This window comes from Paracoccus sp. DMF (assembly GCF_004407025.1).
In the GTDB taxonomy this organism is placed as follows: domain Bacteria; phylum Pseudomonadota; class Alphaproteobacteria; order Rhodobacterales; family Rhodobacteraceae; genus Paracoccus; species Paracoccus aminovorans_B.
In genome coordinates this window covers 1-53601 of record NZ_SOKV02000007.1, presented here as the reverse complement: position 1 = coordinate 53601, position 53601 = coordinate 1, and the positions used below count along the sequence as shown (strand labels likewise).

General features: G+C 66.6%; 66 protein-coding genes (1 of these 66 only partly in view). 13 read left to right on the top strand and 53 right to left on the bottom strand.

Annotation, left to right across the window (positions count from 1 at the left end):
* Nucleotides 1-49, top strand: partial view of an STAS domain-containing protein gene (locus E3D03_RS05995; RefSeq protein ID WP_411969796.1) — the final stretch only. The gene continues 290 nt to the left of window position 1, outside the view; 49 of the gene's 339 nt are visible here — the last part of the coding sequence; its start codon lies beyond the left edge, outside the window; the stop codon is at nt 47-49.
* Nucleotides 46-603: an ATP-binding protein gene (locus tag E3D03_RS05990; protein ID WP_263566200.1), complete on the top strand. Its 558-nt coding sequence runs from the start codon at nt 46-48 to the stop codon at nt 601-603. Before E3D03_RS05995 ends, E3D03_RS05990 begins: the two co-directional genes overlap by 4 nt.
* Before the next feature lie 18 nt (nt 604-621).
* On the opposite strand, the gene hspQ is transcribed toward E3D03_RS05990, so the two are convergent.
* The 6 genes from hspQ to E3D03_RS05960 all read right to left on the bottom strand — a co-directional run bounded on the left by hspQ (nt 622) and on the right by E3D03_RS05960 (nt 8084).
* Nucleotides 622-954, bottom strand: coding sequence for a heat shock protein HspQ (hspQ, locus tag E3D03_RS05985; RefSeq protein ID WP_062563383.1), 333 nt, complete (start codon nt 952-954; stop codon nt 622-624).
* Between the two features lie 129 nt (nt 955-1083).
* Complete coding sequence (locus tag E3D03_RS05980; RefSeq protein WP_263566199.1) at nt 1084-1545, bottom strand: CreA family protein; 462 nt, start codon at nt 1543-1545, stop codon at nt 1084-1086.
* 1126 nt (nt 1546-2671) lie between these two features.
* Entirely contained in the window at nt 2672-4300 is a 1629-nt protein-coding gene (locus E3D03_RS05975; RefSeq protein WP_263566198.1) for a Na/Pi cotransporter family protein, read from the bottom strand.
* A 145-nt stretch (nt 4301-4445) separates the two neighbouring features.
* Entirely contained in the window at nt 4446-5174 is a 729-nt protein-coding gene (locus E3D03_RS05970; RefSeq protein ID WP_263566197.1) for a metallophosphoesterase, read from the bottom strand.
* Between the two features lie 54 nt (nt 5175-5228).
* Nucleotides 5229-6818, bottom strand: coding sequence for a phosphoglycerate dehydrogenase (gene serA, locus E3D03_RS05965; protein WP_263566196.1), 1590 nt, complete (start codon nt 6816-6818; stop codon nt 5229-5231).
* A 111-nt stretch (nt 6819-6929) separates the two neighbouring features.
* Nucleotides 6930-8084 carry a phosphoserine transaminase gene (locus E3D03_RS05960; RefSeq protein WP_263566195.1) on the bottom strand — a complete coding sequence of 385 codons (1155 nt, stop codon included), beginning with the start codon at nt 8082-8084 and terminating at the stop codon, nt 6930-6932.
* 210 nt (nt 8085-8294) lie between these two features.
* Here E3D03_RS05960 and serB point away from each other — a divergent pair, with 210 nt between their 5' ends.
* The 3 genes from serB to E3D03_RS05945 all read left to right on the top strand — a co-directional run bounded on the left by serB (nt 8295) and on the right by E3D03_RS05945 (nt 11480).
* The gene (gene serB / locus E3D03_RS05955; protein ID WP_263566194.1) at nt 8295-9170 is read left to right on the top strand and encodes a phosphoserine phosphatase SerB; all 876 of its coding nucleotides are present in this window, start codon (nt 8295-8297) and stop codon (nt 9168-9170) included.
* Between the two features lie 94 nt (nt 9171-9264).
* Nucleotides 9265-9957, top strand: a complete 693-nt coding sequence (locus E3D03_RS05950) for a CDP-alcohol phosphatidyltransferase family protein (protein WP_263566193.1) — start codon at nt 9265-9267, stop codon at nt 9955-9957.
* A gap of 53 nt (nt 9958-10010) precedes the next feature.
* Nucleotides 10011-11480, top strand: a complete 1470-nt coding sequence (locus tag E3D03_RS05945; protein WP_263566192.1) for an ABC transporter substrate-binding protein — start codon at nt 10011-10013, stop codon at nt 11478-11480.
* 48 nt (nt 11481-11528) lie between these two features.
* On the opposite strand, the gene E3D03_RS05940 is transcribed toward E3D03_RS05945, so the two are convergent.
* From E3D03_RS05940 to E3D03_RS05930, 3 genes are all read right to left on the bottom strand, one after another.
* Entirely contained in the window at nt 11529-12446 is a 918-nt protein-coding gene (locus E3D03_RS05940) for a lytic transglycosylase domain-containing protein (protein ID WP_263566191.1), read from the bottom strand.
* A 73-nt stretch (nt 12447-12519) separates the two neighbouring features.
* Nucleotides 12520-13047 (bottom strand): hypothetical protein, encoded by a 528-nt coding sequence (locus E3D03_RS05935; protein ID WP_263566190.1) that lies wholly within the window; start codon nt 13045-13047, stop codon nt 12520-12522.
* A 122-nt stretch (nt 13048-13169) separates the two neighbouring features.
* A complete protein-coding gene (locus E3D03_RS05930) occupies nt 13170-13910 on the bottom strand; it encodes a L,D-transpeptidase (RefSeq protein ID WP_263566189.1) in 741 nt (246 codons plus the stop codon).
* A 328-nt stretch (nt 13911-14238) separates the two neighbouring features.
* Between E3D03_RS05930 and E3D03_RS05925 the strand changes: the two genes are divergently transcribed.
* Nucleotides 14239-14499 carry a GlsB/YeaQ/YmgE family stress response membrane protein gene (locus E3D03_RS05925; RefSeq protein WP_263566188.1) on the top strand — a complete coding sequence of 87 codons (261 nt, stop codon included), beginning with the start codon at nt 14239-14241 and terminating at the stop codon, nt 14497-14499.
* A 57-nt stretch (nt 14500-14556) separates the two neighbouring features.
* Here E3D03_RS05925 and E3D03_RS05920 read toward each other — a convergent pair whose 3' ends face one another.
* Nucleotides 14557-15858 (bottom strand): D-amino acid dehydrogenase, encoded by a 1302-nt coding sequence (locus E3D03_RS05920; RefSeq protein ID WP_263566187.1) that lies wholly within the window; start codon nt 15856-15858, stop codon nt 14557-14559.
* Nucleotides 15859-16106: 248 nt separating this feature from the next.
* On the opposite strand from E3D03_RS05920, the gene E3D03_RS05915 reads away from it, so the two are divergent.
* Genes E3D03_RS05915 through E3D03_RS05895 form a run of 5 tightly spaced genes read left to right on the top strand, consistent with a single transcriptional unit; the run spans nt 16107 to nt 21366 of the window.
* Complete coding sequence (locus tag E3D03_RS05915; protein ID WP_263566186.1) at nt 16107-17741, top strand: MFS transporter; 1635 nt, start codon at nt 16107-16109, stop codon at nt 17739-17741.
* A gap of 49 nt (nt 17742-17790) precedes the next feature.
* Nucleotides 17791-18729 carry an ABC transporter permease gene (locus tag E3D03_RS05910; RefSeq protein ID WP_263566185.1) on the top strand — a complete coding sequence of 313 codons (939 nt, stop codon included), beginning with the start codon at nt 17791-17793 and terminating at the stop codon, nt 18727-18729.
* On the top strand, nt 18726-19541 hold the full coding sequence (locus E3D03_RS05905; RefSeq protein ID WP_263566184.1) for an ABC transporter permease: 816 nt from the start codon (nt 18726-18728) through the stop codon (nt 19539-19541). The genes E3D03_RS05910 and E3D03_RS05905 overlap by 4 nt, the downstream gene beginning before the upstream one ends.
* Nucleotides 19538-21160, top strand: coding sequence for an ABC transporter ATP-binding protein (locus E3D03_RS05900; protein ID WP_263566183.1), 1623 nt, complete (start codon nt 19538-19540; stop codon nt 21158-21160). The genes E3D03_RS05905 and E3D03_RS05900 overlap by 4 nt, the downstream gene beginning before the upstream one ends.
* Before the next feature lie 32 nt (nt 21161-21192).
* Entirely contained in the window at nt 21193-21366 is a 174-nt protein-coding gene (locus E3D03_RS05895) for a hypothetical protein (RefSeq protein ID WP_263566182.1), read from the top strand.
* A 191-nt stretch (nt 21367-21557) separates the two neighbouring features.
* Here the strand turns inward: E3D03_RS05895 and E3D03_RS05890 are convergent, their stop codons facing one another.
* Nucleotides 21558-22514 carry an L-malyl-CoA/beta-methylmalyl-CoA lyase gene (locus tag E3D03_RS05890; RefSeq protein ID WP_263566181.1) on the bottom strand — a complete coding sequence of 319 codons (957 nt, stop codon included), beginning with the start codon at nt 22512-22514 and terminating at the stop codon, nt 21558-21560.
* 177 nt (nt 22515-22691) lie between these two features.
* On the opposite strand from E3D03_RS05890, the gene E3D03_RS05885 reads away from it, so the two are divergent.
* Nucleotides 22692-23552 carry a D-amino-acid transaminase gene (locus E3D03_RS05885; RefSeq protein WP_263566180.1) on the top strand — a complete coding sequence of 287 codons (861 nt, stop codon included), beginning with the start codon at nt 22692-22694 and terminating at the stop codon, nt 23550-23552.
* A 104-nt stretch (nt 23553-23656) separates the two neighbouring features.
* On the opposite strand, the gene E3D03_RS05880 is transcribed toward E3D03_RS05885, so the two are convergent.
* The 32 genes from E3D03_RS05880 to rpmC form a co-directional block, all read right to left on the bottom strand.
* Nucleotides 23657-24496: a calcium-binding protein gene (locus tag E3D03_RS05880; protein WP_263566179.1), complete on the bottom strand. Its 840-nt coding sequence runs from the start codon at nt 24494-24496 to the stop codon at nt 23657-23659.
* A gap of 147 nt (nt 24497-24643) precedes the next feature.
* Nucleotides 24644-25408, bottom strand: coding sequence for an amino acid ABC transporter ATP-binding protein (locus E3D03_RS05875; protein ID WP_263566178.1), 765 nt, complete (start codon nt 25406-25408; stop codon nt 24644-24646).
* Nucleotides 25409-25417: 9 nt separating this feature from the next.
* On the bottom strand, nt 25418-26869 hold the full coding sequence (locus E3D03_RS05870; RefSeq protein ID WP_263566177.1) for an amino acid ABC transporter permease: 1452 nt from the start codon (nt 26867-26869) through the stop codon (nt 25418-25420).
* A gap of 1 nt (nt 26870) precedes the next feature.
* Nucleotides 26871-28124 carry an amino acid ABC transporter permease gene (locus tag E3D03_RS05865; RefSeq protein WP_263566176.1) on the bottom strand — a complete coding sequence of 418 codons (1254 nt, stop codon included), beginning with the start codon at nt 28122-28124 and terminating at the stop codon, nt 26871-26873.
* Nucleotides 28125-28238: 114 nt separating this feature from the next.
* The gene (locus E3D03_RS05860) at nt 28239-29264 is read right to left on the bottom strand and encodes an amino acid ABC transporter substrate-binding protein (RefSeq protein ID WP_062561236.1); all 1026 of its coding nucleotides are present in this window, start codon (nt 29262-29264) and stop codon (nt 28239-28241) included.
* A 151-nt stretch (nt 29265-29415) separates the two neighbouring features.
* Entirely contained in the window at nt 29416-30126 is a 711-nt protein-coding gene (locus E3D03_RS05855) for an ATP12 family chaperone protein (protein WP_263566175.1), read from the bottom strand.
* Nucleotides 30123-30794, bottom strand: coding sequence for an HAD-IA family hydrolase (locus E3D03_RS05850; protein ID WP_263566174.1), 672 nt, complete (start codon nt 30792-30794; stop codon nt 30123-30125). The genes E3D03_RS05855 and E3D03_RS05850 overlap by 4 nt, the downstream gene beginning before the upstream one ends.
* Nucleotides 30794-31837, bottom strand: a complete 1044-nt coding sequence (locus E3D03_RS05845; RefSeq protein ID WP_263566173.1) for an RluA family pseudouridine synthase — start codon at nt 31835-31837, stop codon at nt 30794-30796. The genes E3D03_RS05850 and E3D03_RS05845 overlap by 1 nt, the downstream gene beginning before the upstream one ends.
* Nucleotides 31834-32205 (bottom strand): fluoride efflux transporter CrcB, encoded by a 372-nt coding sequence (gene crcB / locus E3D03_RS05840; protein ID WP_263566172.1) that lies wholly within the window; start codon nt 32203-32205, stop codon nt 31834-31836. Before crcB ends, E3D03_RS05845 begins: the two co-directional genes overlap by 4 nt.
* On the bottom strand, nt 32202-33530 hold the full coding sequence (locus tag E3D03_RS05835) for a replication-associated recombination protein A (RefSeq protein WP_263566171.1): 1329 nt from the start codon (nt 33528-33530) through the stop codon (nt 32202-32204). The genes crcB and E3D03_RS05835 overlap by 4 nt, the downstream gene beginning before the upstream one ends.
* Before the next feature lie 61 nt (nt 33531-33591).
* Nucleotides 33592-34182 (bottom strand): acyl-homoserine-lactone synthase, encoded by a 591-nt coding sequence (locus E3D03_RS05830; protein ID WP_017999582.1) that lies wholly within the window; start codon nt 34180-34182, stop codon nt 33592-33594.
* A gap of 67 nt (nt 34183-34249) precedes the next feature.
* Nucleotides 34250-34861, bottom strand: coding sequence for a helix-turn-helix transcriptional regulator (locus E3D03_RS05825; RefSeq protein ID WP_017999581.1), 612 nt, complete (start codon nt 34859-34861; stop codon nt 34250-34252).
* 349 nt (nt 34862-35210) lie between these two features.
* On the bottom strand, nt 35211-35633 hold the full coding sequence (gene rplQ / locus E3D03_RS05820) for a 50S ribosomal protein L17 (protein WP_062561242.1): 423 nt from the start codon (nt 35631-35633) through the stop codon (nt 35211-35213).
* A 156-nt stretch (nt 35634-35789) separates the two neighbouring features.
* Nucleotides 35790-36806 carry a DNA-directed RNA polymerase subunit alpha gene (locus tag E3D03_RS05815; protein WP_017999579.1) on the bottom strand — a complete coding sequence of 339 codons (1017 nt, stop codon included), beginning with the start codon at nt 36804-36806 and terminating at the stop codon, nt 35790-35792.
* 121 nt (nt 36807-36927) lie between these two features.
* The gene (gene rpsK / locus E3D03_RS05810) at nt 36928-37317 is read right to left on the bottom strand and encodes a 30S ribosomal protein S11 (RefSeq protein WP_011747123.1); all 390 of its coding nucleotides are present in this window, start codon (nt 37315-37317) and stop codon (nt 36928-36930) included.
* A gap of 12 nt (nt 37318-37329) precedes the next feature.
* Nucleotides 37330-37698 (bottom strand): 30S ribosomal protein S13, encoded by a 369-nt coding sequence (gene rpsM / locus E3D03_RS05805; protein ID WP_062561243.1) that lies wholly within the window; start codon nt 37696-37698, stop codon nt 37330-37332.
* Between the two features lie 153 nt (nt 37699-37851).
* On the bottom strand, nt 37852-38448 hold the full coding sequence (locus E3D03_RS05800; RefSeq protein ID WP_062561244.1) for an adenylate kinase: 597 nt from the start codon (nt 38446-38448) through the stop codon (nt 37852-37854).
* 40 nt (nt 38449-38488) lie between these two features.
* Nucleotides 38489-39862, bottom strand: coding sequence for a preprotein translocase subunit SecY (gene secY, locus E3D03_RS05795; RefSeq protein ID WP_263566170.1), 1374 nt, complete (start codon nt 39860-39862; stop codon nt 38489-38491).
* 105 nt (nt 39863-39967) lie between these two features.
* Nucleotides 39968-40453: a 50S ribosomal protein L15 gene (gene rplO / locus E3D03_RS05790; RefSeq protein WP_263566169.1), complete on the bottom strand. Its 486-nt coding sequence runs from the start codon at nt 40451-40453 to the stop codon at nt 39968-39970.
* Nucleotides 40454-40571: 118 nt separating this feature from the next.
* Nucleotides 40572-41279, bottom strand: a complete 708-nt coding sequence (locus E3D03_RS05785; protein WP_263566168.1) for a DUF4145 domain-containing protein — start codon at nt 41277-41279, stop codon at nt 40572-40574.
* A gap of 61 nt (nt 41280-41340) precedes the next feature.
* Nucleotides 41341-42066, bottom strand: a complete 726-nt coding sequence (locus E3D03_RS05780; protein WP_263566167.1) for a hypothetical protein — start codon at nt 42064-42066, stop codon at nt 41341-41343.
* 127 nt (nt 42067-42193) lie between these two features.
* Complete coding sequence (rpmD, locus tag E3D03_RS05775; RefSeq protein WP_062561249.1) at nt 42194-42382, bottom strand: 50S ribosomal protein L30; 189 nt, start codon at nt 42380-42382, stop codon at nt 42194-42196.
* A gap of 12 nt (nt 42383-42394) precedes the next feature.
* The gene (rpsE, locus tag E3D03_RS05770) at nt 42395-42961 is read right to left on the bottom strand and encodes a 30S ribosomal protein S5 (RefSeq protein WP_017999571.1); all 567 of its coding nucleotides are present in this window, start codon (nt 42959-42961) and stop codon (nt 42395-42397) included.
* A gap of 110 nt (nt 42962-43071) precedes the next feature.
* Complete coding sequence (rplR, locus tag E3D03_RS05765; protein ID WP_062561250.1) at nt 43072-43431, bottom strand: 50S ribosomal protein L18; 360 nt, start codon at nt 43429-43431, stop codon at nt 43072-43074.
* A gap of 12 nt (nt 43432-43443) precedes the next feature.
* Entirely contained in the window at nt 43444-43977 is a 534-nt protein-coding gene (gene rplF / locus E3D03_RS05760) for a 50S ribosomal protein L6 (protein WP_062561251.1), read from the bottom strand.
* A gap of 11 nt (nt 43978-43988) precedes the next feature.
* Entirely contained in the window at nt 43989-44387 is a 399-nt protein-coding gene (gene rpsH, locus E3D03_RS05755; RefSeq protein ID WP_017999568.1) for a 30S ribosomal protein S8, read from the bottom strand.
* A 9-nt stretch (nt 44388-44396) separates the two neighbouring features.
* Entirely contained in the window at nt 44397-44702 is a 306-nt protein-coding gene (rpsN, locus tag E3D03_RS05750) for a 30S ribosomal protein S14 (protein WP_019351974.1), read from the bottom strand.
* An 18-nt stretch (nt 44703-44720) separates the two neighbouring features.
* Nucleotides 44721-45281 (bottom strand): 50S ribosomal protein L5, encoded by a 561-nt coding sequence (rplE, locus tag E3D03_RS05745; RefSeq protein WP_062561252.1) that lies wholly within the window; start codon nt 45279-45281, stop codon nt 44721-44723.
* Nucleotides 45281-45586: a 50S ribosomal protein L24 gene (gene rplX / locus E3D03_RS05740; protein WP_017999565.1), complete on the bottom strand. Its 306-nt coding sequence runs from the start codon at nt 45584-45586 to the stop codon at nt 45281-45283. Before rplX ends, rplE begins: the two co-directional genes overlap by 1 nt.
* On the bottom strand, nt 45586-45954 hold the full coding sequence (gene rplN / locus E3D03_RS05735; protein WP_010400243.1) for a 50S ribosomal protein L14: 369 nt from the start codon (nt 45952-45954) through the stop codon (nt 45586-45588). The genes rplX and rplN overlap by 1 nt, the downstream gene beginning before the upstream one ends.
* Nucleotides 45955-46016: 62 nt before the next feature.
* The gene (gene rpsQ / locus E3D03_RS05730; protein WP_017999564.1) at nt 46017-46265 is read right to left on the bottom strand and encodes a 30S ribosomal protein S17; all 249 of its coding nucleotides are present in this window, start codon (nt 46263-46265) and stop codon (nt 46017-46019) included.
* Nucleotides 46266-46277: 12 nt separating this feature from the next.
* On the bottom strand, nt 46278-46484 hold the full coding sequence (gene rpmC, locus E3D03_RS05725) for a 50S ribosomal protein L29 (protein WP_062561253.1): 207 nt from the start codon (nt 46482-46484) through the stop codon (nt 46278-46280).
* Nucleotides 46485-46692: 208 nt separating this feature from the next.
* Here rpmC and E3D03_RS05720 point away from each other — a divergent pair, with 208 nt between their 5' ends.
* Nucleotides 46693-47520, top strand: a complete 828-nt coding sequence (locus E3D03_RS05720) for a hypothetical protein (RefSeq protein WP_263566166.1) — start codon at nt 46693-46695, stop codon at nt 47518-47520.
* Nucleotides 47521-47583: 63 nt separating this feature from the next.
* Here the strand turns inward: E3D03_RS05720 and rplP are convergent, their stop codons facing one another.
* The 10 genes from rplP to E3D03_RS05670 all read right to left on the bottom strand — a co-directional run bounded on the left by rplP (nt 47584) and on the right by E3D03_RS05670 (nt 53506).
* Entirely contained in the window at nt 47584-47997 is a 414-nt protein-coding gene (gene rplP, locus E3D03_RS05715; protein ID WP_017999561.1) for a 50S ribosomal protein L16, read from the bottom strand.
* Nucleotides 47998-48009: 12 nt separating this feature from the next.
* A complete protein-coding gene (gene rpsC / locus E3D03_RS05710) occupies nt 48010-48732 on the bottom strand; it encodes a 30S ribosomal protein S3 (RefSeq protein ID WP_062561255.1) in 723 nt (240 codons plus the stop codon).
* On the bottom strand, nt 48732-49127 hold the full coding sequence (rplV, locus tag E3D03_RS05705; protein WP_017999559.1) for a 50S ribosomal protein L22: 396 nt from the start codon (nt 49125-49127) through the stop codon (nt 48732-48734). Before rplV ends, rpsC begins: the two co-directional genes overlap by 1 nt.
* A 5-nt stretch (nt 49128-49132) precedes the next feature.
* Nucleotides 49133-49411 carry a 30S ribosomal protein S19 gene (gene rpsS / locus E3D03_RS05700; protein ID WP_017999558.1) on the bottom strand — a complete coding sequence of 93 codons (279 nt, stop codon included), beginning with the start codon at nt 49409-49411 and terminating at the stop codon, nt 49133-49135.
* Nucleotides 49412-49414: 3 nt separating this feature from the next.
* Nucleotides 49415-50251: a 50S ribosomal protein L2 gene (gene rplB / locus E3D03_RS05695; protein WP_062561256.1), complete on the bottom strand. Its 837-nt coding sequence runs from the start codon at nt 50249-50251 to the stop codon at nt 49415-49417.
* Between the two features lie 94 nt (nt 50252-50345).
* Entirely contained in the window at nt 50346-50642 is a 297-nt protein-coding gene (locus tag E3D03_RS05690) for a 50S ribosomal protein L23 (protein ID WP_062561257.1), read from the bottom strand.
* Nucleotides 50639-51259 (bottom strand): 50S ribosomal protein L4, encoded by a 621-nt coding sequence (gene rplD, locus E3D03_RS05685; RefSeq protein WP_062561258.1) that lies wholly within the window; start codon nt 51257-51259, stop codon nt 50639-50641. The genes E3D03_RS05690 and rplD overlap by 4 nt, the downstream gene beginning before the upstream one ends.
* A complete protein-coding gene (gene rplC / locus E3D03_RS05680) occupies nt 51256-52119 on the bottom strand; it encodes a 50S ribosomal protein L3 (protein ID WP_263566165.1) in 864 nt (287 codons plus the stop codon). The genes rplD and rplC overlap by 4 nt, the downstream gene beginning before the upstream one ends.
* 10 nt (nt 52120-52129) lie before the next feature.
* Entirely contained in the window at nt 52130-52438 is a 309-nt protein-coding gene (gene rpsJ, locus E3D03_RS05675) for a 30S ribosomal protein S10 (RefSeq protein ID WP_042247848.1), read from the bottom strand.
* A 174-nt stretch (nt 52439-52612) separates the two neighbouring features.
* On the bottom strand, nt 52613-53506 hold the full coding sequence (locus tag E3D03_RS05670) for a hypothetical protein (RefSeq protein WP_263566164.1): 894 nt from the start codon (nt 53504-53506) through the stop codon (nt 52613-52615).
* Nucleotides 53507-53601: the final 95 nt, after the last annotated feature.

The following is a 53601-nucleotide window of genomic DNA, read 5'->3' as shown; positions in this document are numbered from 1 at the left end:
CCGTCAGGATCCGGCTGACGGCAGCCAGATGGAAAGCCCCGCGCCATGAGCCTGTCCCCTTCCCCGGCGGAAAAGCGGCTGCGCCAGCCGCCGCCCGGGCGGCATCCGATGTTCCACCGCATCTTCCGCGCCGATCCGGAAACCGTGCGCGCGGCGCTGCTCTTCATGCGCCAAAGGTTCGACGGCAGCGCCGAGGACGAGGTGATCGCCAAGCTGGAGCTGGCGCTGGCCGAGGTGCTGAACAACATCTGCGAACACGGCACCCGGACCGAGGCGATGCGCCTGGGCGGCCGCCCGCATGCGCCGCTGATCCATCTTTGCGTCGCGCGCCATGTCGGCGGCATCGCCTGCGCGGTCACCGACGACGGCCGGCCGCTGCCGCTGTCCTGCCTCGATCCGCGCGACCTGCCCTATGTCGACCTGGCTCCCGGCGACACCGCCTCGATCCTTCTGCTGCCCGAGGGCGGGTTCGGCTGGTACCTGATCCAGGAACTGACCGCCTCGCTCAGCTATTTCCGCGAGGGGCACCGCAATTTCCTGGCCTTCATCGTCCCGGTGACCGAGGCGCTGCTGCCCTGCCCGCCGCCGGTCGCCGCCTCGTGATCCCGCGCGCGGCGGCGCTCAGTTCAGCCCGGCCTGCAGCGGATAGTGGCCGTCGCGGAATTCGCCGAACATCTCGGTGACCTCGGGATGTTCCAGCGGCTCGCCCGACTGGTCCGGCATCAGGTTCTGCTCCGAGACATAGGCGACGTAATAGGTCGCCTCGGTCTCGGCATAAAGATGATAGAAGGGCTGGTTGCGCGACGGGCGCGATTCCTCGGGAATGGATTCGTACCACTCCTCGGTATTGGCGAATTCCGGGTCGACGTCGAAGATCACCCCGCGGAAGGGGTGTTCGCGGTGGCGCACCACCTGGCCCAGACTGTATTTCGCCGATTTGGACGGAATCCGCATCACATCACTATTCCCGTTTGGCGGGGCTCATACAGCCAGCCGGCGCCTCTGTCCACCTGCCGGGCGCGGATTGCGGCGCATGCGACAGTTTCGCATGACCCGGGATGACGACGCAAATCCGCAAAAGGTCTAGCGCGCCGGCAGCGCCTCGCCCGGCTCCAGCGCCACGGTCGAGATCGACATCTTGGCCGAGCCCTGCTTCACCTGCTCGGCATGCACGAGATAGACCAGCACCTGATTCTGCTCGTCATAGATGCGCTTGACGCGCAGCGACTTGAAGATCAGCGAACGCGAGGCGCTGAACACATCCTCGCCCTTGGGCCCGCGGCGGATGTCGCCGATCCTGATCGGCCCGGTGCGCGCGCATTCGATGGCCGAGTTCGACGGGTCCTCGAACCAGTTGCCCTGGCTGAGCCGGTCGATCACCGAGCGGTCGAAATAGGCCAGGTGGCAGGTCACGCCCTGCACCTCAGGGTCGGCGATGGCCTCGATGATGATGTCGTTGCCGACCCAGTCGACGCCGACCTGGCCGACCACATCGGCCGGGGCCGGCGTGGCGACCAGCGCCGCCGCGGCGATCCATTTCAGCATCCTGACCTCCGACTGCCGTTGCCGCCTGCACCATGGCAAGCCCGCGGCGGGCGCGCAAGACCGTGCCCCTGGACCTGACGTTCACCTGTTCCCGCCCGAATTGCTTCACGCGCGGTCGGGAGACTCCCGAAGTGACCTCCGCTTTCCCCCTGCACAAGCAGAGAAAACCGTCCGCCTTCTGTGGAGAAGGCGCAAGCGGCGCGGGTCTGCCGTCGCGGGCTTTCGACACCTTAGCGGTCTTGGCCGGATTTAGGCATTCAGCTCAATCCCAAGCCCGAAGGCGATGCGGCTGAACGCCCAGCGATGAATGGCCGCCGACCGTGTTATGGATGCTGTGGATGTCTCCTGCGGCGGGTTTTCGGCCTGGGCGCCGGACCGCAAGGCAGCCGGCCGGAACGGATGAAGCAATCCGCTCGTCGCCGCGGTGCGGAAACGGGCGAGCCTGAACGTCAGATCCGGCTCGGGTGGGCTGGTCCGTCGGCTTCCTGGCCCCCCACCGAGATCGGGATGCCGTGTTTGCGAAGCAGCGCCTGGTCATCGACGGGCAGAATGCGACTCGCGGGGGATGCGGGATCGCGCCTTGCGAGGACACGCCGCAGGGCTGCGACCTCAGGATCGCGCCTCGATCGCTCAGTGGAAACCCGGTCCGAACATGGCGCCGTCTCGTCCTGGTCCCATGGCAAAGGCCGGGCGCCCCGAGCGACGGCGAGAGTAAAGATCCCTCGCTGCCCGGAAAAATACCCCCCTTCTGTCCTTCTGCTCTGGTCCGGCCAGCGCCGGGCCTGCACCCTGCAAGCTGACCGACTTGCGGCGGATCCAGGCTCATCGACCACGGGCTGAGTATCGAGCATCTATTGCTGGCCGAAAGCTGACTAGCGGCAGGCTCATCGACCTGCTGCGCCACAAGAAAAAGCCGTCGGTATGAGAGAAATCCGGCTCGTCCCGGCGCTCACCGCGCGCAACCGCAACGGACAGGGCAAGGATAGCGCAGGTTCCGGATGCGAGGACAAATGATCTTCATGCCGGTTGGTGCGCCGAAGCGATTCCCCCTTTGAGCGGGAAGAGCAGCTTGCGCCCGGACCCATCGCGGTTCCAGCCCGCCGCAGGACGATGGCAAAGCCCCGCCTCACCCCGTCTTCAGCCGGCTTTCAATCAGCAGGTCGGCCTCGTCCAGGATCGGATGCGCGACCGAGACGATATGCGCGTTCACCCGCTTCAGGTCGCGCAAAATGTCGAGATGCAGCGACGAGGTCTGCTGGCTGTCCTCGCGTCCTTCGCGCAGCCGCATCAGGTGGCGCTGGGCCGACAGGCGTTCCAGCCGGCGGATCTCGACCTTTTCCTCCATCAGCTGCCGCGCCAGGTCGCGGTCGCGGGTCATGAACACGGTCTGCGCCACGCGCAGGTTCTCGATCGTCATCAGGAACAGCCCGTCGAGCTCGCGATAGCCCTCCTCGGAAAAGCGCAGCGCCAGGCCCGCCTTCTTGCGGATCTCGGGCGCGAGGCCCTTGTCGATGATGTCGCCGACATGCTCCAGGTTGATGACGTAGTCGAGGATGGTGATGGCCTGGCGCCGCTCGTCCTCGCCCGCCTCGCGGCCCAGGCGCGACAGGAAACCCTTCACCTCCTGCTGCATGCGGTCCACCCGATCCTCGAGCACGCGGACCTCGGCCAGGGGCGCGTCGTCGCCATGCGCGAATGCGGTGCGGGCCTGCTGCAGCATGCGCTCGACCACGTCGCCGATGGCGAGCGCGGCGCGGCTGGCGCGGGCCAGGGCCACGGCGGGCGCATCCAGCGCCGAGCCGTCCAGCAGCTGCGCCTCGATCGGCGGGGTCTGCTCGGCCTCGGGCATCAGGACGGCAGTCAGCCGGGTCAGCAGCCCGGCAAAGGGCCAGATCGCCGCCGCCAGCACCAGGTTGAAGGCCAGATGCGCCTCGACCGCCAACCCGGTCTCGGGCAAGGGCAGCGCGGTCAGCAGCGCCGCCGCCTGGCCGGCGAGCGGCAGCGCCAGAAGGCAGCCGATGCCGCGCACGATCAGGTTGCCCAGGGCCACGCGCCGCGCCGCCACCCCCTGCCCCGCGGTCGCCAGCAGCGGCGGGATCGCCCCGCCCAGGTTCGCGCCCAGCACCAGCACCACCGTCAGCGCCGGCGCCATGCCCAAGGACAGCACCAGCATCACCACCGCCAGCGACGAGGAACAGACCACCGCCAGCCCGGCCGCAAAGGCCAGCGCCACCGGCCAGGCATCGCCCAGCATGGCAAGGAACGCGGCCATGGCCGCCGAGTCGCGCAGGGGTTCGGTCGCCCCGGTCAGCAGCGACAGCGACAGCAGCATCAGCCCGATGCCGATCAGCGCCAGCCCCGCCCCCGACCACGTCCGCTGGTCGCGCCGGCGCAGGACATGGCCCAGCAGCAGCAGCGCCGGCACCAGTGCCTCGATCCCCGAGGCGACGATCCAGGCGGTCAGCGCCGTGCCGAGGTTCGCACCCAGCAGCACGACCTGGGCCATGCGCGGCCGGATCATGCCGCGATCCACGAAAGAGGCCGTCATCAGCGCCGTCGCGGTCGAGCTTTGCAGCCCCAGCGTCGCGAGCAGCCCCGAGACGAAGGCCCGCAGCCCGGTCCCGGTGCCCCGTCCCAGCGCCACCTTCAGCTTCATCCCGAAGGCGCGCAGCATGCCGTCGCGCACCAGCCCCAGGCCGAACAGCAACAGCGCCACGGCACCCGCCAGCTGAAGGATCACGGATAGGGACTGCACGGCGCCTCACCTCCTGGCGTCGGGCGAAGGGGCCGGCGCCTGAATGTCATGATAACGTCATATTTGGCCCCTGCCCGGCCTGCGTCAATGGATGCCCTTGATTTTAGGGATTTCACGCCTGCGCGATGGCCGCGGCGCCACAGGATCAGGCAGCGGCCAGGGGCGTGCGCCCCTCGTCGGTCAGCAGGTGCAGGCCGGTCTCGTCGAAGACCACCACGCTCAGCGGCCCGCCATGGCCGGCGCCGGTGTCGATGGCCAGGCGGTTGCCGAAATGCGTGACCCGCTCGACCACGGTATGGCCATGCACGACCAGCGGGCCATGGTCGCGGGCGTCGTCAAGAAAGCCCTTGCGGATCCAGACCAGGTCCTGCTCGGTCTGCCGCGCCAGATCGACGCCCGGGCGGATGCCGGCATGGACGAACAGCGCCCGCGGGGTCAGGTGCCACAGCGGCAGCGCCTCGAGCCAGCGCAGATGCGCCTGCGGCACCCGGTCCAGCACCGCGGCATGGGTGTCGGCGTGGTCGCGCAGGTCGATGCCGTATGAGGCCAGCGTCTCGGCCGCGCCCAGCTTTTCATGGTCCAGCCAGTGCCGCCCCGAGGCCAGCCCGGCGTCGATCCAGTCCGGCTCGGCGGCAAAGCGCGGCAGGAAGCGGTCGTGATTGCCCTTCAGCACGATCCAGGGCCTACCCTCGGCCTGGCCCTGCATCAGATAGTCGATGACGCCGCGCGAATCGGGGCCGCGATCCAGCAGGTCGCCGACATGGACCAGCTGCGAGACGCCGCCCCGCGCCGCCTCGTCGCGGGCGATGCGCGCATGCGCCTGTTGCAGCAGCCCGAGCTGGCCGTGGATGTCCCCGATGGCATAGGTCCGCATGGCGTCTCCTGAAGATCGAACCCCCGGGGAACATGCCCCGGGGGTTCGCAAGGTTCAAACCTCGAATTGCAGCGGCCGCACCTGCAGGAACTTGCCGGTGGCCCGCAGCGCCTCGACCGTCTCGGGCGCCATGGCCTCGTCCAGGTAGAGAATGGCGATGGCATCGTCGCCGGCATGGGTTCGGCCCAGGGTGAAATTGGCGATGTTCACGCCCAGGTCGCCCAGGGTCATGCCCAGCGCGCCGATGACGCCCGGCACGTCCTTGTTGCGGGTATAGAGCATATGCGCGCCGATCTCGGCATCGACATTGATGCCGCGGATCTGGATGAAGCGCGGCTTGCCATCGCTGAACACCGTGCCGGCGATCGAGCGCTCGCGCTTGTCGGTCACCATGGTCACCTTGATATAGCCGTCGAAGACGCCGGTCTTGGCCTGGGTCGTGGTCTGCAGCTGCACGCCGCGCTCGGCCGCCATCACCGGCGCCGAAACCATGTTCACGTCCGGGTTCGTCGCCTTCATCACCCCGGCGATCACCGCGGCATTCAGCGCCTTCAGGTTCATCTCGGCGACCGAGCCGTCGTAGAGCACGTTGATCGCCTTGATCGGCTCGTCGGTCATCTGGCCGATGAAGGTGCCCAGATGCCCGGCCAGCTTCAGCCACGGCCCCATGGTCGCGGCCTCTTCGGCGGTGACCGAGGGCATGTTCAGCGCGTTCTGCACCGCGCCGGTCAGCAGATAGTCCGACATCTGCTCAGCGACCTGCAGGGCCACGTTCTCCTGCGCCTCGGTGGTCGAGGCGCCCAGATGCGGCGTCACCACCACGTTCGGCAGGCCGAACAGCGGGCTTTCGGTCGCGGGCTCGGTCGCGAAGACGTCCAGCGCCGCGCCGGCGACATGGCCCGACTTCAGCAGCTCGGCCAGCGCCTCCTCGTCGATCAGCCCGCCCCGCGCGGCGTTGACGATGCGCACGCCCTTCTTGGTCTTGGCCAGGTTCTCGCGCGACAGGATGTTCCGGGTCTTTTCGGTCAGCGGCACATGCAGGGTGATGAAATCGGCCTTGGCCAGCAGCTCGTCCAGCTCGACCTTCTTCACGCCCAGCTCCTTGGCCCGCTCCTCGGACAGGAAGGGGTCATAGGCCAGCACCTTCATCTTCAGCCCCAGCGCCCGGTCGATGACGATCGAGCCGATGTTGCCGGCACCGATGATGCCGAGCGTCTTGTTGAAGACCTCGACGCCCATGAAGCGGTTCTTCTCCCACTTGCCCTCATGGGTCGAGACGCTGGCCTCGGGCAGCTGCCGCGCCACCGCGAACATCAGCGCGATGGCATGCTCGGCCGTCGTCACCGAGTTGCCGAAGGGCGTGTTCATCACGATCACGCCCTTTTTCGAGGCGGCCGGAATATCGACATTGTCGACCCCGATGCCGGCGCGGCCGATCACCTTCAGATTGGTGGCATGCTCCAGCAGCTTCGCCGTCACCTTGGTGGCCGAGCGAATGGCCAGACCGTCATACTGACCGATCACCTCGGCCAGCTTCTCCTTGTCCTTGCCGAGATCCGGCAGGTAATCCACCTCGACGCCGCGATCGCGAAAGATCTGCACGGCGGTTTCCGACAGCTTGTCCGAAACAAGAACCTTGGGCATTTCTCTATCCTCTGGATATGCAGGGGCCGGCAGCGCACCGCACGCGCTGCAACTCGGCTTCTTTCTTGTCAAAATATCCCGGGGTCCGGGGCAGAGCCCCGGTCCGGCAGATCAAGCCTCGACGGCCTGCGCCTCGATCTCGGCCTCGAAGGCATATTCGATCCAAGGCATCAGCGCCGCCACATCGGCAGTCTCGACGGTCGAGCCGCACCAGATGCGCAGCCCGGCCGGCGCATCGCGATAGGCGCCGGCGTCCAGCGCCACGCCTTCCTTCTCCAGCCGCTTGGCGACGGCCTTGGCGAAGGCCGCGCCGTCCTTGATGCGCGCATCAGTGAACTTCAGGCAGACCGAGGTGGTCGAGGCAGTGGCCGGATCCTCGGCCAGGTCGGCGATCCAGTCGCGGGTGGCGATGAAGTCGCGCACGGCCCTGGCATTGGCCTCGGCCCGCGCGATCAGCGCCTTGCGGCCGCCCAGGGCTTGCGCCCATTTCAGCGCCACCAGGTAATCCTCGACACACAGCATCGAGGGCGTGTTGATGGTCTCGCCCTTGAAGATGCCCTCGATCAGCTTGCCGCCCTTGGTCATGCGAAAGATCTTCGGCAGCGGCCAGGCCGGGGTATGGCTCTCCAGCCGCGCGACGGCACGCGGGCTCAGGATCAGGATGCCATGCGCGCCCTCGCCGCCCAGCACCTTCTGCCAGCTGAAGGTCACCACGTCGAGCTTGTCGAAGGGCAGCTCCATCGCGAAGGCGGCCGAGGTCGCGTCGCAGATGGTCAGCCCGGCGCGGTCGGCAGGAATGGCGTCGCCGTTCGGCACCCGCACGCCCGAGGTGGTGCCGTTCCAGGTGAAAACCACGTCATTGTCGAAATCGACCTCGGCGAAATCCACGATCTTGCCGTAATCGGCCTTGCGGACCACCGCATCCAGCTTCAGCTGCTTGACCACGTCGGTGACCCAGCCCTCGCCGAAGCTTTCCCAGGCCAGCATCTCGACCTTGCGCGGACCCAAGAGCGACCACAGCGCCATCTCGACCGCGCCGGTGTCCGAGGCCGGCACGATGCCGATGCGGTAATCGGCCGGCACGTCCAGGACCGCGCGGGTCAGTTCGATGGCTTCGGCCAGCTTGGCCTTGCCCACGGCGGCACGATGCGAGCGGCCCAGCGGCGCACCTTCCAGCATGTCCAGCGAAAATTGGGGGATCTTGGCACAAGGGCCCGAGGAAAAGCGCGGATTGACCGGACGCGCGGCCGGAGCAGTCATGCTCATTCTGTATAGCCTTCCAGCTAGATAGCGCCGCGTTGGGGCGGCGTGTCCCACGGACGGCTCTACAACCCGGCACGGATTCCCGCAAGAAGAAATTTGCAAGCCCCGGATGCGACAGATCCATGGCACGAATCCGACCGATTGATCCGCCACCGCGCTTTGGCTAGTGCTGCCCGAAACGAACCGCCGAAACGAACCGCCGAAGGGGCAGCCATGTTCACCGTTTCCGTCCTTGCCGCCCCGGACCGCGCCGACCTAACCGCGGCCCTGGTCGACGCCCTGCGCAGCCGCTGGGACGCCGGCCACACCATCTGGCTCGATGACCGCATCGCCGCCGAATTCCCGGTCGAGGCACCGCCGGCCGATTTCTGGGACGCTTGGGAAAGCCTGCAGGCGCAGGGTTTCGACCTGGCCATCCAGCCGACGCGCGGCCGGCGCAAGGCGGTGCTGCTGGCCGACATGGATTCGACCATGATCCAGCAGGAATGCATCGACGAACTGGCGGATTTCGCCGGCGTCGGCGAGCGCGTCGCCGCCATCACCGCCGCCGCGATGAACGGAGAGCTGAATTTCCACGAATCCCTGATCGCCCGCGTCGGCCTGCTGGCCGGCCTGCCCGAGTCGGTCATCGGCGAGGTGCTGGACAGCCGCATCACCCTGGCCCCGGGCGGGCGCACCCTGGTCGCCAGCATGCGGGCGCAGGGCGCGCATAGCGCGCTGGTCTCGGGCGGCTTCACCGTCTTCACCGGCCCGGTCTCGACCGCGCTCGGCTTTGACGAGCATCGCGCCAACACGCTGCTTGCCGAGGAGGGCGTGCTGACCGGCCATGTCAGCCTGCCGGTGCTGGGCCGCGAGGCCAAGGTCGAGGCCCTGGAACAGATCACCGCCGCCCGCGGCCTGACCCCCGCCGATGCGCTGGCGGTGGGCGACGGCGCCAACGACCTCGGCATGCTGCAACTGGCGGGCATGGGCGTCGCGCTGCATGCCAAGCCCGTGGTCGCGGCGCAGGTCGACCTGCGCATCAACCACGGCGACCTGACGGCGCTTCTGTATCTGCAGGGCTACGCGGCCGAGGAATTCGTCCGCTGACCACGCCGCTTTCCTGCACCACCCGGGGCGAAATGCGCGGGGCTGCAACCATCACGAACTTGCGATCATGACCGTTCGGTGACAGAAGCATAGGATGAATTCCCGCCTCAAAGCCCTGTCCGTGCATCTCTTGACCGCCACAGGCGCGGTCCTGTCGATGCTTGCCCTGCTGGCCGCGGCCAATGCGGAATGGTCGAAGATGTTCTTCTGGCTGGTGATCGCGCTGATCGTCGACGGCGTCGATGGCCCGCTGGCGCGCCGCTACCACGTCAAGAAGAACTGGCCGACCTATGACGGCGTGTTGATGGACCTGATCATCGACTACCTGACCTATGTCTTCATCCCGGCCTATGCGCTGTTCATGTCGGGCCTGCTGCCCGGCTGGACCGGCTGGATCGCCATCATCGCCATCACCTATGGCAGCGTGATCTATTTCGTCGATACCCGCATGAAGACCAAGGACAATTCCTTCGCCGGCTTCCCGGCCTGCTGGAACATGGTGGTGCTGGTGCTTTTCGCGCTCAAGCCGAACTTCTGGGTCATTCTGCTGATCGTGGTGGCGCTGGCGGTGACCATGTTCACCAACGTCAAGTTCATCCATCCGGTGCGGACCGAGCGCTGGCGGCTGGTCTCGCTGCCGGTCTGCGCGGCCTGGGTCGGCTTCGCGGTCTGGGCGGTGCTGGTCGATTTCCACCCGCAAAGCGTGGCGCGCTGGGGGCTTCTCTTGACCTCGCTCTGGCTGATGTTCGCGGGCCTCGCCCAGCAGCTGACCGAGAAGCGGGCTTGATCGCCGGGCGCTTTGCCCGGAATGTGCCCCGGTAAACCGGCCCAGGGGGAATGATGTTCGCAAGACTGATGCAGGCGGCGGCCACGGTCGCGCTTCTTGCCACGCCGGCCATGGCCGCGCAGGACGCGATCACGCTGGCCATGGTGCTGGAACCGCCAAACCTCGACCCGACTGGAGGCACCGCCGCCGCCATCGACGAGGTGGTCTATGCCAACCTTTTCGAGGGCCTGACCCGCATCGGCCCCGATGGCAGCGTCAAGCCCGGCCTCGCCGAACGTTGGGACACGGCGGACGGCAAGACCTACACCTTCCACCTGCGCCCGGGCGTCCGCTTCCACGACGGCAGCGCGTTCGACGCGCAGGACGTGATCTTCTCGCTGGACCGCGCCCGCGCCCCCGACAGCACCAACGCCCAGAAAACCCTGTTCGAGGGCATCGACACCGTCGAGGCGCTGGGCCCGCAGACCGTCCGCATCACGCTGAAGGCCCCGGACGGCGGCTTTCCCTTCAAGCTGGCCTGGGGCGACGCGGTCATGGTGGACGAGGCGAGCATCAAGGACATCGCCACCCACCCCATCGGCACCGGACCGTTTCAATTCGGCGAATGGAAACAGGGCGACCATATCCGGCTTGACGCCTTCGACGGCTATTGGGGCGCGAAGCCGGCGCTGAAGACCGCGACCTTCCGCTTCATCGGCGATCCGACGGCGGCCTTCGCCGCGATGATGGCCGGCGACGTGGACGCCTTCCCGATCTATCCGGCGCCCGAAACCTTGGCGCAGCTGCAGGCCGATCCGCGCTTCAAGGTGCTGGTCGGCACCACCGAGGGCGAGACCATCCTCGCCATGAACCACAAGACCGCGGCGCTCTCCGACAAGCGCGTGCGCGAAGCCATCGCCCATGCCATCAACCGCCAGGAGCTGATCGACGGCGCCATGTTCGGCTATGGCACCCCGATCGGCACGCATTTCGCGCCGCACAATCCCGATTACCTCGACCTGACGGCGCAATCGCAATACGACCCCGAACTGTCGAAGACACTGCTGGTCGAGGCCGGGGCGGAAAACCTGACCCTGCGCCTTGCGCTGCCGCCCACGCCCTATGCCCGCCGCGGCGGCGAGATCCTGGCGGCCGAGCTGCGCGCCGTCGGCGTCCAGACCCAGATCACCAACATGGAATGGGCGCAGTGGCTGGAGCAGGTGTTCAAGAATGCCGATTACGACCTGACGATCATCAGCCATGTCGAGCCGATGGACATCGGCATCTACGGCCGCGAAAGCTATTACTTCAACTACGCCAATCCCGATTTCAACGCCGCGATGGCGAAACTCGACGCCGCCACCGACCCGGCGGAACGCACGACGCTGCTGAAACAGGCGCAGAAGATCATCGCCGAGGACCACGCCAACGCCTACCTGTTCCAGCTGGCGAAAACCGGCGTCGCCAAGGCCGAGATCGAGGGCCTGTGGGAAAACGCCCCGATGCCCGCCAACGACCTCACCGCGGTGCATTGGCGCGACTAGCGCTTCTTTGCTCCCCAAATACCCACAGCAGCCGCGCCACCGGCACTGTCAGTTCTTCAGCACCAGGCAGCGCCCGCCGACGCCGCGCAGTCGGTTGCAGAACGCGTAAGCCTCGGTCTTCGAGGAATAGCCGATCTGCGCGGTATAGACCTTCCTCGGCCCGCCCGAGATCTTGCGGCGCACATAGCTGACCCGCTTGCCGCCCAGGATCGGCCGCAGCTGCCGGTTCAGCCGCGAAACCTGGGCCGAGACCCCCGACTGGCTGGGATGGGTGGCGACGATCACGCCCCAAGGCCAGGGATGCTCGGGCGTGTTGAACTCGCGCAGCTTGCGCTTGCCGGCCAGGTCGATGCAGGCCTCGCGGAAGCTGCGCTGCTTGTCCAGCCGGATGTCCAGCACCTTGGGCGGGCTTTCGCGCCAGCTTGCGGCGGTCAGGCCGGTGATGGCCTGGACATAGTCCTGCGTTTCCCAGGGCAGGCTGCCGCCCTGGGCCAGGTAGCGCGCGGCGCGGTTCTCGCCGCCGTTATAGGCGACGGCGGCCATGCCGACGCTGCCGAAACCGTCGGTCAGCTTGCGCAGATAGCGGGCGCTGGCCTCGATGGCCTTGGCCGGGTTGAACGGGTCGTCAAGGCCGACCATCTCGGCCGTGCCGGGCATGAACTGGGCGATGCCCATGGCGCCGACCGGGCTGATCGCGCCCGGCTCGAACAGGCTTTCCTTCCACAGCAGCCGGGCAAAGAAATGCGGGTCGAGCCCGTGCCGCCCCGCCGCCCGCTCGATCGCCATGCAGACATCGGGAACATAGGTCGCGACCGAGATGCAGAACGTGCCGTCGTCGGTGCAGCGCAGCCGGTCCGAGAGGCGCGGCGCCCTGAGCCCATGCACCGCATCCACCGCCTCATAGGCCAGGGCGGGGCTCAGAACGGACAGCAGGGCGGCGACAAGGACCGGAACCAGACGGCGCATCGGGAACTCGAAACGAGGAAGGCTGCGCTCCAGATAGCAGGCAAGGCGCGGCTTGGGAACCGCGCCCGCGCGTTCATTCGGCCTTCTTGCCCTTGGCCTTGCCGGGCTTGCCGGAACCCTTCGGCCCGGACCCTGCCGCGGCCCCCGCCCCGGCAGGCTTCGCGGGCGTATCCCCGCCCTGCCCGGACAGTTTCGCGGCCTTGCGCGCGGCCTGCTTCTCGGCCTTGCGGGCGGTCTGGCGTTCGGACTTCTCCGCCTCCTTGGCGCGCTTCTTCTCGGCCTGCTCGGCCTCCTTCAGGCGCTTCTTCTCGGCCCGGTCCGCCTTGTCAGCGCCCGCGGGTGCCGGGGCTGGCGCGGCCGCGGCGCCGGCCTCGGACCCCGCACCCTCGCGGCGGCGCTTCTCGGCGGCGATGCGCTGCACCGCCTTGGCCAGCGTCTTGCGCATCGGCTCGTCGGCGGCGGCCTCCTTCATGGCGCGCAGCTCGCGCTGCAGCCCGGTCAGCGCCGCCGGCTCCAGCAGGCGCAGCGCGGCGGCCTGGGTCTGGGTCACGATGGCGTCGAGATCCCGCGATACGGCCGGACTCTGATCGGAAACGGTCATGGCATACTCCTGAAACACGCCTTGCGCGCGGAACCTGCCACGCCGCAGCGGCTCTGGCCAGCGCGAAACGCCCCGGCCTTGCGGACCGGGGCGTCGATTGGCGCATCGCTGGCGACAGGCGGTTACTGCGCGGCTTCGGCGGTCTCGACCGCGCCGCCGGCCGGGGCCAGATAGCCGTTCGGCTGCTCGACCAGCGGCCCTTCCAGCGCCAGGCTTTCGGCGCGGGTGCGCACCTTGACCTGGGTGCCGCTGGGGATCTCGTTGAACAGGTCCATGATGTCCTGATTGAACAGCCGGATGCAGCCGGCCGAGGTGGCCTTGCCGATCGAGGACGGGTCCATGGTGCCGTGGATGCGATACATGGTGTCGCGGCCGCCGCGATAGAGATAGAGCGCGCGCGAGCCCAGCGGGTTGTCAACCCCGCCCGACAGGCCGCCCTTCAGCGGGCCGTAAAGCTCGGGCTGGGTGCGCACCATATTGGCGGTGGGGGTCCAGCTGGGCCAGGCCTGCTTGCGGCCGATGGTGGCATTGCCCTGGAAGTTCTTGCCGGCCTGGCCGACCGCGACGCCATAGCGCATGGCCTGGCCATTGCCCTGCACGTGATAGAGGAAGCGCGCATAGGGATCGACGACGATGGTGCCGGCGGCCTCCGGGCCGTTATAGGCGACCTGCTGGCGGCGGTTGCGGTCGGTCAGATAGGCGGGGCGGACGGCGTGGATCTCGATCGGCTGGCCGCTCGGGCCCTCGTCGGTGCGGGCGCCATAGGGGCCCATGTCGACGGGCGCGGAGGTCGGGGTCTGCGAGGTCGGCGCGCAGGCGGCAAGGCCAAGGCCCAGGGCCAGCATCAGCGGTGCAAGGCGCATCGGTATTTCCCTTCGTAACGAGCCCCGTCCCGGCAGGGACGCGGCCGTGGCAGCGTGACATTGCGTCGCGGTCGCACCGGCACCGAGCAGCAGGCCAGACACGATCTTGACACGATTCGGATCGGTCCATCAGCCTTCGCGACCCGTCCGCCGTCAAGTGGCCGGCCTTTTCGCGGACGCAATCGTTACCGGACTGTTGCCGAATCGCGCGCCGTCAGCGGCTTGCGGGCGGGTGGCGGAACCTGCGCGGCGCAATCGGCGTTTTCCCGCCAGACCGGCTTTCCGCCGCCGCGGCGCGAAACCGCAAGCATGCAAAGGAAGCCTTCCCATGACTTTGACCGCTCTGCTCATCACCCTCATCATCGGCGCGATCGCCGGCTGGCTGGCCGGGCTGATCGTCAAGGGCCACGGCCAGGGCCTGCTGATGAACATCGTCGTCGGCATCGTCGGCGCGGTGATCGCCGGCTGGCTGTTCCCGATGCTGGGCATCGGCATGGCCGCCTCGGCCCCGATCCTGGGCACGATCATCTTCGCCACCATCGGCGCGGTGATCCTCTTGGCCATCATTTCGCTGATCAAGCGCGCCTGACCTGCGGCAGAACAGAAGCAAAGGGACCCGCGCGGGCCCCTTTTTCATGCGGCGGGATCAGGCGTTGGCCGGTTGCAGCACGCCCGGAGCGGCGGGTTTGCGGCCTTTCAGATAGCGGGCATAGCCCAGGTCCTCGGACTGGATGTCCGGCCGCCGCCCCGAGATCAGGTCGGCCAGCACCCGGCTCGAACCCGCGGACATGGTCCAGCCCAGCGTGCCGTGGCCGGTGTTCAGGAACAGGTTCGGGATCGGCGTCGCGCCGACGATGGGCGTGCCGTCGGGCGTCATCGGCCGCAGCCCGGTCCAGAACTGCGCCTTGTCGGGATCGCCCGCGCCGACGAACATCTCCGAAACCGATTTCGCCAGCGTGGCGCAGCGGCGCCGGTTCAGGCTCAGGTCGTAGCCGGCGATCTCGGCCAGGCCGCCGACGCGGATGCGGTCGCCCAGGCGGGTGATCGCGACCTTGTAGGTCTCGTCCATCACGGTCGAGATCGGCGCGCGGCTTTCGTCCTCGATGTCGATGGTCAGCGAATAGCCTTTCAGCGGATAGATCGGCAGCTTGATGTCCAGGGGACGCACCAGCAGCGGCGAATGCGGGCCCAGCGCCAGCACATAGCGGTCGGCCTGCATGCGGCCCTGGTCGGTGCGCACGGCGCTGATGCGGCCGCCCTCGGCTTCCAGCGCCTCGATGCCGACGCCCCAGCGGAAGGTCACGCCCGCCGCCGCCGCCATCTCGGCCAGGCGGTTGGTGAACTTGAAGCAGTCGCCAGTCTCGTCGCCCGGAAGGCGCAGCCCGCCGACGATGCGGTCGGCGGCCCCGGCCAGCCCCGGCTCGGCGGCGATGCAGCCGGCGCGGTCCAGCACCTCGAAGGGCACGCCGTCGGCCTTCAGCACTTCGATGTCCTTGCCGGCGCCGTCCAACTGCTCCTGCTTGCGGAACACCTGCAGCGTGCCCTGGGTGCGCTCGTCGTAATGGATGCCGGTCTCGGCCCGCAGCTCGCCCAGGCAATCGCGGCTGTATTCGGCGACGCGGACCATGCGGCTTTTGTTCACCGCATAGGCGGCCGAGGTGCAGTTGCCCAGCATCCGCGCCATCCACGAGAGGCGCTGCCAGTCCAGCCGCGGCTGGATCACCAGCGGCGCGTGGCGCTGGAACATCCATTTCAGCGCCTTCATCGGAATGCCGGGCGCCGCCCAGGGCGAGGAATAGCCGGGCGAGATCTCGCCGGCGTTGGCAAAGCTCGTCTCCAGCGCCGGGCCGGTCTGGCGGTCGATGACCGTGACCTCATGCCCCGCCTTGGCCAGATACCAGGCCGAAGTGACACCCAGAACGCCGGCCCCCAGAACGATGACTTTCATGTTCGCGCACCCTGTCGAAGAAGATTTCCGCAAAGATAGCAGCCGCGCCGGAAATGAAATCCCGAAGTTGCGGCGAAATGGCGCGGTATGCGCAAGAATCAATGCATCTTTGACTGATTTTCCGCAGCTTCTTCGGCGCATATCGGATATAACACAAGATATGGCGGATGGACGCGGAATCGGCGGCGGCGATTGCGGCCCGGGCTGGGGCTGCCTAAGGTTGGGGGCAAGCGAACCAGGTTACCCCGATGCCAGCGACTGCCCGCAAGAACCCCTTTGCCCCGTTCCGCCACCACGACTTCCGCCTGCTGTGGTCGGCGACGCTGATCTCGAACTTCGGCGCGCTGGTGCAGGCGGTGGGCGCGGCCTGGATGATGACGCAGCTGACCGACTCGGCCACGCTGATCGCGCTGGTGCAGGCCTCGAACACGCTGCCGATCATGCTGTTCGCGCTGCTGTCGGGGGCGCTGGCCGATATCCTGGACCGGCGCACGCTGCTTCTGGGGGCGCAGCTGTTCATGGCGGCGGTCTCGGTCCTGCTGGCGGTGCTGACCTGGCAGGGCTGGATGACGCCGCTGCTGCTCTTGTCGCTGACCTTCCTGATCGGGGTCGGCCAGGCGATCTACAACCCGCCCTGGCAGGCCAGCATGCAGGACCTGGTGCCGCGCGAGGACCTGCCGGCGGCGGTGTCGCTGAACTCGGTCGGCTTCAACCTGATGCGCAGCGTCGGGCCGGCGGTAGGCGGCATCATCACCGCGGCCTTCGGCGCCGCCGCCGCCTTCGCGGTAAACGCGGTCAGCTATATCCCGCTGCTGGGCGCGCTGGCGCGCTGGCATCCGGTCACGCCGCCGCGCACCACCACGCCCGAGCCCTTCGTCGCCGCCGTCGGCGCCGGGCTGCGCTATGTCGCGCTGTCGCCGAACCTGGTCCGGGTGATGTCGCGGGGCGCGCTTTTCGGCTTTTCCGCCATCGTCATCATGGCGCTGCTGCCGCTGGTCGCCAAGCAGAACCCCTCGGGCGGCTCGCTGCTGTTCGGCCTGTTGCTCGGCTGCTTCGGGCTGGGGGCGATCGGCGGCGCGCTGATCAACCCCATGGTGCGCGAGCGGCTGAACAACGAAAACGTCGTGCGCCTGGCCTTCGCGGCCTTCGCCGGCGCGGCGCTGCTGCTGGGGCTGACCGAACAGACCTGGGTCCACGCGCTGGCCATGCTGCCCGCCGGCGCCAGCTGGGTGCTGGCGCTGTCGCTCTTCAACGTCACCGTGCAGCTGTCGACGCCGCGCTGGGTGGTGGCGCGCGGGCTGGCGCTGTACCAGACGGCGGTCTTCGGCGGCATGGCCGCGGGCAGCTGGATCTGGGGCTCGGTCGCGAACAATTACAGCGTGAATACCGCGCTGATCGCCGCCTCGGTGCCGCTGATGCTGGGCGCCGTCGCCGGCTATTGGCTGCGCATCCCCGAGTTCGGCACGCTGGACCTGGACCCGGTGAACCGCTTTCGCGAGCCCGAGCTGGCGCTGGACCTGCGCGGCCGGTCCGGCCCGATCATGGTGATGATCGACTATGAGATCGACCAGGTGGACGTGCCCGAATTCCTGCGCCTGATGGCGCTGCGCCGCAATATCCGCCGCCGCGACGGCGCGCGCGGCTGGGCGCTGCTGCGCGACCTGGAACACCCCGAGCGCTGGACCGAAAGCTATCACATCGCCACCTGGGACGAATATGTCCGCCACAACCTGCGCCGCACCAAGGCCGATTTCCCGACCCATGAGGACCTGCACCGCCTGCATCGCGGCGCCGAGCCGCCGCAGGTGCATCGCATGATCGAGCGTCACAGCATCAGCCTGGACGACGACGTGCCGTTGATCGGCAAGATCGAGGTTCCTTGAACCTTATAGCCACCTTTACCGCCGCCCGGCCGCGGATTAGCGTTTGGCCATGCTGCGCTATGTGACCAGACGCCTGATCTCGCTTGGCCTGAGCCTGCTCGTGGCCTCGGCGCTGATCTTTGCGGTGGTGGAACTGGTGCCGGGCGACCCGGCCAGCTTCATGCTGGGCACCGGCGCGCAGCCCGAAACCGTCGCGGCGCTGCGCGAGCAGCTGGGCCTCGACCTGCCGCTGCCGCTGCGCTACCTGCACTGGCTCGGCGGCGTCGTGACCGGAGACCTGGGCCACAGCTTCACCTACAAGACCCCGGTGGCGGGGATGATCCTTGACCGGATGCAGGTCTCGCTGCCCCTGGCGCTGCTGGCGCTGGTGCTGGCGGTGGCGGTGGCGCTGCCCATCGGCATGTTCGCCGCCGGGCGCCGGGGCCGGGCGGCCGAGACGGCGGTGATGGGCGCGACCCAGATCGGCATCGCGCTGCCGAATTTCTGGTTCGCCATGCTCTTGGTGCTGGTCTTTGCGGTGAACCTGCGCCTGCTGCCCGCCGGCGGCTTTCCGGGCTGGAGCCACCCCGGCGCGGCGCTGAAATCGCTGATCCTGCCCGCCGTCGCGCTGGCGCTGCCGCAGGCGGCGATCCTGGCGCGGGTGCTGCGCTCGGCGCTGGTGGAAACGCTGGGCCAGGACTATATCCGCACCGCCCGCGCCAAGGGGCTGACCGCCGGGCAGGCGCTGTCGCGCCACGCGCTGCGCAATGCGCTGATCCCGGTGCTGACCATCCTCGGCATGCAATTCTCGTTCCTGCTGGCCGGGGCGATCATCATCGAGAACGTGTTCTACCTGCCCGGCCTCGGCCGGCTGATCTTTCAGGCCATCACCCAGCGCGACCTGATCGTGGTGCAGGGCGCGGTGCTGGTGCTGGTCGCCGCCGTGATCCTGGTCACCTTCCTGGTGGACCTCAGCTATGCGCTGATCGACCCGAGGCTGCGCAGATGAGGTGGTCCCTGATCTTCGGCGGCACCCTGGCCGGGCTGGCGCTGGCCGCGGCGCTGCTGTCCTTCGTCTGGACGCCGGGCGACGTCACGCAGATCGCCATCGCGCAGAAGCTGCAGCCGACCTCGGCCGCGCATTGGCTGGGCACCGACCATTTCGGCCGCGACATGCTGGCGATGATCATGGTCGGCGCGCGAACCTCGATCGCGGTGGCGCTGGTCGCCGTCGGCATCGGCATGGGCTTCGGCGTGCCGCTGGGCCTGCTCGCCGCCGCGCGCGCGGGCGGCTGGATCGACGAGATGGTGATGCGTGGCAACGACCTGGTCTTTGCCTTTCCCAGCCTGGTCATCGCCATCCTGATCACCGCGGCGCTGGGGCCGTCGGCGCTGAACGCGATCATCGCCATCGGCATCTTCAACATCCCGGTCTTTGCCCGGGTGACGCGCGGCGCGGCGCTGCCGATCTGGACGCTGGACTATATCCGCGCCGCGCAGGTGGCCGGCAAGGGTCGGGCCCGCATCAGCACCCAGCACATCCTGCCCAATATCGCCAACCTGCTGATCGTGCAGGCGACGATCCAGTTCAGCCTGGGCATCCTCGCCGAGGCCGGGCTCAGCTATGTCGGGCTTGGCGCACAGCCGCCCACCCCCAGCTGGGGCCGCATGCTGGCCGAGGCGCAGACCATGATCTCGCTGGCGCCGCATGTCGCCATCGTGCCGGGGCTGGCCATCGTGCTGACCGTGCTGGGGCTGAACCTCTTGGGCGATGGCCTGCGCGATGCGCTGGACCCCAGGCTGCGCAGGACCGCGCCATGATCGAGGTGAGCCGCCTGACCCTGCGCATCGGCCGGCACGAGGTCCTGCAAGGCATCGACCTGGCGCTGCCGCCCGGGCAGGTCACCGGGCTGGTCGGCGAATCCGGCTCGGGCAAGTCCATGGCGGCGCTGGCGATCATGGGGCTGCTGCCGCAGGGCGCGCAGGCCGGCGGCCGCGTCGATCTGGACGGCCGCAACCTGCTGGACCTGCCGGAAAGCGCCCTGTGCCGGATCCGCGGCAACCGCCTCGGCATGGTGTTCCAGGAGCCGATGACGGCGCTGAACCCGCTGATGAGCATCGGCGACCAGGTCGCCGAGGCGCTGCGCATCCACCAGTCCCTGCCGCGCGACCAGGCGCTGGCCCGCGCCCGCGACCGGCTGGACCGCGTCGGGCTTGCGGCGCCGCGCTTTCCGCTGACGCTTTATCCGCATGAGCTTTCGGGCGGCCAGCGCCAGCGCGTCGCCATTGCCCTGGCCATCGCCCAGCGCCCCGACCTGCTGATCGCGGACGAGCCGACCACGGCGCTGGACGTGACGACGCAGGCCCGCATCCTCGACCTGCTCAAGGGGCTGGTGCGGGACGAGCGCATGGCGCTGCTGCTGATCACCCACGACCTCGCGGTGCTGGCCGGCATCGCCGACCGCGTGGCGGTGATGCAGCGCGGCCAGATCGTCGAGCAGGGCCCGACCGAGGCGCTGTTCCGCGCGCCGGCGCACCCCTATACGCAGGCGCTCATCGCCGCCTCGACCCAGCAGGCGCGGCTGGTGCTGCCGCCCGCCCGGCCGCACCGCCTGCTGCAGGTCGAGGATGCGGTGCGCGACTATCCCCTGCCCCGCGCCGGCCTGACGGCGCCGCCGGGACGCCTGCGGGCCGTGGACGGGGTCAGCTTCGACATCGCCGCCGGGGAATCGGTCGGGCTGGTCGGCGAATCCGGCTGCGGCAAGTCCACCCTGACGCGGGCCATCCTGGGCCTCGATCCCTTGCAGGGCGGCCGCATCCTGCTGGACGGCCAGCCGGTCCAGGCCGGCCGCGCCATGGCGCCCGAGTTGCGGGCACGGATGCAGGTGGTGTTCCAGGATCCCTTCGGCAGCTTCGATCCGCGCTGGCGGGTCGAGCGGCTGGTGGCCGAGCCGTTCCACCTGACCGGCCTGCCGCGCGACTGGCGCGAACAGGTCGCCGAGGCGCTCTATGAGGTCGGCATCCCCGGCGACGCCATGCGCCGCTATATCCACGAATTCAGCGGCGGCCAGCGCCAGCGCATCGCCATCGCCCGCGCCCTGATCATCAGGCCGCGGCTGATCGTGCTGGACGAGGCGGTCAGCGCATTGGACGTGCAGGTCCGGGCGCAGGTGCTGGACCTGCTGGCGCGGCTGCGGGTCAGCCACGGGCTTGCCTATCTGTTCATCAGCCACGACCTGGCGGTGGTGCGCCAGGTCACCGACCGGGTGCTGATCATGCAGCAGGGCCGCATCGTCGAATCCGGCCCGACGCATCAGGTGCTGGAGGCGCCGCAGCACGCCTATACGCAAGGCCTGCTGGCGGCGAGCCCGCGCATCCCGGCGGCATGGCAGGCTCACATTCCCGCCAGCCCCCTTGCACTGCCCCCGCCCGGCCCATAACTGCTGCGGGCTTGTTCGAAGCGAGACGCAAGATGGAATCCAAGGCCCCAGACCCCGCGCCCGTTGGCGCCCGGAAAGCATTCCGCGGCGTCGCCGGCACCGGCCTGCCCGCCATGCCCGAATCACCGATTCCCGACCTGGCGCCGCGCAACCGCACCCCGGATCCGGCCCATCGTCACGCCAGGCCCGAGCCGGTCGAGGGCTGAAGCCCGTCGCTGCCAGCCCAGTATCTGCCGCCGCCGAGCGCATAAATGTATTGAATTTCTATGACAATTTCATGACCCGGCAAGGCCGGCGCCCTGAATGACAACAGGCCCTGCCTGCGGCAGAGCCTGTTGCTCCTCCCCTGTCATGGCGACCAGCCTCCCCGCGTGGTCGCCCAGGTATTCCGTTGTGGTCAGGCGCCGATCAACTCTGCCTGCCGCACGATCACTTGTGCCTGACGGATCGACGCGATGTCAACCAGTCTGCCCTTGTAGACGGTGGCGCCGGCGCCGGTTTTCGTGGCTTCTTCCATCGCGGCCAGGATCTCGCGCGCCTCGGTGACGGCCTTGTCGCTGGGCGAAAACACCTCGTTCGCTAGCGCCACCTGCTTGGGGTGGATGGCCCATTTCCCGACCATGCCCAGCGTGGCCGAGCGCCGCGCCTGCGCCCGGAAGCCCTCGTCGTCGCTGAAATCGCCGAAGGGGCCGTCGACCGGCAGCACGCCATGGGTGCGGCAGGCGGCGACGATCGCAGCCTGCGCCCAATGCCAGGGGTCGGACCAGTATTTCGCGCCCTCATGCGCCATGTAGTAGTTTTCCTGGGTGCCGCCGATGCCGGTCGTGGCCATGCCCATGCTGGCGGCGAAATCCGCGGCACCCAGGCTCATCGCCTGCAGGCGCGGGCTGCTGGCCGCGATCTCTTCGACATGGGCGATGCCGGCGGCGGATTCGATGATCACCTCCAGGCTGATGCGTTTCGAGCGGCCCTTGGCGGCCTCGATGGCGGTGACCAGCGCATCCACGGCATAGACATCGGCGGCATTGCCGACCTTGGGGATCATGATCTGGTCCAGCCGCTCGCCCGCCTGTTCCAGCAGGTCCACGACGTCGCGATACCAATAGGGCGTGTCGAGCCCGTTGATGCGCACCGACAGCGTCTTGTCGCCCCAATCGATGTCGCCGATGGCCTGGATGATGTTGCGGCGCGCCTGCGACTTGTCGTCCGGCGCCACCGAATCCTCGAGATCCAGGTTGATGACGTCGGCGGCCGAGCCGGCCATCTTCTGGAACAGCGCCTCGCGCGAGCCGGGGCCGAACAGCTGGCAGCGGTTCAGGCGGGCGGGTGCGGCGGGTTGCAAACGAAACGACATGGCTTGCCTTTCGGGTAAGGATATTTCAAAGGTGTCCCGCAAACCGATAGATAATTGCTGCGCCTGCATCAAGCCTGTTTTGCAGCCGCGAAAGGCCCTAGGCCGCGCCGCCCATCTTGACGCCCCGCCGCTTTGGGCGCAGGACCGCGCCAGCAGCCGTTGCGAATGGAGAGAATGATGACCCGCACCGTCTATCTGAATGGCGAATATCTGCCGGAAACCGAAGCCCATGTGTCGATCTTTGACCGCGGCTTCGTGATGGGCGACGGCGTCTATGAGGTTACGAGCGTGCTGCAGGGCAAGCTGCTGGATTTCGACGGCCACTGCTTGCGGCTGAACCGCTCGCTGGGCGAGCTTGGCATGAAGAACCCGCTGTCGCGCGAGGCATGGCTGGAGATCCATCGCAAGCTGGTCGAATTGAACGGCATCGACGAGGGCATGGTCTATCTGCAGGTCACCCGCGGCAATCCGGGCGACCGCGACTTCGCCTATCCGCCCGAGGGCACACCGCAGACCGTGGTGCTGTTCACGCAGGCAAAGCCGGGCCTGGCCGACAATCCGCAGGCCCGCCAAGGCATCCGGGTGATCTCGATACCCGACCTGCGCTGGGCGCGGCGCGACATCAAGACGGTGCAGCTGCTTTATCCCTCGATGGCCAAGATGGAGGCCAAGCACCGCGGCGTCGATGACGCCTGGTTCACCGAGGACGGTTTCGTGACCGAGGGCACCTCGAACAACACCTATATCGTCAAGGGCGGCAAGATCATCACCCGGCCGCTGTCGCAGGACATCCTGCACGGCATCACCCGCGCCTCGCTCTTGCGCTATGCCGCCGAGGCGCAGATGCAGATCGAGGAACGCCCCTTTACCATCGCGGAAGCGCAGGCCGCCGACGAGGCCTTCTTCACCTCGGCCTCGGCCTTCGTCATGCCGGTGATCGAGGTCGACGGCGTCACCCTGGGCTCGGGCCGGCCCGGGCCGGTGGCGACACGGCTGCGCGAGCTTTACCTGGAAGAATCGCTGAAGTCGGCGATCTGAGGCGGCGGCGCGCCGGGGGCTGTCTGCCCCCGGACCCCCGAGGGTATTTGCGGAACGAAGAAAAATGGAAAGCGCGGTCCGGGCAAGGGCCGCGCTTTTTCGCGTCAGGTGGCGGTGGCGCTGACCACGTCGATCGTGCCCACCGCGTCGACCAGCGTGTCGCGCAGCACCGCGACGGCATTGCCGTCCAGCAGCACCTGCACGTCATCGCCGTCCTGCTCCAGCGTATAGTCGCCCTCGCCGGCATAGCCCTCGGCCAAGGTGATGGTGATGGTATCGTCGGCGCTGTAGGTGATGACCGCCGCACCGCCCGCCTCGGAACTGAGCATATAGCTGTCGTCGCCGTCGCCGCCATCTACAAGGTCGTTGGCGCCGGCATGGATGGTGTCGTTGCCATCGCCGCCCAGCAGCGTGTCGGGCGCATCGGCATCGGAATCGTCGGGCGACAGGATCAGGTCGTCGTCCTCTTCGCCGTCGATAGAGACCGTGCCGCCATTGTCGGTGATGGTGTCGTCGCCGTCGCCGCCGGTGATCGCGTGATTGCCCAGGTTGGTGGTGATGCTGTCGTCGCCGTAACCGCCGTCGATGGTGTCGTCGCCCTCAGCCGCGCCGTCGTCCTCGGCGCCATAGAGGTCGTCGCCATAGCCCAGGTAGATCTCGTCGTCGCCGGCATCGGCGCTGACGCTATCGTCGCCATAGCCGGTCCAGACCAGGTCGTCGCCGGCGCCGGCATCGACGGAATCGTCGCCGTCATAGGACTGGATCGCGTCGTCGCCGGCGGTGCCGGTGATGGTCTCGGCCTCGTCCGTGCCTTCGATCAACTCGCGGTCGCCATAGGGATCGCCCGGATCGTCGGGGGCGTGGTCGTCGTCGTTGCTCGCCACCAGCGAGCCGATACCGACAAGGCCCAGAAGGCCCAGCATCAGGAAAATGGTCTGGTTCATCGTCGTTCTCCGAAGCGCTTGCCGGCACGATAGACCGGCCGCACCCCGGCCCGCAACCGGCGCCACAAGGTGTTTCTCCGTTTCGCAAATACCCCGCAGGGGGAGTCCGCCGCGCCAGCGGCGGGCGGGGGACGCGAAGTCCCCCCTTCAGTGCCCCAGGATCTGCGACAGGAACAGCTTGGTCCGCTCGCTCTGCGGGTTGTTGAAGAACTCGCGCGGCGTGTTCTGCTCGACGATCTGGCCCTGGTCCATGAAGATCACCCGATGTGCCACCGCCTGGGCGAAACCCATTTCGTGGGTGACGCAGAGCATGGTCATGCCATCCTCGGCCAGTTCGATCATGGTGTCGAGCACCTCCTTGATCATCTCGGGGTCCAAGGCCGAGGTCGGCTCGTCGAAGAGCATGATCCGCGGCCGCATGCAGAGCGCACGGGCGATGGCCACCCGCTGCTGCTGCCCGCCCGACAGCTGGCCCGGGTATTTCAGCGCCTGGTCGGGGATCTTGACCTTGGTCAGGAAATGCATGGCCGTCTCCTCGGCCTCGCGCCGGGGGATCTTGCGCACCCAGATCGGCGCCAGCGTGCAGTTTTCCAGGATGGTCAGGTGCGGGAACAGGTTGAAATGCTGGAACACCATCCCGACTTCGGAACGCACCTTGTCGATGTTCTTCAGGTCATGGGTCAGCTCGGTGCCGTCGACGATGATCTTGCCGGACTGGTGCTCCTCCAGCCGGTTGATGCAGCGGATCAACGTCGACTTGCCGGAACCCGAGGGGCCGGCGATGACGATGCGCTCGCCCCGGCTGACGGTCAGGTCGATGTCGCGCAGCACGTGGAAGGTGCCGTACCACTTGTTCAACCGGCTGATCTCGATGGCCGGGGTGTCGGTCTGGCTCTTGGCTTGCGTCTGCATGGGAAGGCCTCAGCGATGGTCGCGCTTCAGGCGGCGTTCGAGATACATCGAGTAACGCGACATGCCGAAGCAGAGGATGAAGAAGATCGAGCCGACGAAGATATAGGGCTCCCAATAGGCGCCCTTCCATTCGAAGCTCGCGCGGATGGTGTCGGCCATGGCCTTCAACGGGTCGAACAGCCCGACGAAGACCACCAGGGTGGTGTCCTTGAACATGCCGATGAAGGTCGAGACGATGCCGGGGATCGAGATCTTCAGCGCCTGCGGCAGCACGATCAGCCGCTGCGCCTTCCAATAGTCCAGCCCCAGCGCATCGGCGGCCTCGTATTGGCCCTTGGGCAGGGCGGCCAGCCCGCCGCGGATCACCTCGGCCATATAGGCGGCGGCGAAGAGCGTCACCATGATGATGACCCGCAGGATGATGTCGAAGCTGGTGCCCGGCGGCAGGAAGTAGTTGAGCAGCAAGGAGGCCACGAACAGGAGCGTGATCAGCGGCACGCCGCGGATGAACTCGATGAACATCACCGCCAAGAGCTTGATCACCGGCAGGTCCGAGCGCCGCGCCAGCGCCAGCACGATGCCCAGGGGCAGCGACAGGGCGATGCCGGCGACGCCGATGGTGATCGACAGCACGAAGCCGCCGAACTGGTCGGAACTGACCGGCTGCAGCCGCAGCGGCAGCATGCCGGCCAGCGCAGCGGCGACCGGCCCGGCCAGGAACAGCCACCACAGCACCGCCACCACGGCGGCCGCGGCGACGGCGAAAAGGCCGAAGCGCGCCCCTGCCCGCCAGACCCCGAAGCCGATGCCGAAACCCGCCAGCACGGCGATCTCGCTCCACAGCGAGCCGCCCCAGAGCAGCCAGACCGCCAGCAGCGGATAGACCAGGCTGGCCAGCAGCGCCCAGGCGGGCCGGGTCTCGATCAGCACCGCCCAGGCCAGCATCAGCAGGGCCATGCCAGCAAGCGCCGCCGTCGGCGCGCCCAGCACCAGGGCGATGGCAAAGCTCAGCACGGTCGCCAGCGCCAGCACGACGCGCCGCGCGCGCCGGCTTTCGGAAAACAGCACCGGGGCCAGCGCCAGGAACAGCAGGCCGAAGGCCAGCACCGGCCGCCAATACAGCGCCGCCGGATAGAAGCCGAAGACGAACTGGTTCCAGCGATGCTTGATCAGGGCGAAGCAGGCGCCCGTGGCGTCCGGCCCCCAGGTCTCGGCGATGATCTTGCGGCAATCGGCCATGCCATTGGCGTTCCAGACCGAATGCGACAGCCAAGGCCCGATGGTGCTGACCAGAAGCCACAGGATGCCGAGCCCGATCAGGGTCAGCACGATGTTGAGCGGCCCCGAGAACAGGTTCTCGCGCAGCCATTTGATCGCGCCGCGCTCGGTCACCGGCGGCGGCGCCGGCGGCAGCATGGTGTCGCGGACATAGGCGACGGTCTGGGCGTGGGTCTCGCTCATCTCACCGCTCCCTCAGCTTCACGCGACTGTTGAAGACGTTCATCCCGCCCGAGATCAGCAGGCTGAGAACCAGATAGATGCCCATCATCAGCACCATGCATTCCATCTCGCGCCCGGTCTGGTTCAGCGTGGTGCCGCCCAGCGTGCCGCGCAGGTCCATGTAGCCGACCGCGATGGCGAGCGAGCTGTTCTTGGTCAGGTTCAGGTATTGCGAGATCAGCGGCGGGATGATGACCCGCAGCGCCTGCGGCAGGATCACCAGCGACATGGTGCGGCGCGGGCGCAGGCCCAGGGCAAAGGCGGCCTCGGACTGGCCGCGGCTGACGGCCAGGATGCCGGCGCGGACGATCTCGGCGATGAAGGCGCCGGTATAGAGCGTCAGCGCCAGCCACAGCACCACCAGGGCGTTGTCCATGTTGATGCCCTCGGCGAAGTTGAAGCCGCGCAGCACCGGCGGGATCAGGTGCAGGCCGAACCACCAGGTCAGTAGCAGGAGCGGCACCGCGAACATCGCCAGCGTGATCCACCAGGTCGTCGGGCGCTTGCCGGTCGCGTCCTGGATGCGCTGCGCCCGGGTGCGCAGCAGCCGGTTGCCGATGAAGGCCAACACGATCACCGCGACATAGGCAACGAAGGCCCAACTGATCCCCTCGCGTCCCAGGGCGATGGTGCCCGGCGGGTTGGTCATGCCGAGCGAGGGGATGGCGGTATAGCGGTTCGTCGGCGCGATGGTGTCGAACAGGATCATGCTCGCGGCCGGGTTTTCGCCGCGATAGGCGTTGGGCGGCGGCATGACCTCGGTGAAGATCGCCAGGATCACCAGGATCCACAAGAGCAGCGGGATATTGCGGAACACCTCGACATAGACCGTCATCAGCCGCGCGATCAGCCAGTTCGAGGACAGCCGCAAGACCCCCACCAGCACGCCCACGATGGTCGCCGCGATACAGCCCAGAAGCGAGACCAGCAGCGTGTTCAGCAGCCCCACCACCGTGGCGCGCAGATGCGTGTCATCGGAATTATAGGGGATCAGCTGCTGCGGAATGTCATAGCCCGCGCGGCGGAACAGGAAGTCGAAGCTCAGCGTCTTGCCCATGGCGGACAGGTTGCGCAGCGTGTTGTCGATCAGCCAGCTGGCCAGCAGCATCACCAGGATGAAGACGATCGCCTGCAAGGTCAGCGAGCGATAGCGCCGATCATAGATCAGCATCGACCATCGGAATGGTGGATTGTCCACCCCCGGATAGGAAACCATGTTGTAACCCCCTGTGCCGGACGGGATGCGGGCCTTGTGGCCTCTGTGCGCCGGCGTCGTTCATGCGGCGGGCGGAGGTCTTGCGCCCCCGCGCCGCCCGTTCTTCAACCGCGATCAGCGGAAGGGCATGGCATACATCAGCCCGCCCTGGGTCCATTGCGCGTTCAGGCCGCGCGCCAGGCCGATGGGGGTCTGCTCGCCGATGGTGGCGGCGAAGATCTCGCCATAGTTGCCGCTGGCCTTGATGGCGCGCTTGGCCCATTCGGCGTCCAGGCCGATCATCTTGCCCAGCTCGTCGGTGGTGCCCAGCAGGCGCTGCACCTCGGGGTTGGTCGAGGATTTCGCCAGTTCCTCGATATTGGCCGAGGTGACGCCGTATTCCTCGGCCGCGATCAGCGCGAACAGCGTCCAGCGCGCGATGTCGCCCCAGTTGTTGTCGCCGTGGCGCACCGCCGGCCCCAGCGGTTCCTTCGAGATGATCTCGGGCAGGATGATGTGGTTTTCCGGGTCGGCGAAGCTGGCCCGCGTCGCGGCCAGGCCCGAGGCGTCGGTCGTATAGGCGTCGCAGGCGCCGGCCATGTATTGCTGCTCGCCCTCGGCGTTGCTGTCGATGTTGACCGGCTGATAGGTCATGTTGTTGGCCTTGAAGTAGTCGGCCAGGTTCAGCTCGGTCGTGGTACCGGTCTGGATGCAGATCGTCGCGCCCTCGAGCTCCTTGGCCGAGCTGACGCCCAGGTCCTTGCGCACCATGAAGCCCTGGCCGTCGTAATAGTTCACGCCGATGAAATCCAGCTTCAGGTCGGTGTCGCGCTGGAAGGTCCAGGTCGAGTTGCGCGCCAGCAGGTCCACCTCGCCCGAGCTGAGCGCCGTGAAGCGGGTCTGGCCGGTGGTCGGGACGTATTTCACCTTGGCCGGGTCGCCCAGCACCGCGGCGGCCACGGCCTTGCAGAAGGCCACGTCGAAGCCCGACCAGTTGCCGTTCGCATCGGGGGCGGCGAAACCGATCAGGCCGGTGTTGACGCCGCAGTTCAGCACGCCGCGCGACTTCACCTCTTTCAGCGTGTCGCCTTCGGCGGCCATGGCACCCGAAGCCGCAAGGGCCAGCGCCGTAACCGAGCCGAAGAGTGCAGTATGTTTCATGAATTTCCCCTCTGTTGTTCCCGGGTCGGGTCACGGGTCCATCCGCAGACTGCCCGTGGCGAGCCCGTGTTGAAGGGGGCCAGGACTGCCCCCCTTGCAGGCATTGTGCCGATGCAGGGCGAAGCGTCAAGAAAGAAGAAAAACGATCTCCTCAGCGCCGGCTGAGCTGCCAGAAACGCTCAGAATCGCGCATGGCGGCCAGGCGGGCGGCGGCGGCCGCGTCGGCCTCCTCGTCGCGGCCCCAGCGTTGCGCCTGAAATTCCTCGTCAATTCGCGACAGGGCATGGGCGGTTTCGGCGTCGATGCGGCCGCGGATCACCGCCAGCCCCAGCACCAGCGAGCCGGGCAGCGTCACCAGATCGTGCAGCGCCGTCAGCCCGAAGGCATCCAGCGCCGCGACCTCGGCATGCAGTTTCAGCAGCGCCGCCGGATCCTGCGGCACCGGGATGACGCCATGGGTGATGCGCAGGGGCGCGCGCAGCTCGGTCGCGGCCCAGTCGATCAGCGGATCCCAGCCCTCGGCCTGGGCGCGGGCCAGCTCCTCGGGCGCGTCGGCGCGATAGGACAGAAGATCGGTGCCGCCGTATTCGGCCAGCATGGTGGCGACGTCATGGAACTGCGGCGCCACCTTCTCGATGGCGGAATTCGCCGCGCGGGTCAGCGGCATGCGGTTCGGGTCGATCACGTCGGCCTGGGCGTCCCATTCCGCGGCGAGGGCGCGGGCCAGCGCCTCGGTCGGCAGGACCAGGGGCTGCTTGCCGGGGGTGCGCAGCGGGCGGTCGTCCAGCACCACCTCCCAGCCCGCGCCGGCCGGCCGCACCGAGGCGGCCTTCCAGAATCGCCGCGCCTTCCATTCGCTCATGGTTGCCCTCCTTCGGCCCAGTCCAGCAGCGCCAGCGTCAGATTGGCATAGTCCGGCGCGATCAGCACCGCCCCCGCCGCCCGCAGGTCGGACGCTGAATGAAACCCCCAGCCGACGCCATAGCCCGCCACCCCGGCCGACTGTGCCATCGCCATGTCAAAGGTGCTGTCGCCCACCATCACCGCGCGGCCCGGCGGCACGCCGGTTTCGGCCAGCGCGCTTTGCAGCATCGCCGGATGCGGCTTGGAGGGATGGCCGTCCGCCGTCTGCCGGGTCGCGAAACGATCCGTCAGCCCGTGCGCCGCAAGGATCGCCACCAGCCCCCGCATCGGCTTGCCGGTGGCGATGCCCAGCGTGACCCCCCGCAGCCCCGCCAGCGTGTCGAGGCAGTCCAGCGCACCGGGATAGAGCTGCGGCAGATGCCCGGCCTCGCGCGAGGCGATGAAATGGCGGCGATAGCCCTCGACCACGCGGTCGCGCAGTTCGGGGGCGGCGGCGGGCAGCAGGTGCGCCACCGCGACCGGCAGCGACAGGCCGACGATGGACAGGATCGTCGCCCGCTCCATCTGCGGCAGACCGGCGGCGCGCAGCCCGGCGTTCATCGACTGGACGATCTCGTCCTGGCTGTCGATCAGCGTGCCGTCCACGTCAAAGACGACCAGCCGCATTACGCCTCCTCGAACGGGTCTTCGGGCACGTCGTTTTCCGACCAGCCGAGCGTGTCCCAGGTGCGCCGCATGTGATCGGGCAAGGGCGCGGTGACGGTGACCGGCTTCTTGCTGATCGGGTGCTCGAAGCGGATCATCCGGGCGTGCAGGTGCAGCTTGCGGCTGATCTCGCCGCCCAGCTGGGCGCCCCAGCCGTCGCCCAGGTTCTCCTGCCCCGAGCCGCCATATTTGCCGTCGCCGACGATCGGGTGGCCGATCTCGGCCATATGGGCGCGCAACTGGTGGGTGCGGCCGGTGACCGGCACCATGGCGGCCCAACTGACCCGGCCGCCAAGCGCCGACAGCACGGCGTAGTCGGTATGGGCGCGCTTGGCGCCCTCGGTCGTCGCCACCTCCGAAGGATGGACGGCGACCATCTTCTCGCCTTCGCCCATGCGGCCGCGGCCCGGCGCCTTCACAAGACCGTATTTGATCGAGCCCATGCGCGGATGCGGCACGCCCGCCACCGCCGCCCAATAGATCTTGCGGGTCAGCCGGTGCCGGAACGCCTCGGACAGCGCGCGGGCAATGCGGTCGGTGCGCGCCAGCAGCAGGACGCCCGAGGTGTCCTTGTCCAGCCGGTGCACCAGCTTCGGCCGGTCCTTGTAGCCGAACATCAAGGCCTCGGTCAGCCCGTCCACATGGCGATCGCCCTGGCCGCTGCCGCCCTGCGAGGGCAGGCCCGGCGGCTTGTTCAGCGCGATGATATGCTCGTCGCGCCACAGCACGCAGGACTGGATCATCTCGGCATCGGATTGCTTGACGCGGGCCTTGGGCGTCGGCGCCGGCGCCTCGCCGTCCGGGATCGGCGGGATGCGGATCTCCTGGCCCGCCTCGATGCGGGTATTGGCCTTGACCCGGCCGCCGTCGACGCGCAGCTGGCCGGTGCGGCACATCTTTTCCACCGCGCCCTGCGTCAGCTGCGGGAACCGCTTCTTCAGCCAGCGGTCGATGCGCTGCTCGCCCTCGTCGGCGCCGATGCGGAGGATCTGCACGCCGCTCATGCGAAGATCCCCCGGCCAAGCGCCAGGCCCGCCGCCACCGCTGCCAGCGACAGCAGGACCGAGGCCGCCACATAGCCCAGGGCCAGCCCCGCCGCGCCGCGTTGCCACAGGGTCAGCGCGTCCAGGGAAAAGGCGGAGAAGGTGGTGAAGCCGCCCAGCACGCCGGTCAGCAGCAAGGGCGCCAGATGCTGGCCGCCCCGCAGCGCCAGGACCGAGGCCAAAAGCCCCATGGCAAAGCAGCCGGCGATGTTCACCGTCAGCGTGCCCAGCGGCAGGCCGGTTACGCGCCCGGCCAGGATGTTGACGCCGTAACGCGCCATCGAGCCCAGGGCGCCGCCAAGCGCGACCTGGAGGAATGTGTGTTTCATGCTTTGCCCTCTGTCTGCCGCTTCTGCCGCAGGCTGGCGAACCATTCAACGCGCTTTTTCAGGTCGCGCTCGAATCCGCGCTCGACCGGCAGATACAGCACCGGCCGCTTCATCCCGTCCGGGAAATAGTTCTGGCCCGAGAAGGCGTCCTCGGCATCATGGTCATAGGCATAGCCGGCGCCATAGCCCTGGTCCTTCATCAGCCCGGTCGGCGCGTTCAGGATATGCGCCGGCGGCATCTGGCTGCCCGACTGGCGCGCCAGCGCCCGCGCGCCCTTGTAGGCGACATAGCCGGCGTTGGATTTCGGCGCGAGCGCCAGATAGATCACCGCCTGCGCCAGCGCGAGCTCGCCCTCGGGGCTGCCCAGGCGCTCGTAAAGCGCCCAGGCGTCCAGGCAATGGCGCTGCGCGGCCGGGTCGGCCAGGCCGATGTCCTCGACCGCCATGCGGGTGATGCGGCGCGCAAGATAGCGCGGGTCCTCGCCGCCCTCGAGCATGCGCGCGAACCAGTAAAGCGCCGCGTCGGGGTCGCTGCCGCGCACGGATTTGTGCAGGGCCGAGATCAGATTGTAATGCTCGTCGCCCGACTTGTCGTATTTCGCCGCCCGCCGCATCAGCCGCTGCGACAGCTGGCCGGGGTCGAGCTTGCCGGTGATCTTCCAGGCCATGACCTGCTCGATCAGGTTCAGGGCGGCGCGGCCGTCGCCATCCGCCATCTCCAGCAGCCGGTCGCGGGCCTCGGCGGTCAGCGGCAGGGCGCGGCCCAGCTCCTGCTCGGCGCGCTGCGCGAGGCGTTCCAGATCGGCAAGGCTCAACCGCTCCAGCACGATGACCTGGGCGCGCGACAGCAGCGCGGCGTTCAGCTCGAAACTGGGGTTCTCGGTGGTGGCACCGACCAGGGTGATGGTGCCGTCCTCCATATGCGGCAGGAAACTGTCCTGCTGCGCCTTGTTGAAGCGGTGGATCTCGTCCACGAACAGCAGCGTGCCGCGGCCCTGGCTGCGGCGCAGCCGGGCGGCGTCGAAGACCTTGCGCAGTTCCGGCACCCCGGAAAAGATCGCCGAGATCTGCACGAAGGCCAGGGCGGTCTGCTGCGCCAGCAGCCGCGCGATGGTGGTCTTGCCGACCCCCGGCGGTCCCCAGAGGATCAGCGACGACAGGCTGCCGGCCGCCAGCATGGCGCCCAGCGGTCCCTCGGGGCCAAGCACCTTGTCCTGGCCGATGACGTCGGAAAGCCGTGCCGGACGGATCCGGTCGGCCAAGGGGCGCGTCGCGTTGCGCGCAGGTTCGCCCTCGGCGGGCGCGGTGTCGAACAGGTCTGCCATGCGGGCGGTATGTTACGCCGCCCGCATCACCTGCGAAAGGCCCTCCTCCTGGCGGCGGGCATCAATGCATCTTGGTCGCCAGGTTGATCGAGACGCATTGGAAATAGCCGTCGTCGATCCAGATCACCGGGCCCATGGCCTGCGCGTCAAGGCCGCAGGGCTTGAGCCAGCGCGGCCAGGTCGAGGCGACCAGGCAGACGAGCCGCGTCGCCCCCAGCGCACGGGCCGAGTTGGTCATTTCCTGCACCAGGGCCAGCTGCACCCGGCGGCGGTCGCGCTGCGGGATGGTGTGGTCGACGAAGAGCCGGCTGGCCTCCCAGGTGCCCGGCTCGACCGGCGCGGGGCCGTCGAGCAGGTTCTGCGGGATCGAGCCGCCCAGCAGGTCCAACTGCGCGTCGCGGATCATGTAGGAATACATGCCGCAGCTGGCCGTGGTGGGCGTCAGCCGCACGCCGGCCATCACCCGGCCATGCTCGTGGATCGCGACCCAGCGGCTCATGGGCGTGTCGTACTGGTCGAACTCCATGTCGTCCGTCTGGGGCAGGTTCCAGCGCTTCTGGACGATGAAGCTCTGCTTGCGGGCGCGGAAGATGTTCGCGAAGAGTTCGCCGTGGTTGTGCAGGTTGGCGAAGGAAAGTGTGGTGGTCTGCATTGGTCTTCTCCTGGGGTTTGTGGTGGTGGTGGCCCCCAGGTGTAAACCGCAACGGTGGACGGACCGTTTATAGCAAGCGGTAGTCCTTGGCCCGTTGCAGCGCCTCGGCAGTCGTGCGCGCCATCAGTCTTTCACGCGCCGAAATGAGACGAGCCTTGAATGCGCTTTCCGTAATACCAAGTTTGGCAGCCGCCGCTGCATGACGATCCCCCTCTGCGATACACCGAAGGGCCTCTTGCTGAGCCTTCGTCAGGCTCTCCGGCGGCTCCGTGATCTCGTGAAGCCGGCGTAGCGTGGTCGAGATCGCTTCGATCTCGTCATCCGTGAATTCCCGTTTGTCATGGGCGAAGTCGGCGATGGTGCGCGACTTGATCGGGCCATGGGCGACCGCCAGCCCGTAGCGCAGCCCGTGATCCGCCGCATCCTGCAGGATGGAAAACGGGTCGGGAATCGGCAGCACGCTCCACCGGCAGGTGCCGGTGGTCGAGAAGCCCCAGGCGATGGTGGGGTCGCGGAGCGCATAGGCCCGCTCGGAATAGCGCTGCGCCCATTCCTTGTTATAGGTCTGGAACTGCATCAGCGGTGCAGCGAAGCGAATGTGAAGCCCGATGAAATACCCCGCGGGAGCGAGCTTTTTCAGCTTGGCGAGTGCTGCATTGATTTCCGCGCGAGATGACATGACTTTTTGGACAGATTGCGTTTTTTCAGGGTTACCACGAAAAATGGCACGGTTCGCAATGTATTCAAGCAATACCGTGCTTGTACGCGACGTTTTTCGGGACGCCGCAGGGTCACCCTGCCGGCGCAACCATCCTTACCTGCATGGTGCGCCAAAAGGCAAGCGCCCGGCCGGAAGCACAATTCCCGTTAGTTTTCTGCGCCCGCACGCTCAGCCAGGGGGTGAAAGCCCTTCGCACCCACCCTGCCCCGGGTCGGAAAGTTTCGCTTTCATGTGGCAAAAATGCCCGCAGCCATCGACTGGCTGCGGGCATGAACCTTCGCTTAACCCTAAGTAAGAGTTAATTTTCTTACGATTCGTCGGCGGCCGATTCGGCTTCCAGGCGGGCGTGGTCGGCGGCACCCTTGGCCGAGGGATCGCGGTCGACCAGTTCGATGATCGCCATCGGCGCCATGTCGCCATAGCGGAAACCGGCCTTCAGGATGCGGACATAGCCGCCCTGGCGGTCCTTGTAGCGGGCGCCGAGAACATCGAACAGTTTCGCGACATGCTGGTCTTGTTTCAGCTGCGCATCGGCCTGACGGCGGGCGTGCAGATCGCCGCGCTTCGCCAGCGTGATCAGTTTCTCGACGATCGGGCGCAATTCCTTGGCTTTCGGCAGCGTGGTCTTGATCTGCTCGTGCTCGATCAGCGAGCCGGCCATATTGGCGAACAGCGCCTTGCGGTGTTCGTGGGTGCGGTTGAGGCGGCGGTAGCCACGGGCGTGACGCATGATTGATCTCCTATGACGTCTTTTGCTTTGTCCGGCAGCCCATGCGTGCGGGCCGCTCTCCTTGGGGCGGGATTGCCCAGATTTCCGGGGGCGCGCATCGCGTACACCGCGCGTACACAGGCCGTGCACCGGGCGTATGACGCCCCCGGATAGTTCTTAGAACTGGTCGTCGAAACGCTTGGCCAGGTCCTCGATGTTCTCCGGCGGCCAGTCCACGACATCCATGCCGAGGTGCAGGCCCATGCCCGAGAGCACTTCCTTAATCTCGTTCAGCGACTTGCGGCCGAAGTTCGGGGTGCGCAGCATCTCGGCTTCGGTCTTCTGGATCAGGTCGCCGATATAGACGATGTTGTCGTTCTTGAGGCAGTTCGCCGAACGCACCGACAGCTCCAGCTCGTCGACCTTCTTCAGCAGGCGCGGGTCGAATTCCAGACCGTCCTCGGCATCCGAGCGGGTCGCGGTTTCCGGCTCGTCGAAGTTCACGAACACCGAAAGCTGGTCCTGGATGATGCGCGCGGCATAGGCCACGGCGTCTTCCGGGGTCAGCGAACCGTCGGTTTCGACCTTCATGGTCAGCTTGTCATAGTCCAGCACCTGGCCCTCGCGGGTGGGCGTGACTTCGTAGCTGACGCGCTTGACCGGCGAGAAGATGGCGTCGATCGGGATCAGGCCGATGGGCGCGTCCTCGGGACGGTTCTTGTCGGCGGCGACATAGCCCTTGCCGTTCGCCACGGTCAGTTCCATGTGCAGCTCGGCGCCGTCGTCCAGGTGGCAGACGACGTGGTCGCGGTTCAGGATGGTGATGCCGGCGGTTTCCTGGATGTCGCCGGCCTTGACCTCGCCCGGGCCCTTGGCCGAGAGCGTCAGGCGCTTGGGCGCGTCCACGTCCATCTTCAGCGTCACGCCCTTGAGGTTCAGGACGATGTCGGTCACGTCCTCGCGCACGCCGGGGACGGACGAGAATTCATGCAGCACATTGTCGATCTGCACCGAGGTGATGGCCGCGCCTTGCAGCGAGGACAGCAGCACGCGGCGCAGGGCGTTGCCCAGCGTCAGGCCGAAGCCGCGCTCGAGCGGTTCCGCCACCACGGTGGCGACGCGGGACGAATCGGCGCCCGGCTTGACTTCAAGCTGGGTGGGCTTGATGAGTTCGGCCCAGTTCTTGTGGATCATGCGTTTGCCTCCATACCAGTTCCCGACCCATGACCATTGGCCGGAAACGCCCGAGGTGAAATGCGAAAAGCGCGCCCCGCACGGGACAGCCCCGCGCGGAACGCGTCAAAATCCCGAAGGTTCAGACCCGGCGGCGTTTCGGCGGACGGCAGCCGTTATGCGCGATCGGGGTCACGTCGCGGATCGCCGTGATGTTGAAGCCGACGGCGGCCAGCGCGCGCAGCGCCGATTCGCGGCCCGAGCCGGGGCCCTGGACTTCGACTTCCAGCGTGCGGACGCCGTGTTCCTGCGCCTTCTTGCCGGCGTCTTCGGCGGCCATCTGCGCGGCATAGGGGGTCGATTTGCGCGAGCCCTTGAAGCCCATGGTGCCGGCCGACGACCACGAGATCGCGTTGCCCTGCACGTCCGAGATCAGGATCTTGGTGTTGTTGAAGGACGAGTTCACATGCGCCACGCCGGTGGCGATGTTCTTGCGTTCCTTGCGCTTGATACGGGTTTTATCGCGTGCCATGTCCGTTCCCCCTTATTTCTTCTTGCCGGCGATGGGCTTCGCCGGGCCCTTGCGGGTGCGGGCATTGGTGTGGGTGCGCTGGCCGCGGACCGGCAGGCCGCGACGGTGGCGCAGGCCACGATACGAGCCCAGGTCCATCAGGCGCTTGATGTTCATCTGGGTTTCGCGGCGCAGGTCGCCTTCGACGGTATAGTTGGCGTCGATATATTCGCGGATCTTCAGAACCTCGGCATCCGAGAGCTCGTTCACGCGGCGGGCCGGCTCGATGCCGACGGCGGCAACGATCTCATCGGCGAATTTCGGGCCGATCCCGTGGATATAGGTCAGTGCGATCGGGACGCGTTTCCCGGTCGGAATGTTGACGCCAGCAATACGAGCCACGCGTTTTCCTTTTCCTTGTTGCGGTTCCGTAGCACCGGAACCTTTTTTCACAACCAAAGACCCGAAAGCATCGCCTTCGGGCCTTCAACGGCCACCCCTCGCGAGGTGATTCTCATGCGAGATGCTGCGAATTAAGGGATTCGCGCCGGGGCGTCAACCCCGGCCCGCCTCCTTGTCGAGGATGGCGCCGATCTGGGCCGCCACCGCGTCCATCGCCGCCATGCCGTCGACATGGCGCAGCTGGCCCTTGGCGTAGTAATAGCCCAAGAGCGGCGCGGTCTTCTTGTAATATTCGCGCAACCGGTCGGCAAAAACCTCGGGCGTGTCGTCCGGCCGCACCGGCTGGCCGGCGGCGCGCATCTCGTCGGCGCGCTTGACGATGCGCGAGACCAGCGCCGCGTCGTCCACGCGCAGCTCGATGGCCGCGTCGATGCGCTGGTCCATCTCGGCCATCAGCGCCTGCAGCGAATCGGCCTGGGCCAGGGTGCGCGGGAAGCCGTCGAAGATGAAGCCCTTGCCGCCCTGCCCCAGCTTTTCGCGGATCAGGCCCACGACGATCTCATCCGTGACCAGCTCGCCCCGGTCCATGACCTCGGCCACGCGCTTGCCCATCTCGGTGCCCGAGCTGCGGGCCTCGCGCAGCATGTCGCCGGTGGACAGCTGCACCAAGCCGCGTTCCTGGATCAGACGCTGGGCCTGGGTGCCCTTGCCGGCGCCGGGCGGGCCCAGCAGAATGATGTTGATCGCCATGTAATCGTCCCTCTCCTACCCTTTTGGTGGGCTTAACCCCTCAGCGACGTGCCGGCGCCTTGCGCGGCTTGGCCGCGCCGGGCTTGCCGCGTTTGCCGCGCAGCTGCGATTTCTCGATCAAACCTTCGTATTGATGGGCAAGCAAGTGGCTTTGCACCTGGTTGATCGTATCCATCACGACACTGACCACGATCAGAACGGAAGTCCCACCAAAGTAGAAGGGGATCGCCAGCTGGTGCCGGATCACCTCAGGCAGCAGGCAGACCGCGGCCAGATAGGCCGAGCCGATGACCAGCACCCGGTTGACGACATAGGTCAGGTAATCCTCGGTCCGCTTGCCGGGCCGGATGCCCGGGATGAAGCCGCCCTGGTTCTTCAGGTTCTCGGCCACGTCATCGGGTTTGAAGCTGACGTTGAAGGTGTAGAAATAGGCGAAGAACACGATCATCGCCGCGAAGAACACCAGATACAGCGGCTGTCCGGGGCCGAAATAGGCCAGGATCGTCGACATCACCGGGCCGGTCTGGTTGCCCGAGAAGGTCGAGATGGTGATCGGCAGCAGCAGGAGCGAGCTGGCGAAGATCGCCGGGATCACGCCGGCCGGGTTGACCTTGATCGGCAGGTGCGAGGACTGGCCGTCATAGATCTTCATCCCGACTTGGCGGCGCGGATACTGGATGTGGATCTTGCGCAGGGCGCGTTCCATGAACACCACGAAGGCGATCACGGCCACCACCATGACTATCACCCCCAGGATCACCGGGGTCGAGACGGCACCGGTGCGGCCCTGGGCCAGGAACTGCGCCAGATGGCCCGGGATCTCGGCCACGATGCCGACGAAGATGATCAGCGAAATGCCGTTGCCGATGCCGCGGGCGGTGATCTGCTCGCCCAGCCACATCAGGAACATGGTGCCGCCGACCAGGGTGATGACCACCGAGGCGCGGAAGAACAGCCCCGGCTCATGCGCGAGGTTGCCGTGCTCCAGGCTGACCGCAAGACCCCAGGCCTGGAACAGCGCCAGCGCCACGGTGCCGTAGCGGGTATACTGGTTGATCTTCTTGCGGCCGGTCTCGCCCTCTTTCTTCAGCTGCTCGAGCGCCGGCACCATCGAGGCCATCAGCTGCACGATGATCGAGGCCGAGATATAGGGCATGATCCCCAGCGCGAAGACCCCCATCCGCCCCAGCGCGCCGCCGGTGAACATCGAAAGGATGCCGCCGATGCCGGCCTGGGCCTGGTCCATGAAGTTGCGCAGGCTCGCGCCGTCGATGCCGGGCACCGGGATATAGGTGCCGAGGCGATAGATGATGAGAAGACCAAGCGTGAACCAGATCCGCTGGCGCAGCTCGGTCGCCTTGCCGAGCGCGCCCCAAGACAGGTTCGCGGCCATCTGTTCTGCGGCTGACGCCATTGATGTGCCCCTTCATGGCAGCGCCGCCGGATCGTTTTCCGATCCCGCGGCGCTAAGGAAAACTTGGATAGCTATCTATTGGGCGCGGGCGGCCCCTTCAACAGCTTATTCGGCCGCGGCTTCTTCTTTCGCCGCGCGGGTGACGGTGATCTTGCCGCCGACCTTCTCGATCGCCTCGGCGGCGGCTTTCGACGCGCCGGCGACGGTCAGGGTCAGGGCAGCCGTCAGCTCGCCCTTGGCCAGCACGCGCACGCCGTCCAGCTTGCGGCGGATGACGCCGGCCGCGACCAGCGCGTCCTCGGTGACCTCGGCTTTCGCGTCCAGCTTGCCGGCATCGACGAAGGCCTGCAGCTGGCCCAGGTTCACCACGGCGAAGTCCAGGCGATTCGGCTTCGAGAACCCGCGCTTCGGCAGGCGACGATAGAGCGGCATCTGGCCGCCTTCGTAGCCGTTCAGCGCGACGCCCGAGCGCGAGGTCTGGCCCTTGATGCCACGGCCGGCGGTCTTGCCCTTGCCCGAGCCCGGGCCGCGCGCGACACGTTTCTTCTTGCGGTTGGCGCCTTCGTTGTCGCGAATCTCATGCAGTTTCATATCGCTTCTCCTTGAGCCGGAAGCGCCCCATGAAGCGTAAGGGGGCGGACACGGCGTTTCTTGCTTGTTGAGTCGGTCCCGCAGGACTGGTGCTGGCTATAGAAATAGAGGCGCGCGGTCAAGACGTCTCGCGGGCGGACCTGCGCGCCTTGAGCCGATCGACCAGCCCCTTATGCTGATAGAGCGCGCGCAGGATTTCCTGTGCGAGCTCGACGGAAAGCTCGGATTCCTCGCGGTCGATATTCTGATATACCTTGGCTTCGATATGGGCAGCATCATTGCCCAACGCCTTGAGCTCATCCATCGCATCGAACAGGTCGGCGGGCAGAGTAATCTTCGCTCGGAGGGCCTCAAGCCGAGCATGAAGCGTTCTCCCTTCAGCACCAGAGGCTTCGCAGAGTTCTTCAAGCAAACGTCTCACCATCATCACAGAGGCGCGAAAGGCTCCGGCAGCGTGACAATGGATCGCCTCACGCAGGGTTTCTACCAGATTGGCAGGCAGACCTGATGGGTCAAAGGCCAAAACCTCGGGGGGATGAAGCACATGATTTGAACGGTCTAGGGACAGCGTGAACACAATGCCGTGGCAATCTTCGTTCGGGCACTGCCGAATAGCTGCGGTCAGATGCTCGGACTGCAAATCGGGCGACGGTGGGTCCAGCAGTTCTTTCATGTATCGAAGGCCGGAATAGGCGAAAAACGTGCCTCGCACGCCGCAATGCGGACAGCGCACTGCTATCGCGCGATCCATAAGTAAAGCTTGAGCGTCCAGCGGACCTTCGGTCAAATAAGGATTGGCTCGCTTGAACAGGGTCTTGTGTTGCATTCTTTCGCCGACCTTCTATGTCGCAGTCGCATTCTGGGGACCGTCCACCGCGCCTTGCCAGCTAAAACTCGATCCACGTCCCCAGCTTCACCGCCCGTTCCCCTTCCCCGGTCAGCGGCTCGATCAGCCCCAGCTCCAGCTTGGCCGGACCCCAGAGGTCGCGCACCGCAGAGATCGCCAGCTTGCCCGAGAAGCCGGTATCGTCGCGCTGCTCGAAGCGGAACTGGTTGATCAGCATCAGATCGTCGCGCGCGTGCCAGCCCAGGGTCAGGTCCAGCTTGTGCGTGGTCTCGGGCGTCAGATAGGTCGGGTCCTCCCAGATCACATTGGGCTCCTCGGGGTATTCGCGGGTGATGGCGGCGAGTTTCGAGCGGGTCTCGACCGCGAGCCAGCCGCCGCCGGGGATGCGGCGCAAAAGCGGGATGCTGTCGAAGCCCCTGCCCCAGGCCGTCACCATCTGCCCCATCGGGTGATAGCGGCCGTCGCGCCGGATCGCGCCAAGGCCGAGCGACACCGCCCAGCGGTTCGGCCCCTCGGCCCGGCCGAGCGCGCGCTGCCACCAGAGAAGCAGCGTGGTCTCGTCCCGGGTCCGGCCCAGTTCCAGCCCCAGCGTGTTGCGCGGGCCGAGACCGTATTCGGCGTAAAGCCCGCTGTGGCGATTGTCGTCGCGGTCATGCTCGACCGAAAGCGCGGCGAAGAAACCGCCGGGGTCGCGCGCCCAGGGGCCGGCCGCGGCGGCCGAGGCCAGCAGCCACAGCGCCGCCAGACAGCAGATTATGCCGCGCATGTCCTGTCCTTTCACTCCCGACCCGACGCCAGACTAGGCGCGGCGTGGTTAGCAAAAGGTTAACGCGGCAAAGAAAAACGCGCCCCGGATTGCTCCAGGGCGCGTTTCCATGAAACCGGGGCTGAAATCAGCCGCGTTCCTCGATGATGGTGGCCAGATGCGGGATCTTGGCGACCATGCCGCGCACGGCCGGGGTGTCTTCCAGCTCGCGGGTGCGGTTCATCTTGTTCAGGCCCAGGCCCTTCAGCGTCTCGCGCTGGATGGCGGGGCGGCGGATCGGCGAACCGATCTGCTTGACGACGATGGTTTTGGCCATTGTTGCCTCTCCTTACGCTTCGACAGCGGCGTCAGCCGGCTTGTCGTTCGAGGGCAGGATCTCGGCCACTTTCTTGCCACGACGCTGGGCGACGTTGCGGGGCGAGGCCTCTTTCTTGAGACCGTCGAGCGTGGCGCGGATCATGTTGTAGGGGTTCTGCGAGCCCTGCGATTTCGCAACGACGTCCTGAACGCCCAGCATCTCGAACACGGCGCGCATCGGGCCGCCGGCGATGATGCCGGTCCCCGGAACGGCGGTGCGCATGATCACCTTACCGGCGCCATGACGGCCCTCGATGTCGTGGTGCAGGGTGCGGCCGTCGCGCAGCGGCACGCGAACCAGCGAGCGTTTCGCCTGTTCGGTGGCCTTGCGGATCGCTTCCGGCACCTCTTTGGCCTTGCCCTTGCCGAAGCCGACGCGGCCACGCTGGTCGCCGACGACCACCAGAGCGGCGAAGCCGAAGCGCTTGCCACCCTTGACGGTTTTCGACACACGGTTGATCGCGACCAGACGGTCGGCGAATTCCGGGGTTTCTTCGCGCTCTTCGCGGCGACCCCGGCGGTTTTCACGTTCTGCCATGAGGCATTCCTTATCAGGTTGGCGACAAGCGCCGGTTCATGCAATCCAGGTGGGCGCCCACGCAGGAGCGCCCCCGGATCATCGGGGCGGCTGGAAAGCCGCCCGCAGGATCAGAACTTCAGACCGCCTTCGCGGGCTGCGTCTGCCAAGGCCTTGATCTTGCCGTGGAACAGGAAGCCGCCACGGTCGAAGATGACTTCCTCGACACCGGCTTTCTTGGCCCGCTCGGCAATCGCGGCGCCGATTTTCGCGGCGGCCTCGACGTTGTTCTTGCCGACGACGCCCAGGTCCTTCTCGAGCGACGAGGCGGCGGCCAGGGTGACCCCCTTCGCGTCGTCGATCAGCTGGACGCTGATGTTCTTGGAAGAACGGTGAACGGACAGACGCGGACGGCCGTCCGAGATCTTCCGCAGTTTGTTCCGCACGCGCAGGCGGCGCTTCAGGAACAGCTCTCGTTTGTTCAGTGCCATTTCTCGCGCCCCTTACTTCTTCTTGCCTTCCTTGCGGAAGACGACCTCACCCTTGTAGCGGATGCCCTTGCCCTTGTAGGGCTCGGGGCGACGCCACTCGCGGATGTTCGCGGCGACCTGGCCGACCAGCTGCTGGTCGATGCCTTCCACCACGATTTCGGTCTGCTTCGGCGAGGTGATCGTCACACCGTCCGGCGTTTCGAAGTTCACGTCATGCGAATAGCCCAGAGCCAGTTTCAGGGTCTTGCCCTGCATCGAGGCGCGGTAACCCACGCCCTGGATCTCGAGCTCTTTCTTGAAGCCTTCCGACACGCCGACGGTCAGGTTCTCGACCATCGAGCGGGTCATGCCCCACTGCTGGCGGGCCCGCTTCGAGGTGCCGCGCGGCGTCACCTTGACCGAACCTTCTTCCAGCGACAGGGTCACGTCGTCGGTCGCGGTGAACGTGCGGGCGCCTTTCGGCCCCTTCACCTCGATCGTCTGGCCCTTGATCTCAGCGGTCACGCCTTTCGGGAGGGCGACCGGTTTCTTACCAATCCGAGACATCTCTGCCCTCCTTAGAACACGGTGCAGAGCACTTCGCCGCCGACGTTGGCGTTGCGCGCTGCTGCATCAGACATGACGCCCTTCGGCGTCGAGACGATGGAAACGCCCAGGCCGTTGCGGACCTGCGGGATTTCCTTGGCGCCGGCATAGACGCGGCGGCCGGGTTTCGACACGCGGGCCAGTTCGCGGATGACCGGAGTGCCTTCGTAGTACTTCAGGCTGATTTCCAGTTCCTTGTGACCGGCTTCGGTCGTGGTTTCTTCATAGCCGCGGATGTAACCTTCGGCTTTCAGCACGTCCAGAACCCAAGCGCGCAGCTTGGAAGCCGGAGTGCGAACGGTCGATTTGCCGCGCATCTGAGCATTGCGGATGCGGGTCAGCATATCGCCGAGAGGATCGTTCATCGACATATTGCCCCCTTACCAGCTCGATTTGACCATGCCGGGGATCTGGCCGAACGAGCCGAGCTCGCGCAGCATGATCCGCGACAGTTTCAGTTTACGGTAATACGCATGCGGGCGGCCGGTCAGCTGGCAGCGGTTGTGCAGGCGCGTCGCCGAGGAGTTGCGCGGCAGTTCGGCCAGTTTCAGGCTGGCCTTGAAGCGCTCTTCCATCGGCAGGGACTGATCGTGGACGATCTCGTTCAGCGCGGCGCGCTTGGCGGCGTATTTCTGAACCAGACGCTCGCGCTTCTTCTCGCGCTCGACCATGGATTTCTTAGCCATATCTTCTTCCCTCCGCGATCAGCTGTTGAACGGCATGTTGAAATGCTTCAACAGCGACTTCGCTTCCGCGTCGGTCGGCGCGGTGGTGCAGATGATGATGTCCATCCCCAGAACTTCGTCGACCTTGTCGAAGTTGATCTCCGGGAAAACGATGTGCTCCTTGAGGCCCATGGCATAGTTGCCGCGGCCGTCGAAGGAGCTGCCCTTGACGCCGCGGAAGTCGCGGACGCGCGGCAGCGCGATGTTGACCAGGCGGTCCAGGAATTCATACATCCGGTCGCCGCGCAGGGTCACTTTCGCGCCCAGCGGCATTTCCTCGCGAACGCGGAAGCCGGCGATGGATTTCTTGGCATGGGTCACCACGGCCTTCTGGCCGGCGATGAGCGAAAGCTCCTCGGCGCCCTGCTTGACCTTCTTGGTGTCCTTGACCGCTTCGCCGATGCCCATGTTCAGGACGATCTTGTCCAGGCGCGGGATCTGCATGTCGTTCTTGTAGCCGAACTCTTCCTTCAGGGCAGCGCGGATGCTGTCCTTGTAAAGCGACTTCAGACGCGGGGTGTAGGTGGCTTGGTCCAGCATCAGATCACGTCTCCGGTGGTCTTGGCGAAACGGACCTTCTGGTCGCCTTCCACGCGGAAGCCGACGCGGGTCGCTTTGCCGTTCTTGTCCAGCAGCGCGAGGTTCGACAGGTCGATCGGCATGGCTTTCGCCACGCGGCCGCCCTGCGCGGTCTGCGTCTGACGCTGGTGACGGATGGCGATGTTGACGCCGTCAACCACGGCCTTGTTCTCTTTCGGGAACACCGCGGTGATCTCGCCCTGCTTGCCCTTGTCCTTGCCGGCCAGCACGACGACCTTGTCGCCCTTTTTCAGCTTGGCAGCCATCACAGCACCTCCGGCGCAAGCGAGATGATCTTCATGAAGTTCTTGGCGCGCAGCTCGCGCACGACCGGCCCGAAGATACGGGTGCCGACCGGTTCGCCCTGGTTGTTCAGGATGACGGCGGCATTGCGGTCGAAACGGATCGAGGTGCCGTCCTCGCGCTTCACTTCTTTGGCGGTGCGCACGACGACGGCCTTGCGGACGTCACCTTTCTTCACGCGGCCGCGCGGGATGGCCTCCTTGACGGAGACGACGATGATGTCGCCCACCGACGCATAGCGACGGTGCGAACCACCCAGGACCTTGATGCACTGCACCCGGCGCGCGCCGGAGTTGTCAGCGACATCCAGATTGGTCTGCATCTGGATCATAGGGTTACTCCCGACCTTTGGGGACCGGCCTGACCGGCCCCAGGGTATCGATTAAACTGGTGTCAGGCTTGGGCTTCGGCAGCGTCAAGCAGGACGGTCCAGCGCTTGGTCTTCGAGATCGGCGCGCATTCGACGATGCGAACGGTGTCACCGACCTTGAACTGGTTTTCCGCGTCATGGGCGCGGTATTTCTTGGACGACCGCACGGTCTTGTGCAGCAGCGGGTGCTTGAAGCGGCGCTCGACCAGAACGGTGACGGTCTGTTCGTTCTTGTCGCTGACCACACGGCCTTGCAGGATGCGTTTGGGCATGGACCGGACTCCTCAGTTCGCCGCCGCGGCTTCCGCCGCTTTCTGGTTCAGAATGGTTTTCACACGGGCGACGTCGCGACGGACGGCACGCATGCGGGCGGTTGATTCGAGCTGGCCGGTGGCCTGCTGGAAGCGCAGGTTGAACGCTTCCTTCTTCAGCGACAGAAGCTGCTCGCGCAGCTGTTCCGGCGTCTTTTCTTTCAGTTCCTGCGCTTTCATGCGCCTGTTCCTTTCAACATCACCGGAGAGCCCCTGCATCCGCAGGGCCACCCTGATTCCGGTGGAGTTTCGTGATGAAGCCGTGCCTATAGGCGCGATTCCCAGCAAACACAAGGGAAATCTTAGGCGCCTGGCGATGCCGGGCGGGCTTGCCGCCGCTCACGCCGCTGTTACCATCTGCCGGCATATTGCACGAAAGGATATTGCAATGGAACCTGCTGGCCTGTTGATCGGCGGCATCCTGGCGCTGGCGCTGGGGTTTGCCTTTTTCGGCGACGACGATGACGAAGCCCCCGCGCAGCCCGAGCCCGAGATGGACGACGAGGGCCGCGTCACCGGCACCGATGGCGGCGACGAGATCGCCTATGACTATACGGACCACCCCTACCCGACCGAGATCCGCGCCGGCGCGGGCGACGACAGCGTCAGCCTGGCCATGGGCGTCGACACCTATGGCGAGGCCGGAGATGACGTGATCCGGATGGAAGACGCCAATGTGAACGTGATCGACGGCGGCGACGGGAACGACCGGATCGTCCTCGACCGGGCGATCCGGGCCGATGTCCGGGGCGGCGACGGCGATGACACCATCAGCATGAACGACCGCTCGGTCGAGGGGACGAGCAGCATCGACGCCGGCGCCGGCGAGGATATCGTCCAGATCGGCAAGGATCCGTCGCTGAGCAGCGACTGGAACCATACCATCCCCGTGGAGCTGGGCGCGGGCGCCGACAGCCTGCAGATCGACTTCACCGCCGGCACCATGAGCCCGGGCCAGGCCGGCTCGGGCACCAGCGCCGAGGTTTCGGACTTCGACCCCGCCGAGGACATTCTGACCATCAACATTGCCGAGGGCGACGAGACCTTCCTCGGCTATGAGGTGGTCGAGCGCGACGGCAATTCCGAGGTGGTGCTGACCTATCGCGGCATCGGCTCGGACGAGCAGCCCATGGAGTACAGCGCCGTGGTGCGACTGCTCGGCGTGTCCGACCTGCCGGCCTCCAGCCTGCAAGTCGTCACCGGCCAGGCGGCCTGACGAAACGGGAAAGCCCCGCCATTCGCATGGCGGGGCTTTTTTCTGCCTTGCGAGGACCGGAGATTACCAGTCTTCGCGGGCGACGATGCGGGTCAGCACCGGCAGCTTCTGCGCGCCCAGGCGCAGGGCCTCGCGGGCGATGACGTCGTTCACGCCGTCGATTTCGAACATGATCCGGCCGGGGTGGACGCGGGCCGCCCAGTAGTCGACCGAGCCCTTGCCCTTACCCATCCGCACTTCGGTCGGCTTCGAGGAAACCGGCACGTCCGGGAAGATCCGGATCCAGACCCGGCCCTGACGCTTCATGTGGCGGGTGATCGCGCGGCGGGCCGCCTCGATCTGGCGCGCGGTGACGCGCTCGGGCTCGATGGCCTTCAGCGCGTAGGAGCCGAAGTTCAGGTTGAAGCCGCCCTTGGCTTCACCGTGGATGCGGCCCTTGAACTGTTTGCGGAACTTGGTCCGTTTCGGTTGCAGCATCTTCTTCTCTCCTTAGCGCGCGTCGCGGTCGCGATCACGGCGCGGACCACGCGGAGCCGGGCCGTCCTGCGCCTCGGTGGCGCGGCGGTCGCGGGCCTGCGGGTCGTGTTCCATGATCTCGCCCTTGAAGATCCAGACCTTCACGCCGATGATCCCGTAGGGGGTCGTGGCTTCCGACAGCGCATAGTCGATGTCGGCGCGCAGGGTGTGCAGCGGCACGCGGCCTTCGCGATACCACTCGGTGCGGGCGATCTCGGCTCCGCCGAGGCGGCCCGCGACGTTCACCCGGATACCAAGCGCCCCCATGCGCATGGCGTTCTGCACCGCGCGCTTCATGGCGCGGCGGAACGACACCCGGCGCTCGAGCTGCTGGGCGATCGACTCGGCCACCAGCTGGGCGTCCAGCTCGGGCTTGCGGACCTCGACGATGTTGAGGTGCAGTTCCGAGGCGGTGAAATTCGCCAGCTTCTTGCGCAGGGTCTCGATATCGGCGCCTTTCTTGCCGATGATCACGCCCGGACGCGCGGCATGGATCGTCACGCGGCATTTCTTGTGCGGACGCTCGATGATGACGCGGCTGACGCCGGCCTGCTTGGCTTCATCATGGATGAAGTCGCGGATCTTCAGGTCTTCCAGCAGCAGATTGCCGTAGTCCTTGTCGTCCGCATACCAGCGGCTGTCCCAGGTGCGGTTGACCTGAAGACGCATCCCGATGGGGTTGACTTTCTGACCCATTACGCGCGCTCCCCTGCTTCGACGGCCTCGACCTGACGAACCTTGATGGTGATTTCCGAGAACGGCTTCATGATCTTGCCGTAACGGCCACGGGCGCGCGGACGGCCGCGTTTCATGACCAGGTTCTTGCCGACCCAGGCCTCGGCGACGATCAGATTGTCGACGTCCAGGTTGTGGTTGTTCTCGGCGTTGGCGATGGCCGATTGCAGGCACTTCTTCACGTCGCCGGCGATGCGCTTGTGCGAGAAGGTCAGGTCGGCCAGGGCCTTGTCCACCTTCTTGCCACGGATCAGCGCCGCGACGAGGTTCAGCTTCTGCGGCGAGGTGCGAAGCATCTTGGTCTTCGCAAACGCCTCGTTCTCCGCCACGCGGCGCGGATTCTGTTCCTTACCCATGGGGATTACTTCCTTTTCGCTTTCTTGTCGGCGGCGTGACCGTAATAGGTCCGGGTCGGCGAATACTCACCGAACTTCTGGCCGATCATCTCCTCGGTCACGGCGACCGGGATGTGCTTGTGACCATTGTAGACGCCGAAGGTCAGGCCGACGAACTGCGGCAGGATGGTCGAACGACGCGACCAGATCTTGATGACGTCGGACTTGCCGGCTTCGCGGGCTTTCTCGGCCTTGCGAAGCACATAAGCGTCGACAAAGGGGCCCTTCCAGATAGAACGTGCCATGGATTAACGCCCCTTCTTCGCGTGACGCGACCGCAGGATATACTTGTCGGTCGATTTGTTCGAGCGGGTCTTGGTGCCCTTGGTGCCTTTGCCCCAGGGGGTCACCGGGTGACGGCCACCCGAGGTCCGGCCTTCACCACCACCATGCGGGTGGTCGATCGGGTTCATGGCGACACCGCGCACGCTCGGGCGGATGCCCTTGTGACGGTTGCGGCCAGCCTTGCCGAGGTTCTGGTTCGAGTGGTCCGAGTTCGACACGGCGCCGATGGTGGCCATGCATTCCTGACGGACCAGGCGCAGCTCGCCCGAGGACAGGCGGATCTGGGCATAGCCGCCGTCGCGGCCGACGAACTGGGCATAGGTGCCCGCCGAGCGGGCGATCTGGCCGCCCTTGCCGGGCTTCAGCTCGACGTTGTGGACGATGGTGCCGATCGGCATGCCGCTGAAGGGCATGGCGTTGCCAGGTTTCACGTCGACCTTGGCGCCGGCGATGACCTTGTCACCCACGGCCAGACGCTGCGGGGCCAGGATATAGGCCTGCTCGCCGTCTTCGTATTTGATCAGCGCGATGAAGGCGGTGCGGTTGGGATCGTATTCGATCCGCTCGACCGTGGCCGAAACATCGAACTTGGTGCGTTTGAAATCGACGATGCGATAGAGACGCTTCGCCCCGCCGCCCTTGCGGCGCATCGTGATCCGTCCGGTGTTGTTCCGGCCGCCGTTCTTGGTCAAACCCTCGGTGAGGGATTTGACCGGGCGCCCTTTCCAAAGCTCCGAACGGTCGATCAGAACCAGCCCACGCTGGCCAGGCGTCGTCGGCTTATACGACTTGAGTGCCATGCTCTCTGTCTTCCGTTGCTTTGGACCGTAGCTGGTCCGTTTCAGTCAAAAATGGACGGCCCCGCTGCCGGGGCCGTCGATTCGCGGCTGTTTATCAGAGGCCGGTCGAGACGTCGATGCTGTTCCCAGCCTCCAGCGTCACATAGGCCTTCTTGACGTCCGAGCGCACGCCCGGGCGACCGCGGAAACGCTTGGTCTTGCCCTTGGTGATGGTCGTGTTCACGGCCTTCACCTTGACGTTGAACAGGGCCTCGACGGCCTGCTTGATCGCCGGCTTGTTCGAATCCTTGGCCACTTGGAAGACATAGGCGTTGGCATCAGCCACCAGCGTCGCCTTCTCGGTGATCAGCGGCTTCACGATCACGTCGTAATGTTCGGGTTTCACGCTCATTTCAGGCGAGCCTCCAGAGCTTCGACACCGGCGCGCGTCAGCACGAGCGTGTCGCGACGCAGGATGTCATAGACGTTGGCACCGATCGAGGGCAGCACATCGACGCCTTCGAGGTTGCGGGCGGCGCGGGCGAAGTTTTCGTTCACTTCGGCACCGTCGATCACCAGCACGCGCTTCCAGCCGTTTTCCTTGACCGCCTTGGCGACGGCCGAGGTCTTGGCTTCGGCAATGTTCAGGCTGTCCACGATGACCAGCTCACCCGCCGCGACTTTCGCCGACAGCGCGTGTTTCAGGCCAAGCGCGCGGACCTTCTTCGGCAGGTCGAAGGCGTGCGAGCGCGGGGTCGGGCCCTTGTAGACGCCGCCGTGACGGAAGGTCGGCGCCTTGCGGGAACCGTGGCGGGCGCCGCCGGTGCCTTTCTGGCGATAGATCTTCTTGGTCGAATAGCTGACGTCCGACTTGCCCAGCACCGAATGGGTGCCGGCTTGGGCTTTCGCACGCTGCCAGCGCACCACGCGGTGCAGCAGGTCGGCGCGGGGCTCCAGACCAAAGATGTCGTCGCTCAGGTCGATGTCGCCGGCCTTGCCGGAATCGAGCGAGATCACATCGAGTTTCATTTGCTCTCTCCTTCGGGCGCAGCATCGTCGGCGGACTTGTCCGCTTCGATCGAGGCCTGGGCTTCGGCCAGAGCAGCCTCTTGCGCGGCGGCTTCGGCTTCAGCGGCGGCCTTGCGGGCGCCTTCTTCCTCGGCGGCAGCGGCAGCGGCGGCTTCTTCGGCCAGACGCGCGGCTTCCTTGGCCTTCGAGCGGGTCGCGGCGGGGAAGATCGTGGTTTCGGCCAGCGGCTTCTTCACGGCGTCCTTGATGGTGACCCAGCCACCTTTCGAGCCCGGAACCGAGCCCTTGACCATGATCAGGCCGCGGTCGGCATCGGTGCGCACGACTTGCAGGTTCTGCGTGGTGACGCGAACGGCACCCAGGTGACCCGCCATCTTCTTGCCCTTGAACACCTTGCCGGGGTCCTGGCACTGGCCGGTCGAACCATGCGAGCGGTGGCTGATCGACACGCCGTGCGAGGCGCGCAGACCACCGAAGTTGTGGCGCTTCATCGCACCGGCAAAGCCCTTGCCGATCGAGGTGCCGGCGATGTCGACATACTGACCCGCGAAGTAGTGGTCGGCGATGATCTCCTCGCCCACTTCCACCAGGTTTTCCTCGGCGACGCGGAATTCCGCGATCTTGCGCTTGGGCGCGACATTCGCCTTGGCGAAGTGACCGCGCAGCGCGGCGGTCGTGCGCTTGGCTTTCGCCTCGCCCGCGCCGAGCTGCAGCGCCACGTAACCGTCTTTGTCGGTCGTGCGCTGAGCGATGACCTGCACGTTGTCCACGTGCAGGACGGTCACGGGCACCTGACGCCCGTCTTCCAGGAACAGCCGGGTCATGCCCAGCTTCTTGGCGATAACACCAGTCCGAAGCATGATGACCCCCTTAAACCTTGATCTCGACATCCACGCCGGCGGCGAGGTCGAGCTTCATCAGGGCGTCAACGGTCTGCGGGGTCGGGTCGACGATGTCGAGCAGACGCTTGTGGGTGCGGATTTCCCACTGGTCGCGCGATTTCTTGTCGATATGCGGGCCGCGCAGAACGGTGAATTTCTCGATCTTGTTCGGCAGCGGGATCGGACCACGAACCGTAGCGCCGGTGCGCTTGGCGGTGTTCACGATTTCCTGCGTGCTGGCATCCAGGACGCGATAGTCGAACGCCTTCAGCCGGATGCGGATATTCTGGCTTTGCATAGACTTCCCTCTTGCGGGGAGTTCCAGTCGAGAGGCTGACAGCGCACCATGCCCCGCCAGCGTCGGACCGTATAAAACAACAGCAGGCCGCCTTGGCGGCGGCCCTGCCCGATGGCCGCCGATTCTCGAGAAACCGGCAGCGATGCGGTCCTATGCAGGAAAAGCGGGGTGGCGTCAAGCGGGCGGTTGGCCGGCCACAGCGTTATCAGTCTTCACCTGTCGGCCTGCAACCAGCCCGCAATCCGGCGTGCTGTCCAGTTGTGCCAGGACGCCCTGCATCAGATTCTCGAGGGTCTCGTTCCCGCTACCCCGGGCATCATTATGGAAGCGGAGGACGACGTCCCGGAAATCGTCCCAGGTGATGACGGTAATCCGCAACCGCGCACCCACATCCCTGATCGCCTCCGCATGGCGATCCAGAAGCGCCAACAGGGTCGACTTGTCCGTATGGCCCCGCGGTTCCTGCCAGAGGCTGCGCAACGCATCGGAGTCATCCAGCCGCAGATCCTTTCGCGTACGCGCAACCGATCCGGCCGGCACAATGTAGATCAGCCCCAAATGTTCTTTTCTGCCGTACAGCAGTTCTTCCAACGCGATCAGCGTGCAGTATTTCAGATACTGCTCGATGGAGGTTCGTGCCTTTAGCTTCATCTCCATCATCACCACGGCATTTTCCGTAAGATAAAATCCGTCATGCTGGGTAAACTGGCGCGGCGCCAATTCCGCGTGCCGGGCCTTCGCTTCCCGTCCTATGGTTCTGATCCGGCCTGGGGCGGAAAGCCCCAGCGGCGCGAAGAACGCTTCGGCCAGGAAGGCGCTGGGGGCGATAGCAAAGGCGATCTCGAGAACCTGGTTAAGCAGTTCCTCCTTCTTCACCAGGGCACTCTTCCACTCTGCGCTGTTTTGCGCCCGACAATAAAGCGACCGTCCACCAGCCAAGAGCTCGCTCGGCAAGACGTAGCTGCCGCCGTCCGGCGAGAGCTGGCCCTTGACCGACCTTAGCCCTACCTTATCCAACGACCAATAGATCTGGTCCAAATTGTCGAGAACCTTGCCATTCCAGCTCATTCGGCCCATCCGCATACATTTGCCTGAGAGCAAAGCTCAATCAGAACGGCTGCGCTGTCCACCGCCTCCCGCCCCCTTATTCTTTCTTGCCGAAA

Coding starts and splice junctions, on each gene's coding strand:
- E3D03_RS05990 (WP_263566200.1), top strand. CDS start 46: ATGAGCCTGTCCCCTTCCCCGGCGGAAAAGCGGCTGCGCCAGCCGCCG.
- hspQ (WP_062563383.1), bottom strand. CDS start 954: ATGCGGATTCCGTCCAAATCGGCGAAATACAGTCTGGGCCAGGTGGTG.
- E3D03_RS05980 (WP_263566199.1), bottom strand. CDS start 1,545: ATGCTGAAATGGATCGCCGCGGCGGCGCTGGTCGCCACGCCGGCCCCG.
- E3D03_RS05970 (WP_263566197.1), bottom strand. CDS start 5,174: ATGCGGACCTATGCCATCGGGGACATCCACGGCCAGCTCGGGCTGCTG.
- serA (WP_263566196.1), bottom strand. CDS start 6,818: ATGCCCAAGGTTCTTGTTTCGGACAAGCTGTCGGAAACCGCCGTGCAG.
- E3D03_RS05960 (WP_263566195.1), bottom strand. CDS start 8,084: ATGAGCATGACTGCTCCGGCCGCGCGTCCGGTCAATCCGCGCTTTTCC.
- serB (WP_263566194.1), top strand. CDS start 8,295: ATGTTCACCGTTTCCGTCCTTGCCGCCCCGGACCGCGCCGACCTAACC.
- E3D03_RS05950 (WP_263566193.1), top strand. CDS start 9,265: ATGAATTCCCGCCTCAAAGCCCTGTCCGTGCATCTCTTGACCGCCACA.
- E3D03_RS05945 (WP_263566192.1), top strand. CDS start 10,011: ATGTTCGCAAGACTGATGCAGGCGGCGGCCACGGTCGCGCTTCTTGCC.
- E3D03_RS05940 (WP_263566191.1), bottom strand. CDS start 12,446: ATGCGCCGTCTGGTTCCGGTCCTTGTCGCCGCCCTGCTGTCCGTTCTG.
- E3D03_RS05935 (WP_263566190.1), bottom strand. CDS start 13,047: ATGACCGTTTCCGATCAGAGTCCGGCCGTATCGCGGGATCTCGACGCC.
- E3D03_RS05930 (WP_263566189.1), bottom strand. CDS start 13,910: ATGCGCCTTGCACCGCTGATGCTGGCCCTGGGCCTTGGCCTTGCCGCC.
- E3D03_RS05925 (WP_263566188.1), top strand. CDS start 14,239: ATGACTTTGACCGCTCTGCTCATCACCCTCATCATCGGCGCGATCGCC.
- E3D03_RS05920 (WP_263566187.1), bottom strand. CDS start 15,858: ATGAAAGTCATCGTTCTGGGGGCCGGCGTTCTGGGTGTCACTTCGGCC.
- E3D03_RS05915 (WP_263566186.1), top strand. CDS start 16,107: ATGCCAGCGACTGCCCGCAAGAACCCCTTTGCCCCGTTCCGCCACCAC.
- E3D03_RS05910 (WP_263566185.1), top strand. CDS start 17,791: ATGCTGCGCTATGTGACCAGACGCCTGATCTCGCTTGGCCTGAGCCTG.
- E3D03_RS05905 (WP_263566184.1), top strand. CDS start 18,726: ATGAGGTGGTCCCTGATCTTCGGCGGCACCCTGGCCGGGCTGGCGCTG.
- E3D03_RS05900 (WP_263566183.1), top strand. CDS start 19,538: ATGATCGAGGTGAGCCGCCTGACCCTGCGCATCGGCCGGCACGAGGTC.
- E3D03_RS05895 (WP_263566182.1), top strand. CDS start 21,193: ATGGAATCCAAGGCCCCAGACCCCGCGCCCGTTGGCGCCCGGAAAGCA.
- E3D03_RS05890 (WP_263566181.1), bottom strand. CDS start 22,514: ATGTCGTTTCGTTTGCAACCCGCCGCACCCGCCCGCCTGAACCGCTGC.
- E3D03_RS05885 (WP_263566180.1), top strand. CDS start 22,692: ATGACCCGCACCGTCTATCTGAATGGCGAATATCTGCCGGAAACCGAA.
- E3D03_RS05880 (WP_263566179.1), bottom strand. CDS start 24,496: ATGAACCAGACCATTTTCCTGATGCTGGGCCTTCTGGGCCTTGTCGGT.
- E3D03_RS05875 (WP_263566178.1), bottom strand. CDS start 25,408: ATGCAGACGCAAGCCAAGAGCCAGACCGACACCCCGGCCATCGAGATC.
- E3D03_RS05870 (WP_263566177.1), bottom strand. CDS start 26,869: ATGAGCGAGACCCACGCCCAGACCGTCGCCTATGTCCGCGACACCATG.
- E3D03_RS05865 (WP_263566176.1), bottom strand. CDS start 28,124: ATGGTTTCCTATCCGGGGGTGGACAATCCACCATTCCGATGGTCGATG.
- E3D03_RS05860 (WP_062561236.1), bottom strand. CDS start 29,264: ATGAAACATACTGCACTCTTCGGCTCGGTTACGGCGCTGGCCCTTGCG.
- E3D03_RS05855 (WP_263566175.1), bottom strand. CDS start 30,126: ATGAGCGAATGGAAGGCGCGGCGATTCTGGAAGGCCGCCTCGGTGCGG.
- E3D03_RS05850 (WP_263566174.1), bottom strand. CDS start 30,794: ATGCGGCTGGTCGTCTTTGACGTGGACGGCACGCTGATCGACAGCCAG.
- E3D03_RS05845 (WP_263566173.1), bottom strand. CDS start 31,837: ATGAGCGGCGTGCAGATCCTCCGCATCGGCGCCGACGAGGGCGAGCAG.
- crcB (WP_263566172.1), bottom strand. CDS start 32,205: ATGAAACACACATTCCTCCAGGTCGCGCTTGGCGGCGCCCTGGGCTCG.
- E3D03_RS05835 (WP_263566171.1), bottom strand. CDS start 33,530: ATGGCAGACCTGTTCGACACCGCGCCCGCCGAGGGCGAACCTGCGCGC.
- E3D03_RS05830 (WP_017999582.1), bottom strand. CDS start 34,182: ATGCAGACCACCACACTTTCCTTCGCCAACCTGCACAACCACGGCGAA.
- E3D03_RS05825 (WP_017999581.1), bottom strand. CDS start 34,861: ATGTCATCTCGCGCGGAAATCAATGCAGCACTCGCCAAGCTGAAAAAG.
- rplQ (WP_062561242.1), bottom strand. CDS start 35,633: ATGCGTCACGCCCGTGGCTACCGCCGCCTCAACCGCACCCACGAACAC.
- E3D03_RS05815 (WP_017999579.1), bottom strand. CDS start 36,806: ATGATCCACAAGAACTGGGCCGAACTCATCAAGCCCACCCAGCTTGAA.
- rpsK (WP_011747123.1), bottom strand. CDS start 37,317: ATGGCACGCGATAAAACCCGTATCAAGCGCAAGGAACGCAAGAACATC.
- E3D03_RS05800 (WP_062561244.1), bottom strand. CDS start 38,448: ATGGCGATCAACATCATTCTGCTGGGCCCGCCCGGCGCCGGCAAGGGC.
- secY (WP_263566170.1), bottom strand. CDS start 39,862: ATGGCGTCAGCCGCAGAACAGATGGCCGCGAACCTGTCTTGGGGCGCG.
- rplO (WP_263566169.1), bottom strand. CDS start 40,453: ATGAAACTGCATGAGATTCGCGACAACGAAGGCGCCAACCGCAAGAAG.
- E3D03_RS05785 (WP_263566168.1), bottom strand. CDS start 41,279: ATGCAACACAAGACCCTGTTCAAGCGAGCCAATCCTTATTTGACCGAA.
- E3D03_RS05780 (WP_263566167.1), bottom strand. CDS start 42,066: ATGCGCGGCATAATCTGCTGTCTGGCGGCGCTGTGGCTGCTGGCCTCG.
- rpmD (WP_062561249.1), bottom strand. CDS start 42,382: ATGGCCAAAACCATCGTCGTCAAGCAGATCGGTTCGCCGATCCGCCGC.
- rpsE (WP_017999571.1), bottom strand. CDS start 42,961: ATGGCAGAACGTGAAAACCGCCGGGGTCGCCGCGAAGAGCGCGAAGAA.
- rplR (WP_062561250.1), bottom strand. CDS start 43,431: ATGGCACTGAACAAACGAGAGCTGTTCCTGAAGCGCCGCCTGCGCGTG.
- rplF (WP_062561251.1), bottom strand. CDS start 43,977: ATGTCTCGGATTGGTAAGAAACCGGTCGCCCTCCCGAAAGGCGTGACC.
- rpsH (WP_017999568.1), bottom strand. CDS start 44,387: ATGTCGATGAACGATCCTCTCGGCGATATGCTGACCCGCATCCGCAAT.
- rpsN (WP_019351974.1), bottom strand. CDS start 44,702: ATGGCTAAGAAATCCATGGTCGAGCGCGAGAAGAAGCGCGAGCGTCTG.
- rplE (WP_062561252.1), bottom strand. CDS start 45,281: ATGCTGGACCAAGCCACCTACACCCCGCGTCTGAAGTCGCTTTACAAG.
- rplX (WP_017999565.1), bottom strand. CDS start 45,586: ATGGCTGCCAAGCTGAAAAAGGGCGACAAGGTCGTCGTGCTGGCCGGC.
- rplN (WP_010400243.1), bottom strand. CDS start 45,954: ATGATCCAGATGCAGACCAATCTGGATGTCGCTGACAACTCCGGCGCG.
- rpsQ (WP_017999564.1), bottom strand. CDS start 46,265: ATGCCCAAACGCATCCTGCAAGGCCGTGTGGTCAGCGACAAGAACGAA.
- rpmC (WP_062561253.1), bottom strand. CDS start 46,484: ATGAAAGCGCAGGAACTGAAAGAAAAGACGCCGGAACAGCTGCGCGAG.
- E3D03_RS05720 (WP_263566166.1), top strand. CDS start 46,693: ATGGAACCTGCTGGCCTGTTGATCGGCGGCATCCTGGCGCTGGCGCTG.
- rplP (WP_017999561.1), bottom strand. CDS start 47,997: ATGCTGCAACCGAAACGGACCAAGTTCCGCAAACAGTTCAAGGGCCGC.
- rpsC (WP_062561255.1), bottom strand. CDS start 48,732: ATGGGTCAGAAAGTCAACCCCATCGGGATGCGTCTTCAGGTCAACCGC.
- rplV (WP_017999559.1), bottom strand. CDS start 49,127: ATGGGTAAGGAACAGAATCCGCGCCGCGTGGCGGAGAACGAGGCGTTT.
- rpsS (WP_017999558.1), bottom strand. CDS start 49,411: ATGGCACGTTCTATCTGGAAGGGCCCCTTTGTCGACGCTTATGTGCTT.
- rplB (WP_062561256.1), bottom strand. CDS start 50,251: ATGGCACTCAAGTCGTATAAGCCGACGACGCCTGGCCAGCGTGGGCTG.
- E3D03_RS05690 (WP_062561257.1), bottom strand. CDS start 50,642: ATGAGCGTGAAACCCGAACATTACGACGTGATCGTGAAGCCGCTGATC.
- rplD (WP_062561258.1), bottom strand. CDS start 51,259: ATGAAACTCGATGTGATCTCGCTCGATTCCGGCAAGGCCGGCGACATC.
- rplC (WP_263566165.1), bottom strand. CDS start 52,119: ATGCTTCGGACTGGTGTTATCGCCAAGAAGCTGGGCATGACCCGGCTG.
- rpsJ (WP_042247848.1), bottom strand. CDS start 52,438: ATGCAAAGCCAGAATATCCGCATCCGGCTGAAGGCGTTCGACTATCGC.
- E3D03_RS05670 (WP_263566164.1), bottom strand. CDS start 53,506: ATGAGCTGGAATGGCAAGGTTCTCGACAATTTGGACCAGATCTATTGG.